A 57,671-nucleotide genomic window follows, 5' to 3' on the forward strand; every position below is an offset into this window, starting at 1 on the left:
CAGGCTGCGCTAAATAGTGGCGCCGACCTTGTTTTTGAGATGCCTTTTTCAACTTCGGTTGAGCCTGCTGACCTTTTTTCACTAGGGAGTATTAATCAGTTAGCTAAATTAGGTGTCAGCGATTTAGTGTTTGGTGTGGAAGATGCTACGCTTAACTTTGCCTATCTTGGCAGTAAGATTGCTGAAATTCCGCCTAATCACATGAATTTTAACGATTATAGTCAGACCTATTCAACTCAATATAATGAGATGGTTGCACGCGAGGTGGGCTATGAAGTTAACCAGCCGAATGCAATTTTAGGGCTAGCTTATGCGGTTGCCAACCATAATTTGTGGACGCCGCTTACTTTGCATCCAGTTAACCGAATTGGTGCAGGCCATGATGATTTACTGCAGCGTGAAGGTGTCGTGCAGAGTGCTAGTGCTATTCGGAATATTATTTTGCACCAAAAAACAGGCGCTGAACTAGAACAGTGGTTGCCTAAAACCGAAGTAGCGCAGCTGTATCAGCAATCAGCTTATCCTAACTGGAACTTGTTATTCCCGTTTTTGAAGTATCGCCTTGAGTCTTCGTCAGTTGAAGAATTGCGGCAAATTTACCAAATGAGTGAGGGACTTGAATACAAAATGAAGCAGGAAATTCACCGTGCACGTAATTTTACGGAATTCTTGCGCTATATCAAGTCTAAGCGTTATACTTATTCACGCTTGCGCCGATTAAGTTTGTATACTTTATTAAACGTGACCCAGGATGACATGCTGGACAGTTTCAACAATGAGGCATTATTCTTGCTTGGTTATAGCAAATTAGGTCGTCGTTATCTGAAGAAAATCAGAAAAGAAACAACTGCTAACGTTATTTCAAAGGTTGACCAAAAGAATACGCGTTCGGGCTCAATGCACTTGCAATTGCGCGTGGATCGGCTGGTTGAGCAAATTTTGCAAGTTGACCAAAACTTTGGTCGCAGACCATTGGAGGTTTAAGGATGTTTACGATTAGTTTTTCGCAAGTAGAAAGCAGCAAGGCACCGCTGACGCATATTGAGCGTGAAGTTGCAATGCGACCAGAATTTTTGGAGCGTAGTCAAAAGCTGCTGTACAAAGTTGAAAATGTTCGCTTAGACGGTGATGCTTTTTATAATGAGCCATACGTTACTTGTGATCTGCACGTCACAGCTGATCTAGTTGTCCCGTCAAGTCGGAGCTTAGAGCCAGTGACTTATCATGAAGATTTTCGTTTTAGTGAAAATTATTCTGAAGATGTAGTTTCTAAAGAAGAACTGGAAGCTAGTGAAACGCCGATTGTGCAGGTTGAGGATGATCAAATTGATTTGCAAACAGCAATCGAGGATAATCTACTCTTGCATATTCCAACAACGATATTAACGCCCGAAGAAGAAGACCAGGATATTTATCCAGAAGGTAATGGCTGGGCTGTTATTTCGGAAGCGGAATTTGACGAAGGCAAAAAGAATCAGGTTAATCCGGCGTTTGCCAAACTAAAGGAATTGCTAGACCATAAGGATGACCAGCAAGATAAAGATTGAATAAATTAAGTGTTTTTAAGATAATTAAAGTTAAGATAACTTGGAAGCTTAAGCTTGTTTTGCTTGCTTTTTTAAAGTATCCTTTAGTTATTAAATTAAGTTTAAAAATATTTTAGTTTTTGGTGCGAACAATAATTTTAAAAGGGATGGATAAAATGGCAAAGATACTAATTATTGAAGATGAAAAGAATTTGGCTCGGTTTGTCGAGCTAGAATTAAAACACGAAAAATATGAAACAGTTGTTGAAGCAAACGGTCGTAAGGGACTGGAAACTGCATTGAACGAAGATTTTGATGCAATTTTGCTTGACTTAATGTTGCCAGACTTGAACGGTTTAGAAATTGCTCGGCGAGTTCGTCAAGTTAAGACAACGCCGATTATTATGATGACAGCTCGTGATTCCGTGATTGATCGGGTTTCTGGTCTTGACCATGGTGCCGACGATTACATTGTTAAGCCATTTGCAATTGAGGAGTTACTTGCCCGTTTACGCGCTGTTTTACGCCGGGTTAAAATTGAAAAAGAAGCTTCTGACGACACAATTGAAAAGAAAGTTATTAAGTTTAAGGACATGACAATTGAAACGGCTAACCGGATTGTTCGTCGCGGCGATGGTAAAACTGTCGACTTGACGAAGCGGGAATATAACTTGCTCATGACATTGATTAAGAATAAGAACAATGTTGTTAGCCGTGATCAATTGCTTTCTAAAATTTGGGGACCAGGTTCAAACATTGAAACTAATGTTGTAGAAGTTTATGTTCGTTATCTTCGCAATAAAATTGACGTTCCCGGGCAACCATCTTATATCAAGACCGTTCGCGGTACCGGATATATGGTAAGAGATGAAGATGATGAAAAGAACTAAAAAGCATGAACAAAGTAAAAAGGGGACCAAACGCTCATCGTTAATTGTACGGTGGGTCAGTATCGTCAGTTTGACGATTATGGTCTCCTTTATTGTATTTTCAGTAGTTATTTACACGTTTGTTGGTCAGCAATCAATTGGTCAGCAGAAGGAAACGTCTAACCAAATGGTCGTGCAGCTGAATGAAAATCTCAGTTCCATTTCGGGTGAATTACAAATTGCGAATGTTGTCCCGGCGCTAACGCCTTCTGCTAAAAAGGTCTTGCAGGGCGATCCTGTGATTAGTCGCGACGATCGGGCAAGTAACGCCTTTAATGATAATTTGTTAGCATCATTGACCAATCCTGACTTAAATGTGGTTGTTTATAACTTACAGCAAGAAGATGTTTTTGATAATGGCAACGAAAATGAAATTCCGACGTTTAAGAACTTTAAGGGTGAATATAAGCAGGAACAGACTTTTCAAGATAATCGCCAAGAATTAATTACATACCAAAAAGTACGTTCAATCAGGACTGGCAAATTGACCGGCTACATTGTGGTTGTTAACCGCATGACGTATTACAACGGTCTGATGAAAAACTTGCTTAAATGGATGGTGCGCATTTCAATCATTGCAATTGTGTTGTTTACTTTGATTGCCTTTATTATTGTCCAAGACATTGTCAAGCCAATTAAGGAAATGTCGAAGGTGGCACGTGAGGTCAACGATGACCCGAATAGTACGGCGCGAATTGCTGATTTTCATCGCAATGACGAATTGCAAGAATTAGCGGTGTCCTTTAACCAAATGCTGGACCGAATGCAGCGGTATATTGACCAGCAGAAAGAGTTTGTCGGGGATGTTTCGCATGAGTTGCGCACTCCCGTGGCGGTAATCGAAGGTCATTTAAATATGCTTCAGCGGTGGGGCAAGGACGATCCTGAAATCTTGGATGAATCGATTAATGCATCACTGCAAGAAGCTAAGCGCATGCAGCACCTAATTCAAGAAATGTTGGATTTGACGCGTGCCGAGCAGATTAATGTTCAATATCCGAATGCTGTGACTAAGATTTCAGAGGTTTTAAAGCGCGTGGTTAGCGACATGTCGCTGGTTCATCAAGATTTTGATATTAGTCTCGACATGGATGATTTGCCGCAAGATACGGAAGTCCAGATTTATCAAGGCCATCTAGAGCAATTACTCGTAATCTTGATTGATAATGGTATTAAATATTCAACTGACCGTAAGCAAATGAATGTCTCGGCTGGTCTTTCACAAGATGAAGTCAATATTATTGTCCAAGACTTTGGTGAAGGGATTTCCAAGGTCGAACAGGACAAGATTTTCAATCGCTTTTATCGCGTTGATAAGGCTCGCACACGTGAGAAGGGTGGCAATGGACTGGGCTTGTCGATTGCGCAAAAACTGGTTAACAGTTATCACGGCCAGATTAGCGTTGATTCTGTTGAGGGACAAGGCAGTCAGTTCAAAATTGTCTTTCCAGCTCTAACTAAGCAGCAGGCTGACAAGTTGCGCAAGCGTGCAGAATCTGAAAGTAAAAAGTAACAGACAAATCTAACCCTTGAAGTTAACGCAATTAAGTTTAAAATCTGATAAATAGTACCAATAATTAATTTTAATTTAATATTTTTGCAATTTTACTATTGTATACATTGAACTTTTATGTTTTAATAAACACTATCATTAAAGAAAGGACTATTCTCATGCAACAATCACTACAAGCAATTCAGCGATATTATGCAGGCGTTTTTTATACCTATTATGGTTAAATAACGTCCGTTGTATTAGATACGGACAAAATAAAGCCGTATCTAGCTCGCATATTGCAACCTGCTAGATTAATTAATACCTAGCAAGTGTGCGTTAGCATGATTATGTTCTAAATATCAAGTGCCAAAGTGGGCATGTTAGGTTTTTTTAATCTAACATGCCCATTTTTTATTATCAAATTAAGAGGAAAGATAAATGAAGAACAAAAATATTGGCGATAAATTAGACTTTTGGTCTATTGTCTTTTTGGCAATTAATACTACGATTGGCTCGGGAATTTTCTTAACGCCAGCTAGTGTTGTCAATCAAGCTGGAAGCATGTCGTTATGGGTTTACTTAATTGCTGCTATTTGTGCGGCAGCCTTTGGGATTTCATCAGCTTCAGCTGCTAAATATGTTATTAAGTCTGGGGCTTCATATGCATATTCGAAGGCGGCTTTTGGCGACAAGTTAGGCTTTTACATGGGGATTTTGCGCTACTTTGCCGCTAGTGTCACTTGGTCAGTAATGGCAACTGGCGTTGTTAAATCGACCATTTCTATCTTTGGTGGCAATCCCAATAATAATATGTCATTAACCATTGGACTATTACTCTTGGTCGTTTTGATTACTATAATTAATCTTTTCGGTCAAAAAGTTGTCAAATACGTTATGAATATGGCAACCATTGGTAAGCTTGCTGCACTTATTTTAATTATTATAGCTGCAGTTGTTCTGATGCTGACTACTGGAGCAACTCATCACCTTGCAGAAGTTGACCAAATTAGACAAAACGGTCATAAGATTGTTCCAGCATTAACTACTAGTGGTCTTGCAATGGCCGTGGTTTCTGCTTTTTATTCTTTCATGGGCTTTGAATCAGTTGCTTCGGGTGCAGAAGACATGGAACATCCTGAAAAGAACTTGCCGCGCGCAATTCCACTGTCTATTTTTATCATTGCATTCATCTACATGGGGATTATCGCAGTTGCCCTAAAACTAGATCCACAGGCCTTAATGACAACTAAGCAGGTTGTCGCTATCAGTGCAATTTTCAAGAACGAGATTCTTCGTGACCTAATCCTAGTTGGCGCTTTAATTTCAATGCTAGGTGTTAATATTGCTGAAAGTTTCAGTATTCCGCGAGTTCTAGAAGCAATGGCTAAAGAAGGACAGTTATCCAGGAAACTAACTAAAAGAACAGCAAACAATTTTCCGATCAGAAGTTACTTCATTTCGATAATTCTAGTTATTTTAATTCCGATGGCTTTTCAATTTAACATGACAAATCTGATTACATTAACTGCAATGGTCAGCTTCGTCGAGTTTATTGTTGTTCCACTCTCTGTTATGCGTTTTTACCGGGGAACTAACAGGGAGCAGGTCCTAGATGCTCCTAAAAATGTTTGGACAGACATCATTATTCCTATTATTTCAATCTTGCTCGTTGTCTTTTTATTAGTCGAATACAATTGGAAAGTTCAATTTGGCGTAATCGTCAACGGCCAAGTTGTTGGCATAAATTGGTACGCAATTGCCATGATGGTTGTAGGCTTTTTGCTTTTACCGCTTGCAATGGCACTATTAAATAAATTTGAAAATAAACAAGCATAAGGAGGTTTTATCATGGGTAGAAATGTTTTTCCAACAGGAACGGTGATGTTCGATCCTGCTAAGACGTGGAATGGCTATACTTTATTTAACGCTGGCGGCGTTGGTGCTGTGTTAATTGATATGTCTGGGAAGGTAGTCCATCAGTGGCGCGGGTTGCAGGGCTTTCCTAACAAAATGATTCCTGGTGGTAAAATCTTCGGTTCGCTCAGATGTCGCAATCGCTTGGATGCCTACCAAGATTATGCTGATGTAACCGAGGTTGATTGGAATGGTAATGTAATCTGGAGTTTTAATCATAACCAAGAAGTAACGGATCGGGATTGCGGCAAAACTTGGGTCGCTAGGCAACACCATGACTATCAAATTGAAGGTAACTCAGTTGGCTATTTTGTCCCAGGTCAAACTGTTAAAGATGATTTCAACAAAGTATTATTGTTGACGCATAACAATGTTAAAAAGCCTAAGATTTCACCACAACCCTTACTTGAAGAAGTTTTATTAGAAATTGACCGTAGTGGAAAAAAACTCTGGTCGTGGCACATAACAGACCACTTCAATGAATTTCATTTATCTAATTTGCAAAAGAATGCTATTTTTCGAGACCCAAATATTCATGAGGACAGCTTTAATGGGGAGGGTGAAGGTGACCTGTTCCATGTTAATTGTGCTAGTTATTTAGGACCAAACCATTGGTTTGACGAAGGCGATGTCCGTTTTAAGCCGGATAACATTATAATGGATTCTCGTGAAGCCAATATTATGTGGATTATTGATCATGAAGCTGGCAAAATTGTCTGGCAGATTGGTCCAGACTATACCACAAGCACTGCTTTACAAAAATTGGGGCCGTTAATTGGGATGCATCACACACATATGATTCCGCAGGGCTTGCCTGGAGCTGGTAATATTTTGGTCTTCAATAACGGTGGCTGGGCCGGCTATGGTGCTCCCAATCAGACTTCAAGTACAGGGGCAAAAACTAGTCGTATTGACACTTCACGGGTAATTGAATTCAACCCAGTAACTTTGGCAGTCGTTTGGTCATTTGGCGCAACTGATATTGCCGATAGCCATACTCCCTTTCATCGTCATCATTTCTATTCGCCGCTTGTCAGCAGCGCTCAACGTTTACCCAACGGTAACACGTTAATTGATGAGGGAACAGAGGGACGTTTTTTAGAGGTAACACAGGATAAGGAAATCGTCTGGGAGTATGTTTATCCTAACCTAGGTGACGGGCTGATTTTTCGGGCTTATCGAATTCCTTACGACTGGATTCCACAGCTAACTAGGGAAGATGCCCTGCAGGCAGTTATTCCTCCAGAAAATGCTAATTTCCAGCTTCTGGGAGCAGCCGATCCAAGTTTATCGGCAGATAGTGCCGTCATAGTTGCCCAAGCAGATGGTTATAACGCAACGCCAGCTAAGTTTAACGATGAAATTTAATGACATAATAAATAAGCAACAGGTTAATTTTAACCTGTTGCTTATTTTTGCAATATAGTGACAATTGCGCTACTAGATTATAGCGGCTGCACACTTTTTCTTGTTGATGATATCTTGTAATGTTCTTTAACAGGATATTTTTTACAGGCCATAGCCTCCTATTTATTTCCTAATACCACTCAAGAAAGATTGAAGCTTTTCTATGTCCTCTATTGATAATTATTCTATTAAATTTTTACTAGTTATTATGCTTCTGATCATTTTGATAAAATCTTAGTTACCAAACTCGCTCTGCCTCTAAGCACATGGCCCAACTATCAAACTGCTTTGATCCACAACGGTCATTACATCTCTCGTCTTCATTATCTTACTTTAAATACTTCTAAACCACTTCAAATTGAATTCCATAAACAGCAACTATACTGCTACAGTTATCATCATTCTTTTATGGCTAATGGTTCCTTAGTTGACAAGTTCTGCTTTATCTCTAATCCAGTTAAGCAAAAAGTAATTCACGATTTAACCGCTGATCGTTCACTAACAAAAATTGTACAAGTTAACAATGTCCCTACCAACACTGTTTTATGTACTTTTACTAGATTTAAAAAAGTTGCCACAGGTTGATGACTATGATTACTTACCGGAACACATTGACGTTGATGAATTTCGTGGTGTTGGTCGGCATTTGCACTTTATTTGTGTTAATGATGACACGCATGAGATGATTAAAATTTTACCAACTCACTTAAAAAAAGATATTACTGCCTTTTTTGAAAAATTTCCCTTGTTAGTCAGAAGTAAAGTTAAGACTATTACTATGGATCTAAGTGCTTATTAGCAAGACCTAGCTTATGCATTTGCCCCTAATGCTGAAATTATTATTGATCGTTTTCATATTGTACAGATGCTTAATCATTCCTTTAATCAATTGCGGGTACAAACAATGAAATGAAACAGTTTAAACATTTCGACGCCGTTATATCTTGCTTAAATGCCACAGAAAGTCATATTTAAAACCATATGAACAATTAGAAGCTAAACACCTCAAGTACTACCAGCACTTAGAAGAGCAGCTGACTCAAGAACAGATCGTTGAAGAAGGCTTATGCATTAATTCTAAATTACATGCAACTTATAACTTAATGCAAGAAACGCAATCTTCAAGCTGTTCTTAATGCAGTTGTTTCTAAATATTCCAATGGCTGTGTTGAAGGTACTAATCGGAGAATTAAACAAATTTGACGAACAGTTTATAGTTGTTGAAATTTTTATAATATAGTTGCTAGAATTATGTTAAAAGCTAAGGCTGTCATTCTAAAAGAAAACACTTTAAGCATAACTGCTTAAAGTGCATTCAACTCGTTATTTATCTTCATTAACAGGATTTGACAAAGAGCCCAACAATTTAGTTGTAGGCTGTTTGTCATTTTACCTAATTAAAATTTTGCAATGTCTTAGACAAACGGATTGCCATACTTTTCACAGTATTTATAAAATCCCAAACGATACAAATCAATATCACGTGTAACCTGTTCATTATCTTTAAATTTAATCATTTGCAAAACTTGCTCCGTAAATTTAAGCGGCGCAGTGCCATTCGCAGTAACTAAATTACGACAGCAAACAGCATCTTCAGAAACAAAGTCAGTGCCATTTTTATACTCGGCGAAATTTTGCCATAAATATTGCGCATTTCCTGTATGCTTATAACCCGTCAGCAAACCATTTTCTGCAAGATAATCAACCGCACCACAAATAGCAGCAACGCTTTTGCCAGTTATCAATCTTCTTGCAATAACCTCTTTAAGTTGATCATTCTTTATCGTCCAAGAATTACCGCCAATTAGGATCAATAACTCGCAATCTGACGGAATATCTGCAATTTTATCTGTAATTTTAGTTCTTATACCACCAATTGACGTTACTTCCGCAGTAGTTGAAGCCGTTTTAATTTCCCAATCAGAACTTTGATTTAATTGACTTGAAAGGTATGCGCCTTCCCAATCCGCATACTCATCAAGCATAACAAAAATAGCTTGTTTCATATAATTTCCTCTTTCAGTAAACTCATATAAGTATATCAAAATTAAGCAAAGTTTTCTATTGCTATAATTATATATACATACTAATTGATTGCAATATCACCGTCGTCGGTTGTCAAATGATTACTGCTATCTCCTGCGTAAATATTATTAGAAATCATATTTAAAACTTTATAACAAGTTAGAAGTTGTGTTACCAGCATTTAAAAGATTGTCCGACAAACAGCGTATGGTTATCGAAACTTTTCTAATATAGCAGCTAGAATTATGTTAAAAGCTAAGGCTGTCATTCTAAAAGAAAACACTTTAAGCATAACTGCTTAAAGTGCATTCAACTCGCTATTTATCTTCATCAGCAGGATTTGACAAAGATCCATTATAGCCATACTTAATGATTACGGTGTTGTTTACCTTGATTGCGATTACGCAAATTTTCATGCAATTCTTTAGTTTGTTTGTTGATTACTGGAGCAGCCGTCTTTTGCTCAATTAATTCCGCAACTTTAGCAGGTGTGACAATTTCTTTAATCGGTTCACGCTTTAATTCCTCGTCAACATTCTTTTTAACGCGAGGCATAATGATAAATGTGACAATTACTTGCTGGATAATGGTAAAGAAGTTACCCGCAGCCCAATATAGCGCAACTGAACCGGAAACAGACATGGAAATAAATAGGGTCATGATTGGGTTAAGCAGCATCATTGACTGCATTTGTTTCTTCTGTTCCTTAGGAATCCCAATTAATGAAATATAACCTTGAATAAACGCAAAGATAGTACCGATAATCGCCATCAGCATGGATTTATCACTAAGCGAAATTGTAAAGAAAGTCGAATTTGCCAGTGTCTTGGAATACATTACCGCTTGGTAAATTCCGATCATGATTGGGAACTGGATAATCAGTGGTAAGCAGCCCATGCCGCCTGTTAACGATAAGTTATTTTGTGAATATAATTGCCGCTGCCAGTTGGCCAAAGTCATTTGTTGGTCTTGAGTTAGATCCTTCTTCTTCATTGCGTCTTGGATTAACTTCATCTGTGGCTGCAACCGCGCCATTTTTTCTTGTTGGGTTGTTGATTTCTTTTGCTGGTTTAACATTAATGGCAATAAAATCATCCGCACGACCAAAGTCATTAAAATAATGGCCCAGCCAGCGCCGTTTGCCCCACCGATAATGGCGTAGCAGCGCAACATGATGTTCTGCAAGGGTTTACCAATAAAGCTGTAGATCCAGCCGTAGATGCCGCTTGACGGCGGCGTATTCAATGCATTGCCGTTTTGCGCACAACCAGTCACAATTAACATGACTGCTAGTGTTAAAGCAGCCAAACCAAGATATTTACGATATTTTTTCATTCAATTCACCACATTATTATTTTTTGTCAACATCTAATATAATACATGAAAACCGTGTATTTTGCCCGTATTTGTCAGTTTTTCTTTTTTAATTTTAGTTATTTTAGCAAATTGTGAAATACTGTGAGGCAATTCTTGGCAAAATTGGTTAACATGATTGAGGTCGGTTTGCAGTACAATAGTTACTGTTTGGTCCAAGTTATTATGAACAGACCCAGTCAGTTGCATTTTGTCAGCCAAGACCTGGACGCTCCAGCGAAAGCCGACACCTTGCACAATGCCAGAAACGGTAAGTGCCCAAGTTTCCTGATTGGAATCGGCAGAATTATGATGTTTAGGGTGGTTATTTCTGTTAAAAAAGCCCATAATTAGTCCTTTCTACAAGTTATATACTTGATTTTACCATTTTTAAAATTGAATAGTTTACATTAAAATAGGGTCAGAGAAAGAGGTTTTAGCAATGGAACAAATTAGTTCGGTAAACAATAAGTTAATTAAGGATTTAGCTAAATTAAAGCAAAAAAAATATCGTGAGGAAACAGGATTATACTTAATCGAAGGCTTTCACTTAGTTGAGGAAGCAATTAAGGCAAGCCGCAAGTACGTCTATTTATTAGGGACGCAAGAAGCCTTAAATACAGTCGAGGCTGAAGATGAAGTCGATTTGACAGCTATAAATGTTATTTTGATTAACTCTGCAATCGTGCGCCACTTATCGAGTACTAAAAATTCTCAAGATATTTTTATGGTTTTGAAAATTGCACAGCCGAAAGATTATCCGTTTAATTATGGTAAGTGGGTTTTGCTTGACCAGTTGGCTGACCCGGGTAATGTCGGCACAATTATTAGAACCGCTGATGCCGCCGGCTTTGACGGTGTGATTTTGTCACCAAATAGTGTTGATTTATACAATCCGAAAACGCAGCGAGCAATGCAAGGTAGCCAATTCCACATTAACTTGATTGTGACTGACTTGCCTGCAGCAATTGCCTCACTAAGAAATAACGGCATTCCTGTTTATGCCAGTATGTTAGACCGCACGGCTAAACAGCTGCCGGACTTTGCCCCAGTGTCGCAATTGGGCTTAGTGATCGGTAACGAAGCTCATGGTGTTAGTTCAGCAGTGGCACAAGCTAGTGACGAAAAATTGTACATTCCGATTAAGGGTCAAGCTGAATCATTAAATGCAGCAGTTGCAGCAGGAATTATGATTTATCATTTTGCTTAGAGACTAAGAGTAGGTACTTGTTTTTAGTAAGTGAATTAATTATAATAGTTGTCGAGAACAGAAATCGATAACGGAGGAATTGCTATGAGTCACAAAGGAAAATTTAAACAAAACAATGGTTGTCAGGCTTTAACTTATGAAACTTGCCCACATTTTATTAATGCATTTCAGATCATTGGTAAGAAGTGGAATGGCCTGATTATCAGTTCCTTGTGTGATACGAACTATATGCGTTTCAAAGACCTAGCAAATTGCGTTTCTGCTTGCTCCGACCGGGTTTTAGTTGAACGACTAAAAGAATTAGAAAAAGAAAAAATTGTTAAGCGTTCAGTCGATGAAAAAACTAAAATTATTTCATACGGCTTAACGAAAAAAGGTGCAGAATTGCAGCCGGTTTTTGACCAAATTCACGAATGGGCCGATAACTGGGTCTAAAAGTAAAATTTTACTTGCAACTTGTAGACAAAAGAATTATTCTAATAGTTAATTACTAATGAGCAAGACTAGTAACAGCAATTGTTTAGTCAGAGAGACCTTTTTATTGAGCTGAAAGAAGGGTCTAAATGGAACTGCGAATTTCATCTTGCCAGTAGAATCTAATCAATTCCGGTATTCACCGTTATCGAAAACTTGAGTGTGGACTTTTTATAGTCCAAACTAGGGTGGTACCGCGTAGCTTCGTCCCTTTTTTTGGGGACGGAGCTTTTTTATTTGAAAGGACAAGTTTATGGACTTATTTGATCGGTTAAAAGAACTCCGCGATAAAGGCCTCGCTGAAATTGACAAGGCAGAAAGCGAAGAAAAGTTAAATGATGTTCGGGTAAAATTAGTCGGCCGTAAAGGTGAACTGACTGAAATTTTGCACTCGATGAAGGATGTAGCGCCAGAAAATAGACGTGAAATTGGTCAACGAGTAAACAAATTGCGTGATTTGTTTAATGACAAGTTAGATGATGCTAAGACTGAGATTGTTAAGGCACTTGTTGAAGAACGTCTTGAAAAAGAAAAGATTGATGTGACTTTGCCGGGTCGGGAAAACCACATTGGTTCAGAGCACCCGATTAATATTATTTTGGATGATCTTGAAAAGTACTTCATTGGCATGGGTTACCAGGTGGTTCAGGGTCCGGAAATCGAAACAGACCATTACTGTTTTGAGATGATGAATTTACCTAAAGATCACCCAGCTCGTGATATGCAGGCAACATTCTATGTTGATCCTGAAGATTTATTGCGTTCACAAACTTCGGGTGACCAAGCTCGTGTTCTAGAAAAGCACGACTTTTCTAAGGGACCATTAAAGATGGTCGGACCTGGTAAGGTTTATCGCCGCGATGACGATGATGCGACACACTCACACCAATTCATGCAAATGGAAGGGTTAGTTATTGACAAGAACGTGACGATGGGTGACCTTAAGGGTACCTTGGAATTGCTCACCAGACATATTTTTGGCGAAGACCGTGAAACGCGTTTGCGGCCAAGCTACTTCCCATTTACTGAACCATCAGTTGAAATGGATGTTTCCTGCTTCAACTGTGATGGCAAGGGCTGTGCAATTTGTAAATACACCGGCTGGATTGAAGTCTTAGGTGCCGGAATGGTTCACCCGAATGTTTTAGAAAATGCCGGTATTGACTCAAGCGTCTATGGTGGCTTTGCTTTTGGTGTCGGTTTGGATCGGTTCGCGATTTTGAAATATGGGATTGATGATATTCGCGACTTTTACACAAATGACGTACGTTTCTTAGAGCAATTCCGTAAGGAGGAAAGATAATGCTAGTTTCATATAATTGGCTACAAGATTTTCTAAAATTAGATCAAGATCCTAAACAATTAGGCGAAAAAATCACGCGCACAGGTGTTGAAGTTGCTGAAGTTAAGCACCCAGAAGAAGGATTGAAAAAGTTGGTCATTGGTCGCATTATTGACTGCAAACCAATTGAAGGGACCCACCTTAATGTAACTCACGTTGATGTTGGTGAAGATGAGCCTCATCAAATTGTCTGTGGTGCACCAAATGTTGCTGCTGGCGAAGATGTTGTTGTTGCCTTACCTGGTGCCCGGATTGCTGATAACGTCAAGATTAAAAAAGGTAAGATGCGTGGCTATGAATCCAACGGTATGATTTGTGGTTTACAAGAAATTGGCTTCGCTGATAATTTAGTTCCTGAAAAATATACTGATGGCATTTACGTTTTTCCTGAAGATGCTGATGTTAAGCCGGGTCAAGATGCTTATGAACCATTGGGAATGGATGACTACATTTTTGACTTTGACATTACCCCTAACCGAGCAGACACCTTATCAATGGAAGGTTCTGCATACGAGGTCGGCGCAATTGTTGACGAGCCTGTTAACGTTGAAGATGTAACTTTGAAGGCTGATGGTCCTGATTGGACAAATGATTTTACTGTTGAAGTTGATCCTAAATTAGCGCCTAAATTTTACTTACGCAAAGTAACTGGCGTTAAAATCGCTGACAGTCCTTTATGGATGCAAAAGCGGTTATGGAATGCAGGTATTCGGCCAATTAACAATGTTGTTGACGTGACTAACTACATGATGCTGCTGACTGGTCAACCGATGCATACTTACGATGCTCGGGCCTTTAAGAGTGGCAAGTTGGTTGTGCGCAAGGCTAATAAGGGTGAAAAGCTAGTCCTACTTAACAATAAGGACGTTGATCTTGATCCAAACGATATTGTAATTACTGATGGCGATCGAGTTGTGATGATGGCTGGAGTAATGGGTGGTCTTAATTCAGAAATTGAAGATGATACCACCGATGTTATCTTGGAATCAGCTATTTTTGACCCAACTTTAATTAGAAAAGCAGCCTTGCGCCACGCTAACAGAACCGAAGCATCAAGCAGATATGAAAAGGGCGTTAACTGGGATGCTACCATGCGTGCACTTGATATGGCAGCATTGCTACTTAGAAATAATGCCCAAGCAACAATTGCTGAAGGTGTCATTAAAGCTAGCGATGAGTCACGTGAACCAGTTGTAATTAAGACAACTGCTTCATACATTAACAAGACTTTGGGTACTGAAATTTCCGGTGCTGAAATCTTGCATATTTTTGCTCGGTTAAACTTCAAAGCCGAACTTGATGGTGATAATTTAACTGTTGATGTACCAGCAAGACGTTGGGACATTGCTATTCCTGCGGACTTGGTTGAAGAAGTTGGTCGGTTATACGGCTATGATAATATCAAGTCAACTCAACCTGTTTTGGCAGAACCCCACGGTGGCTACTCTAAAGAAGAAACAGTTTTAAGGCGGATTAAAAAGGTCGCTCAGGGTCAAGGCTTAATCGAAGCCATTTCATATTCATTGACGTCACCAGTTAAGGCACTAGCCTTTACTAAGGAACCTAAAGAAGTTGTTGAAGTGCAAATGCCGCTGAACTCAAGTCGTTCAACTTTAAGACAAAACTTGTTGACAGGGTTAGTTGATGCTGCCAGCTATAATATGGCGCGCAAGCAAAATCAATTGGCACTGTACGAGCAAGGTCGTGTTTATGACCATGAGGGTGGTACTTACAATGAACATGAGCACTTAGCAGCACTTTACAGCGGCAATACTTACTTTGCTAACTGGCAACATGAAAATGAAAAGATCGACTTCTATTACGTTAAGGGACAATTAACTAACTTATTGTTAGCAATTGGTATTGACTTAAGCGAAGTTGAATACAAGGCGGAAGTCGTAGTGGGCTTGCACCCAACTAGAACTGCTGGAATTTACATTAAAGGTAAGTATGTTGGCTTAATCGGGATGATTGCTCATACTATTACTATGGCTGATAAGGCGCTTAATGGTGCAGAAATTTACGGTTACGAATTAAATCTGGATGAAATCATTCCGATGATTATTGAGCCGAAGACAGTTTCAACCCCAGCACCAAAATTCCCTGCAATTGAGCGTGACCTGTCAATTTTGGTTGGCGAAGATGTTACTAACCAACAAATTGAAGATAGCATTAGAGCCAATGGTGGTAAGTACTTGCGCAGTTTACGCGTAATTGACGTTTACCAAGGCACTCATATTGATAAAGATAAGAAGAGCTTGGCTTACAACCTAACATTCTTGAACGAAAAGGATACTTTGACCGACGAAATTGTCACTAAGGCAATGGATGCAATTATGGCTGATTTGGAAGATAAACTTAGCGCAAAAATTCGTTAGAGGTTGACTTTGTGCTGGGAAATTAATATCATAGACCATTGCAAAGAAAATTTAACTTTAAGGAGTACATTTTATGCCTGAAAAATCATATCCAATGACTGCTGAAGGAAAAGAAAAACTTGAAGCAGAACTTAAAAATTTAAAAGTTGTTAAGCGTCCAGAAGTAATCGAGCGAATTAAGGTTGCCCGCTCATACGGTGACTTATCCGAAAACTCCGAGTATGATGCTGCTAAGGATGAACAGAGTCACCTTGAGGATCGGATTAGCGTTGTCGAAGAAATGCTGAAGTATGCTCACGTTGTTGATGCTAATGCTACCAACCCTGACGAAGTAGCTGTTGGTAAGACAGTTACTTATACCGAAGTTGGTGAGGACGATCCAGAAACATATACCATTGTTGGTAGTGATGAATCCGACCCACTAAACGGTAAGATTTCTAATGATTCACCAATCGCCCAAGCCATTTTAGGCAAGAAGAAGGGGGATCAGGTAACTATTTTGACACCTGGTGGCAAGTTTGAAATTGTCATTAACAAGGTAGAAGAATAATTGCAATTAAAAAGCAGTTCGTAAGAACTGCTTTTTTGTTGAGTAAAATTTATTTGTTTAATTTGTAAAGTGACGGTAATCACTGCTCTTGTCAAAGACAACACCGCGGGCGTTTTCACCATTTGAAATTGAAAATTCAGCTTGTGGATATTTCGAGTGTACCTTGTCTTCTAAAAAGCCCCGCAGCATTGCATTATTAGCCAAAACAGAACCGGTTAAAGCTACCTTCATTGGTTTAGGAGCTTCATAGCGATCCATGCCGATAATAATATCGCGGGCCAGTAATTCAGCCTGCTCCTTAATAACTGCGATTGCATTTGCATTGCCTTCATCGGCAAGTTTGGCAACTTCGACAGCCATTGAGGCAACTTCTGGATTAGTCATTTGATAAAATTTGGCGGTTCCGTCAACGATATTATCAACTTCGAAGATGCGGTTAAACATAGTAATTAAGGCATTATCTTCGCGTTTGTCCCAACTGAGCAGGGCCGCTTTTAAGGCAGATAAGGCAATTGCATAACCTGATCCTTCGTCACCTAGTGTTGCACCATAGCCACCAGTGGTGATGATATGCCCTTTTTGCAAACCATTGAAGACTGAGCCAGTCCCCGCAATTACAAGGCCGCCGTCTGCACCTTCAAGACCGTTATACAGGGCAAGAAGGGAATCGGTAATCGCGCGGGTCGGTAAATTACCAACTTTGCTAGAGATTGCGGCAGCAACTTGCGGTGCGTTACCGATGACGGATAATCCTGCCATGCCACACAAAATTCGCTGGCAATCGCCATCGATTTGATTAAGTAACTGGTTAATTGCATTGCTAATATTAATAATGGCGTTATCGTAGTCAGTATTAACTTGGCCAGCTCCAGCTTCAGCGCGTTCAAGTTCTTGTCCATGCATGTCGTATGCAATCGCTGTGGTATGTGTTCCACCGGCATCAACGCCGATTTGATATGTAAGTGTCATAAAATTTTCTCCTTTTTTAGACTGGTTTATAATCTTAATTTTATTACAAAGATTAACAAGACAGAAGCAAATTATAAAATTATGTTAGCGGTAACTAAATTGTTGAAGGCAAGTAGACGATAATTTCATGGTTAATCTTTTAAAATTTTACCAAAGCTATGGTCTAGTGATAGAATTGGCGTCTGCTTTTTGTTAAAATAACTCTAGTTTAGAGAGGTTTGAATTAAGTGAAATATTCTAAAAAAGATCGCGGAGCTGCTAATGTGAAGAATCAATCATCGACACCACTCAGAATGAAAATTATCTTGGGTATTATTTTTGTTCTATTTGCGACGTTGATTGGTCAATTAGCATATTTGCAGCTAGGTTACGGTTCACGCTTTAAGGCCGAAGTGCAGAAGTCTAATTCTGCTGTGGTATCAAGTCAGGTGCCGCGCGGGGTTATGTATGATAGCAAGGGCCGCGTCTTAGTCGGCAACAAGGCGCAAAATGCTATTACTTATACCAAAAGTGCTTCAACTACGGCCGATCAGGTGTATTCCATCGCCAATGCCTTAAGTTATTACATTCGACTTAATGATGAAAAGCCGACGGAGCAGCAGGTAATTGATTATTATCTTGGTAATAAGACTAACAGTGCTAAGGAAACAGCCAAGGTACCTAAGGTGGTGCGCAATACCGAAGACGAAGAGTTAATTAATAACGCCATTAATAATCAGGTGCGCAAAGAGCACGTGAAATTGACGACACGTGAAAAGACCGCGGCTTTGATTTATAACAAAATATCGGGTGCTTATACGCTGTCAACGATTTATATTAAAAATCAGGGCTTAACTGATAAGGAAATTGCGGAAGTCGGTGAACACCTGTCTAGTTTACCAGGAGTTGGCATCGGGACTGACTGGCAACGTTCATATCCTAATGGGTCGTCCATTCAAAGTATCATTGGTTCGGTTTCAACTGAAAAGGCCGGTTTGCCGAGCGATAATTTACAATATTATTTAACTAATGGTTATTCGCGCAATGACCGAGTAGGGACATCATATCTTGAAGAAGAATATGAGCCACTGTTAAGGGGAACTAAGTCGACTAGCAAGGTATGGACTAAGTCTGATGGTAATATTGAGCAAACTAAGTCCGTTTATTCAGGTCAGGCCGGAGCTAGTTTGGTATTGACCCTTGATGCTAAGTACCAAAAAGAGGTGCAGAACGCACTCAAGCAGACTTACGCTGCAGCGATTGGGTCAGGTGCAGCGCACTATTCTAATGGTGCATACGCTGTGGCAATGAATCCGCAGACTGGTGCTTTGCTTGCTGTTGCGGGGATTAGTCGTGATCCTAATAAAAATAAGACGGTTGACAATGCCTTAGGTGCAATTAACCAGACTTACGTTATGGGTTCTGTTGTCAAGGGGGCAATGGTCGGTGGCGGCCTAATAAATAAGGTAATTACGCCTACTAGCAACACTTTGCCTGATACGCCAATTTACTTGCCAGGTTCTCCGATTAAGAAATCAGTTTATCCAGTTGGAACTTTTGGTGCGCTTGACGCGCAAACAGCTCTGGAAGTATCAAGTAATATTTACATGATGCACTTAGCAATGAATTGGGTTCATGCTAAATATGTGCCTAAGCAATTTATTAGCATGCCTGATAATGCTTTTAGCACGTTGCGGCGCAATTTTAACATGTTTGGTCTTGGACAAAAGACTGGCGTTGATTTACCCGGTGAATCCGCGGGAATTCAAGGTAAATCGTTTAACGCTCAGGGGCAAATTTTGTCTGGGTCCGTTCTTGACTTGGCATATGGTAACTACGACGCGTACACGCCGATTCAATTGGCACAGTATGTTTCAACAATTGCTAATGGTGGCTATCGTCTGCAGCCGTATGTTGTGCAATCAGTGGGTCGCACGGCAAGTAATGGTAAAAAAGTCTACATTGACTATAACAAAAAGCCTAATGTGCAGTTGCGGATTCCATGGACGACTGATGAGTTAAGTGTCATTCATCAAGGATTTTGGCGCGTTGTTCATGGGACTAATGCGTGGGGCACTGCTCATAAGCTGAAGAACGTTAAGCCGTCAATTTCAGGTAAATCTGGGACGGCCCAAACGTTCTACTATGATCCTGATCACCCCAACCAGAAGAATCCACCGGAATTAATTAACGCGACCTTTGTTGGCTATGCACCGTCGAATAATCCTAAATTAGCAGTTGCGGTTGTCTTTCCGGGATTAGACCCAGATTTGGAAGGCTCTTACACCTTGCAAATGGCTAAAGCAATGGTTCAAGACTACTTTAAATTGCATAAAAATTAGAAATTTGAGGATAACTCTGGTAAAAGTCTTTAAAAAATGCTATCATAATTCAGTCAGAATAATAAATTGTAGGTGGTGAAAGAAATGGCAGATAACATCATTTTGGAATGCACCGAATGTGGCGATAGAAGTTACTTATCTAAGAAAAACAAGCGTAAGCATCCGGAACGTTTAAGTTTGAAGAAGTATTGCCCTGTTGAAAGACGCGCAACTCTTCATCGTGAAACTAAGTAATAAACAATATGGCAGGGGCATGTGTTCCTGCTATTTTTTGTAGTGAAAGAAATCTATGAACAAAAAAGATTTACGGCAGAAACAAATAAGTCGTTTGCAGGATTTTGCGGCAACTGAACAAAAAGAGCAGGAGGACCGCCAGCTGTTAGCAAAAATAATGGCTTGGGATGGACTTAAAAATAGCCAAACGATTGGTGTGACTTCCTCATTAGCTTATGAAGTTGATACCTCGCGCTTAATTGCTTTACTCTGGGATCAGGGCAAAGACGTCTACTTGGCTAAAGCCAATAATAATTCGGAACATTCACAAGATTTTCTGTATTATAGCTATATGATTAAGCTGACTGCGTCGAAGTTTGGTGTAATGGAAGTTAATGATCCAAGTGCCAAGGTCAACAATGATTTGGATTTGATTATTGTTCCTGGACTTGCATTTGCGGAAGATACGCACCAGCGACTTGGCTTTGGTGGCGGTTATTATGATCGCTTCCTGGCAAAGCACAAGCGGGCTAAGACTGTTGCTCTAGCAAATTCACAAATGATTTTTAATACGACTGAATGGGATGTTGAGCAGACGGATATTCCAATCCAAACGCTAATTACTCCCAGCATAGTCTGATAAATTAGCGAGGCAATTATGCAAAAGCAAAGTTTTAAAGATAGTTACATGACGTGGATCATTTTAATTGTTTTGTTTGTGGTCTTTTTAATGGAAACCGCCTTGGGTGGTTCACAGAATACCGCTGTTTTAATAAAAATGGGCGCGATGAGCAATTATGCCGTAGTTGCGGGTGGTCAATGGTGGCGCTTGTTTACGGCGCAATTCTTGCATATGGGAATTATGCATATTGTTTCAAACGCCGTGATGATTTATTATCTCGGCGTCTACATGGAACAGATTTTAGGTCATTGGCGCTTTTTAGCAGTTTACTTGTTATCGGGAATTGGTGGCAACCTATTGAGTTTGGCTCTTGGCAGCGACCAAGCAATTAGCGCTGGTGCTTCGACCGCACTTTTTGGCCTAATGGGTGCAATGACGGCAATTGGTTTGCGTAATCGCGATAATCCGGTTCTTGTTTATTTGGGCAAACAGGCGCTGTGGCTTGCCATAATCAATATTGTTCTTGACCTGTTTGACACTAATATTGATATTCAGGGCCATATTGGTGGGCTAGTTACAGGACTTTTGTTAGCAATTATTTTAGGTGATCGCGCTTTGCAAAAATATTCTACTAAGTGGCGCATAGTTGCTTTATGCGTTCTAATTGTCTATCTAGTTGCTACTGTTAGAATGGGTATGGTTATCAGATTCTAATGAAGACCTTGTATGATGTTCAGCAGCTCCTTGAAAAATATGGTGTCTTGGTGCACGTTGGTAAGCGCATTTGGGACATTGAGCTGATGGCCCTTGAACTTGACAATATTAACCGTTCGCGCTTAATTGACAAGCATGATTATCTGGTTGCCAAGATGATTTTGCGGCGTGAGCACGAGTATGAAGAACGCAAAGAAAAAGAAAAGCATAGAAGCTAGAATAATTTAGTAGTAGAATTATTCTTATAAGTTTATTTAGAAAAGAGTTTAACCGATGTCAACTTTTTTAATTATTTTGGATGTTGTATTAGTAGCTATCATTCTGGCTTTTGTTGCAGTTTGGTTGTGGAATAAGTTCCAGACTAAGCGTCTCGGTAGCGGCGATTTAACTAATGAAGAATTTAATCAGGGAATGAGAAAGGCGCAAATCGTTGATTTACGTGAAAAAGCACCATTTAAGAGAAAGCATATCGATGGTGCGCGTAACTTGCCTTATACTACCCTGAAATACCAATATGGTGAGCTGAGAGCCGATTTACCGGTGTATTTGTACTCTGATTCATTAACCGTAACTTTAAGAGCTGCTAGATTTTTGCAAAAGAAGCATTTTACTTCGATTAAATGGCTCAAAAACGGTTTTGATGAGTGGAATGGTCGCACAAAAACATCTAAATATTAATTAGGAGAACATGTTTGGAGCATTTGCGCAAACGTGTTTTTTGCTTTTATAACGAAAAAGGATATTCGAGATGCAAAAAGTACTAGCAATTGTCGGACCGACAGCGATTGGAAAGACTGGTTTAGCCATCAAATTAGCCCAAAAATTGAATGGTGAGATTGTTTCTGGCGATTCGATGCAGGTCTATCGCGAAGTAGCAATTGGAACGGCAAAGGCAACACCTCAGGAGCAAGCGCAAGTTAAGCATTATTTGGTTGACACGCAATCGGTCTTTGAACCGTATTCGGTTAAGGATTTTGTCACCCAGGCCCAATTAGCAATTAATGCAATTGCGGCTAAGGGTAAGTTACCGCTACTAGTTGGTGGGACCGGCTTTTATGTGAATGCCTTGCTTAACCAGATGCAGCTGGGTGAAAAAGATGAGCATGAGACGGCAATTACGGCTAAATGGCAAGATTTTTTAGACCAAAATGGGCCAGAATCATTGTGGCAAGAGCTAAACAAGCGAGATGCAGATGCTGCTAGCAAAATCCCTGTGGCCAACTCCCGGCGCACTTTACGAGCGCTAACTGTAATTGAGCGGACAGGGCAAAAATTTTCCCAGCAGCAATCTAAAATTGAACCGCGCTATGATTATTTAATTGTTGGTTTAAATTCCGAACGAGAGGAAATCTACCGCCGGATTAATTTGCGAGTTGACCAAATGATGGCTCAAGGGATGCTTGAGGAAGCCGAATTTGTTTACCAAAACCGCGAACGCGAACACCAAATCTTGCAGGCAATCGGCTATAAGGAGTTTTTCCCATATTTTAAAGAAGAACAAGGCTTGCTTGATTGTGTTGAGCAGCTAAAGACAGCTTCGCGGCGGTATGCGAAGCGGCAATTGACGTATTTTCGTCATCAATTGCCATGTCACTGGTTTGACCCGTTAAATGACCAAAATTGTATTACAGAAATAGAAGAGAAAGTTGAGGAATGGCTTCATGAATAATTGGCCAGAAAAATTACAAGAAATTGTTAAGGAAGTTGACGCTCAAATTGCGCCACAGCTTGCTAAGATTGATGATAATGTTTTGTATAATCAGAATAAAGTGTTGCAAGCATTTAAGGATAAGGCAGTAGCAGAAGCTGATTTGCTTGGAACGACTGGTTATGGTTCAGATGATTCGGGCCGTGATAAGCTAGACCGCATTTACGCGCAGATTTTCCATACTGAAGATGCGCTTGTGCGTTCTCAATTTGTGTCAGGTACACATACGATTGCTACGGCAATGGCGGGGAATTTGCTGCCAGGCGATGAATTAACCTATTTAACGGGAATGCCATACGACACTCTGCAACAAGTAATCGGCGTTGCTGGCGATGGGCGCGGCAGCTTAAAATCATACGGCGTTAAATTCTCGCACATTGATTTAAAGAACGGCGAGGTTGATTACGATGCTGCGCGCAAATTACTGAGCGAGCACCAGCCAAAGATGGTTGTCATTCAACGCTCACGCGGCTACGACACGCGGCAAAGTTTTACTGTTGCCAAGATTAAGCCAATGATTGCAATGATTCGCGAGGTTAGCCCCAAGAGTATCATTATGATTGACAATTGCTACGGTGAATTTTCCGAAAAGCATGAACCAACAGAATACGGTGCTGATTTGATGGCTGGCTCATTAATTAAAAATGCTGGTGGTGGCTTAGCCAAAATCGGTGGTTATGTTGTTGGTAAGCACGAACTAATCGAAAATACCGCGGCGCGTTTGACTGCTGGTGGTATTGGCCGCGAGGAAGGTGCCAGTTTAAATAACAACATTGATTACTTCGAAGGTCTCTTTATTGCGCCGAATACAACGGGTAATGCGATTAAGGGTGCAATTTATTCATCAGCGATTTTGGAAAAGATGGGTGAAGAAGTAACGCCAAAGTGGAACGAAGATCGAACTGACTTGATTCAGACCGTGATTTTCCATGATCAAGACAAAATGATTCGCTTTGCTAAAGCTCTGCAAGAGAACTCACCGGTTAATTCCTTTGTCGACCCAATTCCAAGCAATGATACGGGTTATGAAGATAAGGTAATCATGGCTGACGGTTCTTTTATTGAGGGTGCAAGCATTGAATTTTCTGGTGATGGTCCGATTCGGCCACCTTATGCCATTTACATGCAAGGTGGTTTGACATACGCCCACGTCAAAATTGCAATCACCAATGCGGTCAACGAATTGTTTTTTCGCAAGTAATTCTTAAAATAATTAAAAAAATGTTAAAGGTTGGCTCAAAACTACTAGACCACTTTGACTTTTAGACAAGAGTTTGCTATTGTGTTAGTCAGGTTTAGAGCAGAACGAGAAAATTTTTGCTAGGACCAGACCAATTACTGTATGATTTTTTATTAGGTGAAAAAATGGCAAAAACAATTACAGCAGATGATATTAGACAGAGCGTTGCTGATAATGACGTTCGCTTTTTAAGATTAGCATTTACGGACATCAACGGTACTTTGAAGGCCGTTGAGGTGCCAAATAGTCAACTTGAGAAGGTTTTAAGTAATGATATCCGTTTTGACGGTTCTTCAATCGATGGTTTTGTTCGCTTGGAAGAAAGCGATATGGTTTTGTACCCGGATTTCTCAACTTGGGCAGTATTGCCGTGGACTGACCGCCAAGGTGGTAAGATTGGTCGGCTGATTTGTTCAGTTCATACAACAGATGGTAAGCCATTTCCTGGTGATCCACGGAACAATTTAAAGCGTGTAGTTGAGCAGATGCGGACAATGGGCTTTTCTGATTTTGATATTGGTTTTGAAGCTGAATTCCACTTGTTGAAGTTAGATGAACATGGCGATTGGACCACGCAAGTGCCAGACCACGCTTCATACTTTGATATGACCTCAAATGATGAAAGTGCTAGCTGCCGCCGTGATATTGTTGAAACTCTCGAAAGCATTGGTTTTGAAGTTGAAGCTGCTCACCATGAAGTTGGTGATGGCCAACAAGAAATCGACTTTAGATTCGACGATGCGTTAACAACTGCTGACCGTGTTCAAACCTTTAAGATGGTTGTTCGTGAAGTTGCTAAAAAGCACAATTTGTTTGCGACATTTATGGCTAAGCCGCTTCAAGGCCAAGCTGGTAACGGGATGCACACTAATATGTCCTTGTTCAAAGATGGTAAGAATGCCTTTTATGACAAGAACAATAAGTTCCACCTGTCAGATACCGCACTTTACTTCTTAAATGGTATCTTGACACATGCCCGCGCAATTACTGCAGTTGGCAACCCGACTGTTAACTCATACAAACGGCTGATTCCAGGCTTTGAAGCACCAGTTTATATTTCTTGGGCTTCAAAGAACCGTTCACCAATGGTGCGGATTCCTTCAGCTGAAGAAATCAACACGCGTTTGGAAATGCGTTCTGCTGATCCAACTGCTAACCCATATCTTCTACTTGCAGCTTGTTTAGCTGCTGGACTTGATGGAATCAAGAAGGCAGAAATGCCAATGGCGCCAATTACTTCTAACGTATTTGAAATGAGCGAAGAAAAACGCGAAGAATTGGGAATTAAGCCATTGCCAGCAACTTTGCACAGCGCTATCAAGGCATTCAAGGCTGACAAGTTAATTCAAGATGCCTTGGGTGAACACCTTTCACACAGTTTTATTTCTTCTAAAGAATTGGAATGGGCACAATATACTCAGACCGTTTCTAACTGGGAAAGAAATAAGTATATGGGCTACTAAGTAAAAGATTAATTTATTAAACAGAATTGCTTGATTAATTTCAAGAGGTTCTGTTTTTTATTAATGCAAAAATAAAAGAATAGAACCATTAATTTAATTTGTTGTAAGTGATAAAATTGTAGTATTGAGTAATTTTGTGAGGTAAAAAGTGACACAGCATAAATCGATTTATACTAAAGATGTAATATTGGTAATGGCAGCATCGTTTTTCTTCATGTTTAGCACGATGTTTGTTAATCCGTTAATTAATGGTTATGCTAAGAGTCTCGGTGCTAGCAGTGCATTTGCGGGAATTATCGTTGGGATTATGAGTATCGCAGCAATGTTTTTGCGGCCAATTGCGGGTAATTTGACGGATAAGTTTTCGAAATTTCGCCTATCACTAATTGGTGGTGTGCTAATTTTTATTGGCGTAACTGGGTACGTGCTTGCACCAAAAAGTGGGTGGCTGCTACTGTTTCGGCTAATTAATGGTGCTGGCTACGTGCTAGATACAGTTTGCATGACTACTTGGCTAGCTTTCTTAGTCCCGCGCGAGCATGTCGGCGAGGCCATGGGCTTTTACGGCTTGATGAATGCACTGGCAATGGCCGTGGCACCAGCTCTAGCGATTAACGTTTATCAAAAAACGGGTTACCGACTGGCAATAATTGCTTCCGCGGTATCGTCTTTCTTGATGATTATTACGATTCAATTTGTTGGCAACCATGCCAAACCTGAGAAAAAGACAGAAGAAGCAAGTAAATCCAAGCATTTTAAGATTATTGAAGTTAAAGATTTGCCAATTGCGCTGTTAACCACGTTGTTTGCCTTTCCGTATTTTGCTACTCAAGCAGACTTGGTAACTTACGCAGAGGAACGGCATTTGAATGTGGCGGTCGGCTCATACTTTTTAATTTATGCCGTGGTATTATTGGTCATTAGAATTGGCTTAAAAAATTTATTTGATACGGTTCGCTTTGGCGTCTGGTTCTGGCTGAGTGCCGCCGCAACAGCAATTTATTTGGTATTACTTGCAGTAATGAAAAATAACTGGGAGATGGCATTAGCAGCGTGTGGCATGGCAATTGGCTACGGCGTTATTTATTCTGTCTTGCAGTCAACGGCATTGTTGCTCGCGCCGATTAACGAGCAGGGACTGGCAAGCAGCACCTTTTATTTAGGATTGGATATTGGGATGGCATTTGGCCCAATCATTATGGGATTTGTAAATGATCTACTGCCGATTAAATATTTCTATCCGGTTCAATTGCTGCTAATTCCGTTGATGATTATTGTTTATCTACGTTATCGTAAACGCCTGAACAGTGCGATTAACAATCATTAAAACTTAAAGACGAGGTATGTTTGTTCCTTGTCTTTTTTTTGATAGCTTTATCTTGAAATTTACTTAAAAAATAATTACATTAAAATAAGAAATTTTGAATAGTTGCTCAAAAAGGTCCATAATAGTGAGGTCTATTTGAAAAGGAGTTACTATTTATGGATAACAAACAGCCGAAAAAAATCACACTCGGCACGTTAATTTTAATGATTTTTTCGTCCATTTTTGGGTTCAGTAATTCGCTGACTGCGTATTACCAAATGGGTTATGCAAGTATCATTTGGTATGTAATTGCGGCAATTCTGTTCTTTCTACCATCTGCACTAATTTTTGCAGAATATGGCGCGTCTTTTAAGGGTGTCAAGGGTGGTATTTTTTCTTGGCTTGAAGAGTCATCTAACGAAAAGGTCGCATTTGTTGGTACTTTTATTTGGCTTGCTGCCTGGGTTGTATGGCTGGTTTCGTCCACGCAATTCTTCCTTGTTGCTCTGTCAACATTGATTTCAGGTAAAGACATGACGCAAACTTGGCATCTTGGCTTTTTGTCATCGACTCAACTTTTGGGTGTGCTTGAAGTTGCCTTCATGATTGTGGTTACGTTCTTTGCTGCTAAGGGAATTGACAAAATTACAGCTGTCGACAAGGTTGGCGGGGCCTTTGCAATTCTGATTGCTCTTGGCTTCATGTTAGCGTCAATGTTAGTTTTTGCCTTCAGTCATGGTCATTTTGCGGAACCAGTGACGGCGATGAACTTTACTAAGTCGCCTAATCCAGCGTTCCAAACGCCTGTTGCTGTTCTGTCATTTATTGTTTATGCCTTGTTTGCTTATGGCGGTCTTGAAACTTCGGCTGGTGTTATTGATTCAGTTGATAAGCCTGAAAAGACTTTCCCTAAGGCAATGATGGGCGCGATGGCATTGATGACTGGGCTCTATGTTATTAACATTCTCATGTGTGGTATTTCGACTAACTGGGCCGCTGTTTTGGGTGCCAAAAACGTTAATATTGCTAATATGGAGTATGTGTTAGTCAACAATTTAGGAATTGTAATGGGCCACAGTATGGGCTTATCGCAATCTGCAACATTGACTTTGGGAACGATTTTTTCACGGCTTGCTGGGTTAGCTGATGTTTTATCCGGAATTTCTGCTGCCTTCTTGATGGTTTACTCACCAATTAAGTCCTTCATTGAGGGTTGTGATGCGCGTCTTTTACCTAAAAAATTAGTGAAATTGAATAAGCATAACATGCCAGAACGCGCAATGTGGGCACAGGCAGCACTGATTAGTGTCATTATCCTGTTTATATCCTTTGGTGGTAATGCTGCGGGACAATTTTACACGATTTTAATGGATATGATGAATGTTTCATCAACTGTACCATATCTGTTCTTGATTGGGGTATTCCCATTCTTCAAGATGAAGAAGGATATTGATCGACCGTTTGTCTTTATCAAGGGCAAAGGTAAGGTCTGGGCAGTAACGATTGTTGTCTGGCTGGTTGTTGCCATGGGCATTATCTTTACTTGTATTGAGCCAATGCTGGAAGGCGACTACATGACGTCGTTTTGGACAGCAATTGGACCAGTTGCCTTTGGTGTCGTTGCTTATATTTATTACACTTATCGTGAACACCATGATGCAAAAATGGCTTAAATAATTAGAAAATATTCGTAGTTATACAGAACCCCCGAAGTTAGAAAAACTAACTTCGGGGTTTTACTATAGTTAAATAATCTAAAGAAACTAAATCTTTAGCAAAAATAAAATTTATTGCTTAAAAAGTTGAGTATAGTAAACTGTATATGCAAAAATCATTTAGTATAAGCATATTAATAATTGCAAATTATAGCAAGGAGGATAAAAGTGGACTTTAGGATTTATGTCGCTTTATTTCCAACGGTTTTTATGTTCCATGAATTAGAAGAAATCTTATTCTTTAAAGGTTATAAAGAGCTGATAAATAATAAAGTGCCTAAAATGTTTAAAGGTAACTATTTGAACAAATATCTTAATTTATCATCAAGAACATTTATTTTAACAATATTTGAAGAGTTTATTATTTTAGTATTAATTACTGGGATTACATTGCTCAAAATTTCATACTTAAAATTTTATGTAGCTTTGATGCTTGCATATAACTACCATATTTTAGGACATGTAATTCAGGCGATTGTAGTTCAGTCTTATGTACCGGGACTTATTTTTGGTATAGCCAGTAGTATTATTAGTGTTTATTGGATAAGTATGATGCCAGTGAATAATTGGTCCTTTGTTTTGTGGTGTTCAGTTATAATACTAGTTTTGATTTTTCTAAATATACAAATTTGTTTTAAAGTAGGCAAAAATTTTTTTAATTAAAAAAGGTAAAATTGTTGTAATACCTTCTAAACAGAAAAACACGCAGGAATTTTTTCCTATGTGTTAGCTTACAGATGTTTGTTTTATTTAAATTTTTTACCCCATTGCCACGGGTCCTCGTGCCAAGTCTTGAGTGCGTCATATTCGGTTGCACTGATGTAATTTAATTCTTTTTCCTTCTTTAATAATTGAGGATAAGAAAGAAGGGGATTGAAGGCAATGTTAGCTGCTGCAAAGTTTTGCTTAGCATCTGGCAAATAATAAGTGAAAATTGAGCTGACGCCAATAACATTGCCGCCTTCATTTTGTGTTGCCTTAACTGCATTTAGGACAGAACTACCGGTTGTAATTAAATCATCAATTAAAACAATTCTGTCTTGGTCAGTGAAGCAGCCTTCAATTTGGCGCCCCTTACCGTGATCTTTAGGCTTAGGACGAACATAAATCATTGGTAGACCAAGCTTGGCAGCAACCCATGCAGCATGAGGAATACCAGCGGTTGCCACACCACCGATAATGGTTACTTCTGGGTACTCAGCCTTGATTAAGTCAGCTAAGTCGCTGGCAATCCAATCGCGTAAGTCGGGGTAAGAAACCGTGAGGCGTAAATCGGTGTAGATTGGTGAGAGCATGCCACTTGCATAAGTAAAAGGCTTGTCTGGCGAAACTGTGATGATTTTTTCTGCGATTAATTTAGCAATGATTTGTTCTTGATGCATCTTAGTTAAACTCCTTTTTAATTGCTTGATAGGCTGCTTCTGGGTTAGCAGCTTGGGTAATTGGTCGGCCGACAACAATTGCACTAGCGCCGTATTTTTTTGCTTGTGCTGGGGTAGCGACTCGCTTTTGGTCGTCATTATTGCTGTGTGCCGGTCTAATTCCCGGCGTTACGTAAAGAAAGTCAGGACCAATTTTTGCTCTTAGGTTTTGAACTTCTAGAGGTGAGCAAATGACACCATCGGCGCCAGCTTTTTGTGCTGTTTGTGCAAGACTGATAACTTGCTCATTCATTGGTAAGCGGCAGTTTTGCTCATCTTTTAAAATTGAGTCAGAAATTGAAGTTAATTCCGTAACAGCTAGCAGTTCAGGCACACCTTGTCCAGCTGGCGTACCAGCGATTAAACCGTCCTTGGCCGCCTTAATCATGCTGCTACCGCCGAGTGCGTGAATAGTAATACAAAAGATATTGAGCTGGGCCAGTTGTTTGGCCGCGTTATAAACTGTATTTGGAATATCATGCAATTTTAAATCTAAAAAGATGTGGTAACCTGCATTGCTTAATCGTTTAACTAAAGTACTTCCAGAATGATAAAAAAGTTCCATGCCAATTTTTAAGTAAGTTTCTTGTGCAGTGCCAAGTTTAGGCAAAAGTTGTGCAACATCCTGCTCGTTAGCATAATCAAGGGCGACAAAAACTGCTTTTTCCATTGCAAACCTCCAAAAAAAGTCTATTTTGGCACAGAGCGCGTCAAAATAGACTTTTTCGGTATTTAGTCATGTTTAACTTGCGGTCTCTCTGTACCGTTTAAAGTTTATTGTTAGTTAGTTTAGCATCATCTTGACTAAAAGACAACTAATTTTTGCTAATAGTTTTAAGCAATGGTAATGCACGTCATTTATTTTGGTATAATTAATATAAATTTAAGCTGTTTAACAGAATTACGAAAAGGAATTAAAAAATGAGTAAGAAGCGAAAGAAACATATTATTACTTGGACAGTTATCGCTTTGGTGCTGCTAGTTGCCGGCTGGTTTAGTTTTGGCCCTGGAATTTCCAATCATGCGCCAAAAGAGCGGGTGATTACGATTGGCGTCGTTGGCGAAAGCAACTCTGAGCAAGTAATTTGGCAACATGTTGCCCAAAAGGCCAAACGCGATTATGGCATTATCATTAAGACCAAGGTTTTTACAGATTACAATCAACCCAACAAGGCTTTGCGAGACGGTGAAATTGACCTCAATGCCATTCAAACGACAACTTTTATGCATACTTGGTCCAAGGCAAATCATGCCAAGATTGTTTCGATTGGTAAAACCTATATTGCGCCGATTCGCTTGTACTCCAAGAAGTATCATAAGTTGAGCCAATTGCCGCAAGGAGCTACAATTGCAATCCCCAATGATGCCGCAACTGAATCGCGGGCACTCCATGTCTTAAAGAATGCCGGGTTAATTAGTTTAACTAGTGGGCAAAAGTTAAAGACGATTGCGGATATTACTGCTAATCCGCAACATATCAAGATTAAAGAAGTCAGTGACGAGCAATGTGCGCGGATTATCAATTCCGTTGACGCGGTGATTGTGAACAATGACTTTGCCGTGCCGGCTGGCCTTGGCCCGAAAGAAACGATTTTTGTGGAACCAATTAATAAGGAGTCGGCTGGTGCCATTAATAATATTTGTACGACAGAGGACAAGAAGAACGATCCCGACTACCAACATGTTGTCAAATGTTATCAAACTGAGGAAACTAAGAAGCTTTACCATAAGTTTTATGGTGAGATGCAGCAGGCTGTTTGGGACGTCAAGTTGAAATAAGTTATGTCTAGAGCTGTTTAATTAAATCTTGGCAAATAATTAAAAACGTGTAAAATAAATTGCAAAAATAATTGTAATGTCTGTGAGCATTCATTTTTGGAGGGAAAATGACTAATCTTAGTGTAAAAATACCCGGTCTTAATCTGAAAAATCCGGTAATGCCAGCAAGTGGTACCTTTGATTTTGGCGATGTTGCTGCTGCTAATAAGTTTGATTTAAATAAGTTAGGAGCGTTGGTGTTGAAAACAACGACGCCACATTTGCGGCGTGGTAATCCGCAGCCGCAAATTGCGGTCTTAGAAGATGGTGTTTTAAATTCAGTGGGGTTAACTAACCCAGGTGTTGCCGGCGTTGTCAGTGAAAAGTTGCCACACCTACGTCAGCAATATCCTGACTTGCCAATTATTGCTAGTGTTGGTGGCAGTAGTGCGGCTGATTATGTGCAGGTGGCTGAAGAATTGGCAGAATCTGGGATGGTTAATGTACTAGAACTTAATTTTTCTTGTCCTAATGTGGAGCGCGGCGGCATGACCTTTGGTATTCATCCAGAATTGGTTGAGCAGCTGACAGCCGCGATTAAGCAGACGGTTGCGTTGCCGGTTTATGTTAAGTTAACGTCGAACGTGACCGATATTACCGAAATAGCACGTGCTGCAGAAAGTGGTGGCGCAGATGGCTTGTCACTGATTAATACGGTGATGGGATTGCGCATTGATCTTGAAACGCGGAAGCCGCTTTTAGGCAACAATGTTGGTGGTCTTTCAGGTAGTGGCATCAAGCCGCTGGCATTGTATCAGGTTCATCAAGTATTTAAAATAACGCACCTGCCAATTATTGGAATGGGCGGCATTACTACTGCAGAAGATGTAGTTGAATTTATGCTGGCAGGAGCTAGTGCCGTGGCTGTGGGTAGTGCGCATTTTCATGATGAACTTGCTTGCCCGCATATTATTCAAAAATTGCCAAGCCTGTTAACTAAGCTGGGCGTTAGTGATATTAACGACTTGGTCGGCCAAGTCCAATTTAATTGAGAATTTTAATTGACAATTATGTGATTTGTTCGTATATTTAACTTAATATCCCTTTAATTAGTCCAGAGAGGCTAGCAAGGCAATCGAGTTAGCGCCTGGTCTCAGTGACTAGGCGCTTTTATTTTGGGATGGAAAGAAGAACAAGATGGCAAAAGAAATTTGGGATGCACTCGCAATGAAGCGGGCATTAACGCGAATTACTTATGAAATTATTGAACGCAATAAGGGTACCGATAACTTGGTGCTTGTCGGTATTAAAACGCGTGGTGTTTATCTAGCTAAACGCATTCATGACCGAATTAAAAAGTTAGAAGGCGTGGATATACCTTTAGGCGAGCTTGATATTACCCTTTATCGTGATGACCGCCATGATGCAACTCTTAAGCAGGATCCAGTTGTGAACTCGAATAAGATTGGCGTGGAGATTGTCAATCAACACGTTGTGCTTGTTGACGATGTTATTTATACCGGTCGCACGGTTCGGGCAGCAATGGATGCTTTAATGGATATTGGCCGGCCGAGTTCAATCGCCGTTGCTGTTTTAGTTGACCGCGGACACCGTGAGTTGCCAATTCGGGCAGACTTTGTTGGGAAAAATATCCCAACATCGTCAAAAGAACAAGTTGCTGTTAACGTCGAAGAAGTTGACAGCCAAGATAGTGTGGCGCTCAAGCCGTTACCAGAAAAATAGTATAAATTTAGTTAATTCAACCATTTAATTGACTCCAGAGAGGGTCAGAAGGGTTTGAGTTCTTTTGGAATATCTAAAAATAAGCCAAAAATCCCTTTTGATTAACCTGGAGCAAGTAAATGCTTCAGGTTTTTTGTATCTTAAAGAAAGGGTTTAGACCATGAAAAGTAATAATTTTGTTAGTTTGCCACATTTTGTTAGCGTTGAAAATTTAAAAACAGATGAAGTACAGGCCTTAATTGACCGCGCTGAGTATTTTAAGCGTGGCGGGGCTAGGCTAGAATTAACTCAGCCAGTTTATGTGACCAACTTGTTTTTTGAAAATTCGAGCCGAACCCATACTAGCTTTGAAATGGCTGAACGCAAGTTAGGCCTGACTGTCATTCCCTTTGACCCAGCTCATAGCTCGGTTAAAAAGGGTGAAACGCTGTATGATACCTCGCTGATTATGGCTGCCTTGGGAATTGACCTTGAGGTTATCCGCCATTCAGAAAATGAATATTACGACAAACTAATTCAACCACAGGATGACCAGCACTTGAAAATTGGTGTCATTAACGCTGGTGACGGCAGTGGTCAGCACCCATCACAATGCCTGCTTGATATGATGACAATTCACGAGCATTTTGGTCATTTTAAAAATTTAAAAGTAGCAATTGTTGGTGATATTACTAATTCGCGCGTGGCTAAAAGTGATATGGAATTGCTAACAAGAATTGGCGCGCAAGTTTACTTTTCTGGTCCGGAATATTGGTACGACAAGCAGTTCGACAAGTATGGTCAGTTTGCGGCGCTTGACAATTTGGTTAGCCAAGTTGACGTGATGATGCTATTGCGGGTGCAGCATGAGCGCCACGCGGGCGATCCAAATGAAAGCAAGTTTGATGCGGTGAAGTATCACGAGCAATTTGGTATTAATGAGCGCCGCTATCAAGAATTGAAAAAAGACGCGATTATCATGCATCCGGGTCCGATTAATCATGACGTGGAATTGGCTGGCAAGTTAGTAGAAGCCCCCAAGAGTATGTTTGTGCGGCAAATGCAAAACGGCGTCTTTATGCGCATGGCAATGATTGAAGCCGTAATGCGCGGACGGCAGTTAGGAGGGCTAGAATAATGGCAACAGTCATTAAAAATGGTCAGGTTTACTTTAGCGGCACGATTACGCCGTGTGATTTATTAATTGAAAGTGGCTGCATTAGTGCCATTGGCCAAAATTTGAATGCCGAGCAGGTGATCGATGCCACGGGAAAACTGGTTAGTCCCGGCTTGGTCGACATGCATGTGCATTACCGCGACCCCGGACAAACTGCCAAAGAAGACGTGCATACGGGAACGCTGGCAGCAGCGCGTGGCGGTTTTACAACTACCGCAGCAATGCCTAACGTAGCCCCAGTTCCTAATACGCCGGCTTTAATGCAAAAGATGGTGGCAAATAACCAACAAAATGGTATTGTCCATGTTTTACAATACGGGCCAATTACGGTTGATGAAGTTGGCGAGACATTACCTGATTATGCTGGACTCAAGAGTGCGGGCACAATTGCTTTAAGTAATGATGGCAAGGGCGTCCAGAATGCGCAAACAATGCTGCGCGCAATGCGGCAGGCAGCAGATAACCAGTTAATTATTGCCGAGCACGCGCAAGACGATACACTTTTTAATTCGGGTGTGATTAACGCTGGCTCAAAAGCGGCGGAGTTCGATTTACGACCAATTACTGAACTTGCGGAAACCACGCAAATTGCCCGTGATTTGTTGCTGGCTGCGAAAACGGGCGTGCATTATCACGTTTGCCATGTTTCAACTAAAACTAGTGTTGATTTAATCAGAATTGCAAAGAAGCGCGGCGTGCATGTTACGTGTGAGGCAGCACCGCATCACCTGCTCTTAACGGAAGATGATATTGACCAGAATAACAGTAATTTTAAAATGAATCCGCCACTAAGAACAGAGGAAGATCGCCAGGCGTTAATTGCTGGGCTTCTTGATGGGACAATCGATATGATTGCCACTGATCACGCGCCGCATACGCAGGAAAATAAGGCGGGCGGCTTTGCCAAATCCGCCTTTGGAATTACCGGAAGTGAAACAGCTTTTAGTGAGTTATACACGCAGTTGGTAAAAACTGGTTATTGCAGTTTGGCGCAATTACTAGCTTGGCTGACGATTAAGCCGGCGACAGTTTTCGGTTTGCATCATGCAGGTAAAATCGCAATTGGTGAGCCAGCAGACCTTGCAATTTTTGACTTACAAGCGAAGACAAGCCAGCAGACACAGAATTATCTCTCAAAAAATTCTAATACACCGTTTACTGGGGATAATGTTTACGGCGCAACGGTGTTAACGATGGTTGCTGGTCAAGTAGTTTACCAAGCAAAGGAGCAACAATGAAGTGTCTAATTTTAGAAGATGGCAGCGTTTATCAAGGCGAAGGCTTCGGTGCAGCAGGTGAGACAAAGGGTGAAGTTGTGTTCACCACGGGAATGACCGGCTATCAGGAAGCCATCACGGACCAATCGTATGCCGACCAGATTTTGGTGTTTACTAACCCCTTGATTGGCAATTACGGCATTACCCTAGCAGATTATGAGTCGCTTGAGCCCGGCATTAAGGGTGTGATTTGTCACCAAGTTGCTCATCATCCTGATAATTGGCGCATGCAGACAACTTTGCCAGATTTTCTTAAAAAGCTAAATATCCCCGGCATCCAAGGAATTGATACACGGGCATTAGTTAAAAAGTTGCGCTCGCACGGGACAATGCGGGGTCAAATTGTCAATTCGGTTGCTGAAGCTGTCCAGATTGCGCAAGAATTAAAGCAAGAAGATTTAACCCAAGGAGCGATTGGTCGCGTTTCGACAACGCGCTCGTATCCGGTGCCGGGTTCTAAACGCAACATTGTCGTCGTTGATTTTGGTATAAAAAATAGTATCTTGCGTGAACTGGCACAGCGCGATTGTAACTGTATTGTTGTGCCGTATACGACTACAGCTGAGCGCATTTTGAGCCTGCATCCAGACGGTGTACTGCTTTCCAATGGCCCCGGCAAACCAAGTGAAATGGTCGATGCAGCAAAAATGGTGCGGGAAGTTGAACAATATTTACCATTAATGGGGATTTGCATGGGACACCAGATTTTTGCCCTAGCTAATGGTGCCGAAACATTCAAAATGAAGTTTGGTCACCGCGGATTTAACCATCCAGTTCGTGAAATCGCCACGGGAAACATTGGTTTTACCTCGCAAAATCACGGTTATGCGGTTAAGGCAGAATCGATTGCCGCAACTGACTTGATGGTGACCCACGTTGAAGTTAATGACGGCACAATTGAGGGCTTGCGGCACAAAAAGTATCCGGCATTTTCTGTGCAATTTCATCCGGATGCAACTCCCGGCCCACATGATCAGCAAGGAATTTTTGATTACTTTATGCAAATGATTGATCAAGGAAAGGAAGCCAATCAGCATGCCTAAAAGACAAGATATTCATAAAATTATGGTAATCGGCTCTGGTCCGATAATTATTGGTCAAGCAGCGGAGTTTGACTATTCGGGAACTCAAGCGTGTCTCGCTTTGCGCGAAGAAGGTTACGAAGTTGTGCTGGTTAACTCCAATCCGGCAACGATTATGACTGATACTGCAATTGCCGACAAGGTTTATCTTGAGCCATTAACTGTTGACGCGGTTTCGCGGATTATTCGTCAAGAATATCCCGATGCCATTTTGCCAACATTGGGCGGTCAAGTTGGCTTAAACATGGCTTGGGCTTTAGCTAAAAGTGGCATTTTAAAAGAACTAGGCATTGAGCTTTTAGGCACTAAATTAGAGTCGATTGAGCAAGCCGAAGACCGAGAAAAGTTTAAGCAACTGTGTCAACAGTTGGGTGAACCGGTGCCACCGTCAAAAAGTGTCAAAACAGTCGCAGAGGCATTGGCTTTTGGGGATGAAATCGGCTACCCAATCATTGTGCGTCCTGCCTTTACTATGGGCGGCACTGGCGGCGGGATTTGCAATGACCATGATGAACTTGCCCGTGTTGCCAAAAATGGCTTGGAATTATCGCCAGTTACTGAGTGCTTGGTAGAGCGGTCGATTGCTGGCTATAAGGAAATTGAATTTGAAGTAATGCGGGATCACGCCGATAACGCGATGATTGTTTGCTGCATGGAAAATTTTGATCCTGTTGGCATTCATACTGGTGATTCGATTGTCTTTTCACCATCACAGACGCTGTCGGACAAGGAATATCAGCTGCTGCGTGATTGCTCGCTCCGCTTAATTCGAGCCCTGAAAATTGAGGGTGGCTGCAACGTGCAGTTAGCGCTCGACCCAAACAGCTTCAATTACGACGTGATTGAGGTTAATCCGCGAGCTAGTCGTACAGTGCCATTTTTAAGTAAAATCACTGGCATTGAAATGGCTCAGGTCGCAACTCGTGTAATTATGGGGCAGAGTTTGCGCGAGCAAGGTTATGCCGATGGCCTAGCAGCAGAGCCGAAGTTGATTAGTGTGAAGGCACCTGTCTTTTCTTTCAGCAAGCTAGCCGATGTTGACAGCTATTTAGGACCCGAAATGAAGTCAACTGGTGAGGTAATGGGAAGTGATTTGAGCTTTCCAAAAGCTCTCTACAAAGCCTTTGCTGGTGCGGGGATGCGAATTCCCGATAGTGGGAATGTGCTGCTAACCATTGAGGATCGCGATAAAGAAGCAATTTTACCTTTAGCACAAAAGTTTGCTCAGATTGGGTACCGAATATTTGCAACCAGCGGTACTGCGGCATTCTTGCAAAAGCATCATCTTCATGTGGCGCTGCTTAGCAAAATTCATGATCAAGCAGACAATAATTTACTAACCGAATTGCGTAGCGGCAAGATTGACTTAGTAATCAATACGATGGGTCACGACTTAGCCAAGAACTCTGATGGCTTTATCATCAGGCAGATGGCAATCCAGCAGAATGTGCCGCTAATCACCAGCTTGGATACAGCACGCGCATTATTGACGGCACTTGCTAACCGGTCATTTTTAACAACTAGTCTGAAGTAAAAAGTAACCAGTAAAATTTGGAGTAATAAAAAACGGTCAAGTTTTTCAAAGAAACTCTTGACCGTTTTATGTTATTAAAGCTATTTAACTTTTTAGTGAATTAAATTGTCCCTGGGCGTTTTGCTTTAGCAACCTTTTTACCCATTACCATTTTATCGTCATAACCCCAGAACCAAGTGATAACAAAGGCAACGATGATGGCAAGTGCACTGGCAAGCAAGAATGCGTAAAAGCTGCTTAAATCTCCAGGATTTTTCGGATTAAAGAAACTTGAGAAGCCAATCAATCCACCAGTGAAACCAAACATGGTCCCGTGCATTAATCCGGTAACTAGACCACCGAATGCGGCACCAATTGATCCAGAAATGAAGACCTTCTTATATCTAAGGTTAATACCGTAAATAGCGGGTTCAGTAACGCCACAGAAGGCACTAATCATCGCTGCAAAACCTAATTCCTTGATGTCAGCCTTCTTTGATTTAATCGCAACTGCTAAGACTGCGGCACCTTGAGAAATCATAGTTGAACAGATAATTGCGTTAATTGCACTTTGGCCAGTACTTGCAATTTGTTGAGCAACCAGCGGCACAACACCCCAGTGAAAGCCAAAGATAACAAGCACTTGGTAAAAGCCACCAATAATGAAGCCGCCGAACCAGCCAGATACAGATACCAACCAGTTAATGAAGACAGCAATCCCATTGGCAATTCCTTGAATAATTGGACCAGTGATAACCAAGGTAATTGTGGCAACAATTAGAACAGTGATTAAAGGTACGAAAATCATTTGTAAATAAGTTGGCAAGACCTTTTTAAGCCATTTTTCCAACTTGTAAGCTAGCCATGCGGCTAAAATCATCGGGAAGATAGAGTAGGTATAATTCAAAAATTGGAAGTTTAATCCAGCAAGATTGAACATGACCTTTCCTGCTTTGCCCCAAGTGACTAATTGTGGCATGGTGAGCACACCACCGATTACTGCGGCGATAATTGGGTCACTGCCTAGCCGTTTAGCAGCACTAAAGCCAACCCAGATTGGTAGGAAGTAGAAGGCTGAATCGGCCATTGCACTGATGGTGATATATGGCACGCTGTTAACATTAAGTAGAGAGCCGAGTTGCGGCAGTGTTAGCAGCGCAAGAATACCTTTGATAATACCGGATGCGGCAATAACTCCAATAACGGGACTCATTGAGCCCGTAATAAAGCCGATTAGGTTATTAATTGCCCGTGAGAACGGATTTTTGCTATCATTTTGCGTAGTTACTGGCGCAGCGGCATTATCTAATTCTGGTAACTGCTTGACCAATGCGTCGTAAAGGTTGGCAACGCCGTCGCCAATTACGACCTGATATTGACCGGATGCGTGCATGACATCAAGAATGCCGCGCTGATCTTTAAGAACATCATCATTGGCCTGAGCCTCATCTTTAAGATAAAACCTTAACCGCGTAATACAGTGAATGACGTTGTTAATATTCTCTGGACCGCCGACATTTTTTATAATAAAAGTAGCTAGTTCATCATAAGATAACTTTTTATCGGATGCGGGTTGAGTGTCACTTTTAAGGTAAGCTGTTGCTACTTTAGCGCCACTAGAAGTGTCACCTTCCGTGATGTCTAGCCCGTCAATTGCATCATTTGTATTGGTAATAACTGTAATGATTGTCGGGTCTAACTTGGCAGTTTTAATGGCTTCAAGATCCATTTGGGCAATTGTCTGCCCAGCTTTAACTTCATCACCATTTTGAATATTGATTGTAAATGGCTGACCCTTAAGCGTTACGGTATCGATCCCCATGTGAACCAGTACTTCTAGGCCATCAGGAGTTTTGATACCAATTGCATGTTTTGTTTCCGCAATCGTCACAACCTTTCCGGAAACTGGTGCAACGACCTCACCATCAGTTGGTATTAAACCAAATCCCTGTCCCATTGTTCCTCTACTAAAAACAGGATCATCAATGCTGCTGAGAGCAACAACTTTTCCGTTTGCAGGAGCTAATAGGGCAGTTTCTTTGTTAATTGCCATTAGTTTTCCTTCTTTCTAACTAAATAAATTTGCATTTATTAATAAATGATTTATGATTATTATCATACTTGTCTAGACAAGATTCAATAGAATATTTAATAATATTTGTAACAAAACTCACAAAGTTTATTTACTTGTATGTATATAAGCGGATATAATTAATCTGATTAAGTGAAAGGAAAACCATGATGCAGTCGAAATCAGATATTATTGCGCAAGATATTGCAGCCAAAATTAAACACGAGCAATTTAAAGCTAATTCTTTTTTACCAAGTGAAAGTGAGTTAACTAAGTTATACGGAACCTCGCGAGAAACGGTGCGTAAAGCATTGCAGGGGTTAAATTCGTTAGGCTTGATTCAAAAGATACGCGGTAAGGGCTCGCTAGTTTTGAATTTGGAGCAGTATTCTTTTCCCATTTCTGGTATTTCGAGTTTTGCGGAATTAAGTAAGTCTTTGGGCATGGATGCGCAAACTGAGGTTTTAACTTTAGAGAAGATGCATACTTTGCCTGAACTTTTTAGGAAAAAGTTTCCTAATGAAAAGCAACAAAATGGGGTTTATGTTGAGCGATTACGAAAAATTAATGGCAATGCAGAAATTCTTGATTGTGATTTTCTCTTTTCACCACCGATTAATGAGTTGCCGCTAGATGCAGCTCAGACCTCCATTTATAACTATCTGGAAAATGAAAAAGGGTTGGAAGTTTCATATGCGACTAAGGCAATTACAGTTGAAAGGGTCGATGATGAGCTGCAAAGAAAGTTGAGCTTGAAGGACAAAACCGCTGTGCTAGTTGCTAGTCATAATTATTTGAGTGATGCAACCTTGTTCCAGTTGACGCTGTCTTATCATGATCCAAGTAAATTTAAATTTGTTGATTTTGCGCGCAGACAAAGAATTAGATTTTAAGGAGAAATTCAATGGTTAATTTAGGTAAAAAGATAATCTATCAGATTTATCCCAAATCTTTCTATGATGCTAATGGTGATGGTGTTGGTGATATTCGTGGAATCATTCAAAAAATTCCTTATATCAAAAAATTAAATGTTGATATGGTCTGGTTTAATCCTTTTTTTGTTTCGCCGCAGCGCGACAATGGCTATGATATTGCGGATTATTATCAAATCGACCCGCTCTTTGGCACAATGGCGGACTTTGATGAGCTGGTTGCCAAATTAAAAGAAATTGATGTTGATGTAATGCTGGACATGGTCTTTAATCATTGTTCGACTAGCAATATCTGGTTTCAAAAGGCTCTGGCAGGCGATGAAAAATACCAGAAGTTTTTCTATTTACGTAAAGCCAAAAAAGATGGCAGTTTGCCGACCAATTGGCAGAGTAAATTCGGCGGTCCTGCTTGGGCTAAGTTTGGCGATACCGATTATTACTATTTACATCTCTATGATCCAAGCCAGGCTGATCTTGACTGGCACAATCCTGAGGTAAGACAGGAAGTATACAAGGTAATCAACTTTTGGCGTTCTAAGGGGGTAAAGGGCTTCAGGTTTGACGTAATCAACGTCACCGGAAAGGCGGACAAGTTAGTTGATTCAACTGATCCAATAGAAGAAAAGAGTCTCTACACTGATACGCCAGTAGTCCATAAATATTTAAAGGAAATGAATGCGGCCAGTTTTGGCAAGGATCCTGATAGCATCACAGTTGGGGAAATGTCTTCAACAACCATAAAAAATTCGATTGCGTATTCCAAGCCCAGTGAGCATGAATTATCAATGGTGTTTAACTTTCATCATTTAAAAGTTGATTACAAAAATGGTGAAAAGTGGACCAAAATGCCGTTTGATTTTATGAAACTGAAAAGTTTGTTAACTCAATGGCAAGAAGAGATGGACCAAGGTGGTGGCTGGAATGCTCTGTTTTGGAATAATCATGATCAGCCAATGGCCTTGAGCCGATTTGGCGACCCCGGAAAGTACAGGGCAAAGTCCGCCGAGATGCTGGCGACGGCAATTCATCTGATGCGGGGGACGCCATACATTTATATGGGGGAAGAAATCGGAATGACCGATCCTGATTATTCTTCAATCAATAGTTATGTTGATATTGAAAGTAAAAATGCCTTTAATAATTTGAAAAAGCAAGGCGTGTCGGATCAGGAAGCCTTTGCCATTGTTCATGCCAAGTCTCGTGATAATTCGCGAACGCCGATGCACTGGGATAATCAAAAATATGCTGGTTTTAGCAAGGTCAAGCCGTGGCTAATGCCGAAAAATCAGGCGCAGATTAATGTCAAAAAGGAACTGACGCAGGGAGAAATCTTTAACTATTATCAAAAACTAATTAAGTTACGTAAGAATGAAGATTTGATCTCAGATGGCCATATTAAAATGTTTTTGAAATCTGATCAGAGTGTGCTAGCCTATGAGCGTTATTTTGATGATGATTCACAAAAAATAATAGTCTTTAATAATTTTTATGGTCAAGAACATGTAGTTAGCGTGCCAGAGGAGTATTGCAATCAGACTTACCAAGTTTTAATTAGTAATTATCAAGAAGATGAAGTTAAAATTAATCGCTCTCTGCATCTAAGACCTTATGAGGCACTGGCAATAAAAATTATTTCTTAAAATTAAAAATTCGTTGGAACTACTGAGTTCTAACGAATTTTTTGATTGTTGAATTATTTTTGACTAAATTTAATTGCTGTCTTTGCAAGATCAACTGTATAAGTTACTTCTTCAAGTGGGCGCTTAGTCATGCCTTGGTCTGTGGAATAGATGATTAGGCACAGGCGACTGCCAACAGGAAGCCGATAGTAAGTTGGCTGCAATTTAAAGGTCAGGTCATAAAACTGCCTGGCTTCAATCGCAGCAGGCTTTTTCATATCGGCGTAATTTTGCAAATTCATATGTGCTTTAGTAATTAATTTAGCATGAGTCAGCTTGTCCGGCATAAACTCTTGCAGGGTATCGGTACCGAAGCGATAGCCGAGTTCTTGCCCACCAGGCATTAGGAATTTAGGCGTGGCTGTCAGGCGCTTGCGGTCACCTAACTCAACTAGGGCAACTGAGAGTTGACCCTTGTTCAGACTGGAAGAAACATGAACTGTAACTTCTGGCCGACCAACGATTGTTACGGGATGAATAAACTCGTCGGTGGTAAAGCGCAGGCTTGATGATGCCCACGGCTGCTTGCCACAGATAAATTGATATTGCCAATCACTTTCAGAAATATGGGCTTGCTTAAATTTTTGCCCGCCAACATCAACAAATGCTAGTTGTTTTTTGCCATTGCCATCTTTTTGCAGCTCACCATCATCAGTTGGATAATAAGTCGTTTCTTGGCCTAAATCATCACTCCAATCAGCTTCTTGATGCCAAACGTCAGCTTCTAAATTGTCTTGAATCATGACGGCTGGCCACTGCTTTTCAGCACCATTATCAACTTCAAGCAATTCATGAACAAACCAGAGGTTCATCAGGTCAGTAAAGTCAATTGAAACCAGGTTGTTCATGTTGTAATGCGGCCCCTGATGTAGGAACAAGTGTGGCTTAATTGGTAGCGGTAGATTCTTGACTTTCTGCCAAATTTTGTAGACATTCTTCGGCTTAACATTCCAGTCATTGAGACCGTGAACACTAATCCAAGAGCATTTAATATTGTCTGCATGGTGGCGATAGTTGCGTGCTTCCCAAAAGTCCGAATATTGACCTGTTGTGCGGTCTTCTTTAGTTAAAAGTTGCTGCTGCATGGCGTCATATTTCGGCTTGATCTTCAAGTAAGAGCCTGCGTCCCAAAGATTAGACTGACAGGTCTCGGCAAGCAAGTCCATGTCTTCACCTTGGCAGGCCTCAGGAGCAATTACTAGACCGTGCTCACGGTAATAGTCGTACCAAGAGGAGATTGCGGCTTCAGAAACAACGGTTTTCAGTCCCTTAACGCCAGTTGTGGCAACAGCGATTTGCAGGGTGCCCAAGTAGGAGCGACCGGTCATGCCGATATTGCCGTTGCACCATGAAGCCTTAACTTGATGAGTGCGATTGCGATCAGTATAAGCAACACGATCGCCGTGCAGCCACTCGATAATTTCCTTGGCACTTTCGGTTTCTTCAGGAGAACCCGTAATGCGTAAACCATCAGAGCCGCGAGTTCCGATGCCACCGGCAAAGACACTGGCGAAGCCGCGGGCAAGCATGTACTCGTTAAATGTGTAAGATGATTTGCCGACAGCTTCTTCGGTTGTGGCATGATTTTCAGAGCTAAACTTTTCGGCCTTTACTCGAGCTGCAGGCTCATATTGCGGATTAGTCCATTCAGTTGCATCACTCAAATTCTCATCGACACTGTGATTGCGTTTAACGTTGTCAATGACACCGCCAAAGTAAGGGCTAGCAGTATAGAGTGCGGGGACCTTCATCATTTCGCTTTCCACTGGACGAAAAATAGTTGTTTGTAATAAGTCTGATTGACCATCGCCATCGGTGTCGAGGTCACTTTCCACATAAACAACTTCGCGAATAACATTGCTGGTATCAAATACTGGCAAACTTTTGCCGTTAAATAAAATAAATTTGCTCTCAGGGTCACCAAGGAGTTTTCCGTGAAAGTAACCTTTACCAGCCATGACATCAATTAATAGTTGGCCGTTTTTAGCTCGGGTGTTTAACAACCGGTAACAAGCATGAATTAGCTCATCCTTGTTATTAATGTTAGAAACTATCGGTAGGGCTTGCTTGGTCATGAAGCCGAGTGGGTCAGATAGCTGATAATCGTAGTAGACATGGTAGCCTAAGAGCTGCAAGGCAACGTTATAAAATTGGTCTGGTGTAATGCTTTCAGGATTTGCTGCTAAAAAGTCGGCCAAGGTTTGTGTCTCTGAGACGGCAAATTCGCCCAGCTTAGCTTGTCTTGCAGAGTCCTCCCAAGGCCTAACTTCTGCCAGCGTGTTCTCGACAAGTTCTGCCAATAACTCGCTAAAAGTCAGTTCTTGATAATTTTCTGGTAAAAATTGAATATTAAGTAATTCTTGCACTTGCGTTTTAAAGTCGGTTTCGACATATGCATATTGATTGTATTTCATACTGTGCTCCTTTTTTATTTCCTATTATAAAGGTTATTGCAAGCATAGAAAATAGGCAAAATAAAAACGAGCATTAAGCTCGCTTTGATAGCCAAGTATCTTTGTAAACATCTTCGTTAAAGCCGCAGGTTAGTTTGTCGCCATCAATCACTAGTGGCCGTTTGATTAGCTTGCCGTTTTTGGACATCATCTCTGCTGCTTCATCAATTGTCATGTCTGGTAATTGGTCTTTTAAGTGCAGTTTGCGGTAGTCCATGCCGTGGGTGTTGAAGAAGTAACGCAATCCGCGGTCCTGATGGGCAGTCATCCAGTTAACTAGGTCTTCTTTTTTAGGTGGCTGCTCTACTAAATCTTGAAAGTCGACGTCAACATCATGCTCGTGCAGCCATTTTTCAGCACTGCGCGAGGTTGAACAACGTTTATAACCATAAAATTTAATCATTTTTATACCTTCTTTTTATAGTAATCATAATTAATTATAGCAATAAGTGAGGAAAGGCTGTAGAGTTAGCAATTATTTTTAAAAAAGAATTTGTATTAAGAATATTATGTTCTAAAGTCGCTAGATGCTATTCTTTATAGATAGCTACAAGTGGAAAATATAGCAATAACAGATTATAGTTTACCTAAATAAAAAATATACTAACATTAAAAATTGTATGCTATAATGGCAAATAATAATTACATAGTAATCACCAGCTCGCCAAAGCTAAAGTGATTACTTTTTGTTTCTCGTAAAAAATAGTTTGATTACAAAAAACAATCTTGCTAAAGCAATAATCCAGGTAGTTAAGGACTTTGTTGCATTCGTTAAAGAAGATAACAAGTAGCTTACCACTGTAAAGATAATTGCTAAATGCAAGATAAAAAGTGCAATACCCATAAAGGTATAGGGCTAACCTCCTTTCATTAGGATTTTGCATTAGGTGTAAATACACCATAAGCACCACCTCTTTTGAAAGAAATAGCCACCAACTTTAGCTGTTCTGTAATAAATATTATATCTAAAAAATGAATATAAAGAAATACAATTATAAGTTTTCTTATTTTAAATTTCAAAGCTGTTCTAGCAGAATTTAAATAAAAATGCTGGCAATATTTTAACTATTTAAGTATTGTGTTAAAAACAAGCAATTGAATAATAATTTGGTTAATTAATTGCTATAATAGTCTTGATTAAAACTCTTTACGGATAGAAATGAGGAAACAGCATGAAAATTGTAAATTTGGATAGTTATGCTTTGAACCCTGGCGATCTTGACTGGACACCACTTAAAGATTTTGGCGATTGTCAATTTTATGATCGGACTCCGATTGATGATGATGCCGAAATTTTAAAGCGAATTGGTGATGCTGAAATCGTGTTAACCAATAAGACGCCGCTTGATGAGCATGTGATTAATGCAGCACCAAACTTAAAGTATATTGGTGTGACGGCCACAGGCTACAATGTGATTGACCTTGATGCAGCCAAAAAAGCTGGTGTCACGGTAACTAATGTTCCAAGTTATAGTTCAGATGCCGTGGCGCAATTTACTTTTGCCTTGCTGCTAGAAATTTATAATCAAGTTGGCTTGCATAACAAGCTAGTTCATGAGGGTAAGTGGACGAGCAATCCCGACTTCACCTTCTGGGCTAAGCCATTATCTGAACTACAAGGCAAGACGATTGGTTTAGTGGGCTTTGGTGCCATTGCAAAGCGGGTTGCTGAAATTGCTCATGCGTTTAGAATGAACATTATTTTCTATAATCATCGTCCTAAAGAAGTTCCTGGTCCTTGGGTTAAGCAGGTAAGTCTTGATGAGCTTTATAAGCAAGCGGATATTATCACGCTTCATGTACCACAAACTCCAGAAACAACCGATATGATTTGTACAGCTTCAATTAAAAAAATGAAGCCTGGTGTTGTCATTATTAATACAGCTCGCGGCGGTTTAATCAATGAAGCCGACCTCGCTGCTGCTTTGAATGATGGTCAAGTTGCTGCAGCTGGAGTCGATGTTGCTCAAGCTGAGCCGATTCCGACAGATAGTCCATTGCTGACAGCCAAGAATTGCTACATTACACCACATATTGCATGGGCTCCGCGGGAGACACGCGACCGACTTTTACAAATTGTGTTTGCCAATCTGCGTGCTTACCTGAATGGTGAAAAATTAAACGTTATTGAATAAAACAAAAGGCCAACTTTTCGGATTTGAAGAGTTGACCTTTTTTCATGCAAAATTAAGGAGTAGTTTGGTTTAAAAATGACTATTTAACAAAACCAACTTTATACCAAAGTGGGTGGTTGTTGTTTGATTGTGCTGGTTCTTTTGAATAACCAGTAATGTCGGAGTTAACGGCAGTAATTGTATAGGCATTATCAATTGGAATTGCCCAAGCTTGGTCAGCCATATACTTTTGCCATTCATGGAATTTTTGCACCCGGTATTTGTGGTTGAATGCCTTAGGAGAATCGATTTCGCGTAATAACTTATTATTTTCAGGAGTTACATACCGCATATAATTTAAGATTGAAGTTTCACTATAATACGACTGTGGCGATGGTTCACTCGGTAGGCCCCAGCCAGCCATATACATGTCAATTGTCGGGTCATCGTTTTGAATTTTATCATAGAATGAATTAAATTCAGTCAAGCGACCACCAGCCAACTTAACATTCAAACCAATCTTGTGCCATTGCTGCAAGTAATTTTGAACAATTGGCTCTTGGTTGGTGTCACCACTCATTGCGGCAAAGGTGATGGTCAGAGGCTTACCATTTGGTTGCGTGCGCCACTTGCCCTTTTTCTTGAAGCCCGCCTTATCCAAAATATTGTTGGCCTTTTTCAAATTAAAGTTAAAGCCGGGATTTGTCTGGTCCGAATAATCACCGTATTGTGCCGGAATTAGCGTTGGCACCCGGAACTTAATTCCATGAGTGTAATGCTTATCGACTTGGTCAACATTCATTGCGTAGCCGATGGCTTGTCTGAGAGCTTTGTTATTCATTTTGGCGTTTTTGTTCATCACGTTCTTATTCTGCTTGGCGTCCCATTTACCAACTTTGAAACCAATATAGTGGTAAGCCAGCGGAATTTGCGCGATAAAGTTGACGTTCTTGGTGTCCTTAACTTGCATCCATTGCGTCGGAATAATGTCGGCCACGTCGAATTTGTGGCTCTTAATCGCCTGCGTTGCTGAATTAGGGGTAACAACTTGGAGAATAATCTTATTTAACTTTGGCTTGCCACGCCAATAATACTTATTAGGCGTCCATGTAACTGATTGCCCGCGAGTAACTTTGGCAGCCTTGAAGGGCCCAAAGAAAAGCGGCTTTTTTCTAATTTGGTCAGAAGATACCAATTTGCTAAACGGAACATTCTTTAAGTAATGGTAAGGCTCAGCGGTTTCCCAGAAGTAGCGGTTACCACTGTTGTACATACCCGGCTTTAATTCATAGAAATGAATGATAATGGTTCGGCCGTTTTCACCTTCGGGCATTTCAATCCCAGAAATACTGCTAGCCTTGCCATCATGATAATCCTTCAGGCCCAAGATATTTTCCAAATTCTTGTTATAACGCTCAGATTTGGAAGCCTTATTGGCAATAATTTCGTAAGGATATTCCAAGTCCTTGGCGGTTACTTGCTTACCATCCGACCATTTAACGCCTTCTTTGACAGTAATCGTGACCGTGTTATTCTTGCGGTTAAGTTTTAAAGTGGCTGGGCCTTTGTCAGTAATTCGGTAATGATTATCGGTATCAAAGAGTGTTTCTGCACCGGGGCTAGCAACCTCGGAATCAATATCACTGGTTGATAATTCGTTAGAAAAAATCCCAGAAAACGGGGTGTCAGTTTCTAATGCTAACTTCAAAGTACCACCTTGTTTAGCGGCTTTAGCTGGGGTAGATTCCGGTAATTTACTAACTGATTTACTTTCATTTGTGGTGTCACTGCTCTTACCACAAGCAGTTAAAACGAGTGCGGCTGTGGTTATAATTCCAAGGGAACTTAATGTTTTAAATTTTCGCATAGTTTTGCTCCTCTATATTTAATTTAGTTTTAATAAATTTGTTATAAATTTTAGCATATTAAATTAATAATTGCTAAATATTTTTAATATTTATGGATTATTAATAATTAAAGCAGTGCTGGTATACTTATTAAATCGAGATTAATGATAAACATAATATATTAAAATATTAATACTAAAAATGAAATTAATCGTAAATTAGCTAACTTATAGTAGGCAATAAAATCCTTTTTTCTGTTAAAAATAAAGTTTAAAATTGACTTAGGTAACTTGATAAAAGAAAGAAGATGGTCTTTTTGCGGGCATTATGGTTGTTTCCAGGACAAGGTAATCAATTTGCTGGGATGCTGGCTCACGTCACTTCTGAATTAAAAGAGCACGTTGAGCAATTGTTGGGGCTGAAATTAGTGGACACGGCAGAAGGCTATCATGACTCGGTTCAATTGCAAGTTAGCATTGCGTTAGTACAAGTTGACCAGATTAATCAGCTAATTGCTGCTGAAAATAAGCCTGATTTAGTGGCAGGTCACAGTTTAGGTGCTTTTGCGGCAGCCTATGCAGCTGGCAGCATTAAGCAAGATGATTTGTTTCGAGTTGTTAAACACCGCGCAAGCTTGATGCAGAACGCGTATCCAAGTGGCTATGGCATGGGAGTTGTCGCGGGTTTAACTAGAAGGCAGTTGGCTCCGTTAGTGGCACAGATAAACTCTCCTGCTAGTCCAGTGTTTTTGTCAAATCAAAACGCAGCTAACCAAACCTGTATTTCTGGTAAGCTGACGGCAATTGATCAGGTATTGCAATTGGCCAAGCAAAGCGGTGCCGTCATCGCACAACGATTAAGAGTGCCGGTGCCATCGCATTCACCATTGATGCAAAAGGTGGCAGAACAATTAGAGCAGGAAATTGCGCAAATTACGATTGCTAAACCGCATTGCCGCTACTTAACTAACTATTCGGGGCGCAGCGTTCGCCAAGCAAAGTTTGTGGCCACGGATTTAATTAATAACTTAATATATCCGGTATATTTTGAAGACATGATTAATGTGGCGCGGGATTATCAGCCAGAAGTAATTGTCAACTTTGTGCCGGGTACGCCATTTACGACGATTTTGCACCAAACATTTGGCGGTTTACGACAGATTAACCTTAATCAAACAAGCGTTGCCGATGCGATTTACCTATTAAATAAATGGAAAAAGAGGTAGTAAAAATGAGTAAAAGACGAAATTGGGCCACACATCGTGAGGCCAAACAGCAAAAATTGACTAATGCTAGTCAACTATTAGATGGTAAGTTTGCTAAAACCGAAGATGCCACAGCTGTTTTGGAAGCTCTGATTAATCCGGGTGATAAGGTTGTGCTGGAAGGAGATAACCAAAAGCAGGCCAGCTTTTTGTCTAAAACATTGGCCAACGTTGATCCAGAAAGGGTCAATCATTTGCACATGATTATGAGCAGTATTTCACGGCCTGAACATTTGGATCTTTTTGAGGATGGGATTGCCAGTAAAATTGATTTTTCGTATGCTGGTCCGCAAAGTACGCGGGTGTCGCAGATGATTGCCGATGGCACTCTGCAGGTTGGCGATATTCATACGTATTTGGAATTATATGCCAGATTATATATCGACTTAATCCCCAATGTTGTTTTAGTTGCTGCGGATAAGGTTGATCGCGCGGGCAATTTGTACACGGGCTACAATACCGAAGAGACGCCGGTAATTGTTGAAGCAGCTGCCTTTCATGACGGCATCGTGATTGTGCAGGCAAATGAAATCGTCGATCAAGTTCCGCGCGTTGATATTCCAGGAGATTGGGTCGACGTGATTATTCCCGCAGATGAGCCGTACCAACTTGAGCCGCTGTTTACTCGCGATCCGCAAAACATTACGGAGTTGCAGATTTTGATGGCAATGATGGCAATTCGGGGCATTTATGAAAAGCACAACGTGCAGTCAGTTAACCACGGGGTTGGCTTTAACACTGCGGCGATTGAATTATTACTGCCAACCTATGGTGAGCAGCTGGGTTTAAAAGGCAAAATTGTTCCTAATTGGGAGGTCAACCCAACACCAACGTTAATTCCGGCAATTGAATCGGGCTGGATTGAGTCAATACACTCTTTTGGCGGTGAAGTTGGAATGGAAAAATACATTGCTGCTAGGCCGGATGTTTTCTTTGTTGGCCCTGATGGGACAATGCGCTCAAACCGTGCTTATGGCCAAATGGCGGGGCAATACGCGCTCGATATGTTTGTCGGGTCAACATTGCAGATTGACCAGTATGGTAATTCTTCGACAGTAACTCACGGGCGGTTGTCCGGCTTTGGTGGTGCGCCTAACATGGGGTCGAACCCAACAGGACGGCGGCATTCCACACCTGCTTGGCAAAGTTTGCGTCCTGACGATAATCCGTTAGGTAAGGGACAAAAGTTGGTAGTGCAAATGGTAGAAACTTTTGGCGCTAATAAAAAGCCGGTTTTTGTCGATCAGCTCGATGCAGTTGAGGTGCAAAAAGAAGCCAAACTGAAGAACGTGCCGATCATGATTTATTCCGAGGACACAACGCATATCGTCACTGAGGAAGGCATTGCCTACTTGTACAAGATTGATAGTATGGCGGAACGGCAGGCAGCCATTGAGGCAATTGCTGGTGTGACGCCAGTTGGCTTGCGTTCTAATCCGGCAACAGTTAAGGATTTGCGTCAACGTGGCATAGTTGCTTTTCCTGAGGATTTAGGTGTGAAAAGAAATCAGGCAACGCGCTCGCTATTAGCGGCGCAAAATATGAAAGACCTTGTTAAGTGGTCCCAGGGTCTGTACACGCCACCAGCTAAGTTCCGTAGTTGGAGTTAAATTTAATAGAGGAGAATTAAAATTATGGAGAAGTTACATTTTAGTTTTGCAGCACATGAGCCAATTACGCGGCCTGTCCATGTTGGTGTTGTTGCTTCCGGTGATTTGGAAATAATTATGCGTCCAACTATGGCAAAGCAATCGGAGCTTGACATTATCACTGGCAGTGATGGCTTTAAAAAAGTTTGGCAGAATGTTTTAGAACGCTTTTTTGCTCGTTATCCGCTGCTGGCCAAGTTTGAAATTAATGATTATGGCGCTACACCGGGTGTTGTAAATTTGCGTCTTACTCAAGCAATGGAGGCATTGAAAGATGAACAATAGTTTTGTGGAATTGCATGCTCGTCAAAGAGCGGAGGCATTGCTTGACCACGGCTCAACGAGAGAATTAATCGGGCCATTTGATGACCTGATTTCACCACACTTAGAGCCGCAAAATATCGTGCCAGAATCTGATGACGGCGTTGTGATTATGAAGGGGTTGATGAAGGGCAAGCAGGTAGTTGTCATTTCAATTGAAGGTTCATTCCAAGGCGGCGGAATTGGTGAGGTCTCTGGTGCCAAAATTGTGGCGGCGCTGGAGCACGCATTAACTGATAATCAGGCAGGAAAAACTATTTATCCAATTTTGATTTTGGATACAGGTGGCGTACGGCTTCAGGAAGCAAATTATGGGTTGCTTTCAATTTCTGAAATTCATAATATAGTCATTGCCTTGAAGAAGTACGTTCCGGTAATTGGTTTAGTGCCGGGGCGCGTTGGTTCGTTTGGCGGCATGTCAATTACCAACGCACTATTGTCGTACGTTATCGGTACGGATAAGGCGCGAATTGGCTTGAATGGTCCCGAAGTAATTGAGCAAGAAGCCGGTGTGCGTGAGTGGGATTCTTCTGATAAAAATTTAATTTGGGACACTTTGGGAACCAAGCAGCGACAAAAGACCGGCATTATTGATGAAGTTACTGCAGATGATGTTGACTCAATCAAGCAGGCAATCTATGAGGCAATCTGCAATAAAAAGGATAGTCACCGCGACGAGCGTAGTGACTTCTACTTATCGCTACTGGACTATCTTGATTTAAAAAAGCCGCTGGATATTCCAACTTATAATCAGTTGTACCAAGCAGTTGAAGTTAAACCACATCATTTGGCTGCTGCAACAACTGGTAGTGAGCCTGGGACAAAGTCTCGTGGTCGCAATTGGTTTGAGTTGTTAACCGGTATTAAAAATGCTACTAGTCAAGTAGCCACGGTGTTACATGCGCAAAAGGATAATCGGGAGTACATTGCAATTGTGCCAGATGCCCATAATCGTTTTCCGCGGGTTCGTCACGGTGAAGTTGGTCTTGAAGAAGGTTTTACGGTAGCTAGTGTGGTCAATGATTTAATTGCGCAAGATAAGGAAAAAGCACAGAAAACGCCGATTGTAATGATTGTCGATGTGCCCAGTCAAGCCTATGGTTATAAGGAAGAATTAATTGGCATTCACATGGCTTTGGCTGCTAGTGCAAGTGCATACGCGCGGGCAAGGCAGAGTGGACATAAGCTAGTGGCGTTAATTGTTGGGGATGCAGTTTCCGGTGGCTTTTTGGCACATGGTCTGCAATCTAACCGGTTAGTAGCATTAGATGACATGAGCATCACGGTTCAGGCGATGAGTAAGGCCTCAAGCGCGCGGATTACGCAACGAACGATTGCGGAAGTTGAAGAAGCTACTAAGCATGTTCCAGCGATGGCCTATGATATTGAAAATTACCAAAAATTAGGTGCTCTGTACCGCTTGATCCCGCAAGTTAAAGGCTACGATTGTAATGAGCAAGCGATATTAACGGTTAAAGCAGCTTTAGACGATGCCTTTGCTAGCCTAGAGGGCGCGCCAACTGACCTGTCTTTCCGCTACACCAACGAAATTGCTGTTAATGGTACGGCTGGCGGTCGCAAGGCTACTAATCAAGTGCGGAAGCTGATGGCTGAAGAATGGCATTAATTCCGCCGCATACTTTAATTGAATTGGCAGATGTTGCCTCACTAAAACCGCAGCCCTTACTGTCATGGCCACAAAAAATGCTCACACAGGCACCTTATGTCATTGTCAGGCGTGGCAAACAGGGTACGCAAATTCCGGTTGGCATTCGTGGTTTTACTAAAAGTCAACGCTTTGCAGCCTTTTTACCGCGCAACAAGTGGCGAAAACTGATCAGTCCGCAGCAGGCACTAACCTATTTACCTAAGTTAGCGCAAGAGCGGGCCCAATTACCAGCTTTTACAAAATTGCAAAAAATCATATCATTGCTCAATAACTATGATTGGGGAGTTAGTGGCAGCTTGCAGTTTGAGCTGGTTACGGGATTGCCTGTAGTTAGTTTGACTTCAGATATTGATGTTATCCTGACGAATATGCAGCCATTGTCGCATCAAGAAGCGCGCGCTTTAATTGAGCAACTGCAAGTAAGTTATCCAGCAGTTCATGTTGATATTCAGGTTGTCAGCGGTCAAAATGGCTTTTCATTAGAAGAATTTGCGCAGCAACGTTCAACAACAATCTTATTGAAAACAGCAACGGGACCCAAGTTGGTGAGTGATCCCTGGCAATTTTGAAAAAATAAATAACCCCTGCTTTGTAATGAAGTAGGGGTTATTTGTTAACTGAAATCAAGTTCGAAGTCTTTACTTGAGAAGTAATGCAGTTGCTGGTTGAAAATGTAATTCATCAATAATCCCAAGGCAACGGGTACGACTACAAAAAGAATGACAATCAAAGTAATGTTAGCTGCGTTTGCAGGACGGCCGGCCATTGCTGCCAGAGGTCCAATTAATCCTGAGAAGCCAAAGCCAGCACTCATTGGGGTACCGCCAATTTTACAGATTGCGCCAAGACCGCCAGCGATTCCGGCGTTGATTAACACGGGTACCAGCAACTTAGGGCTAGTCATTAAATTGGCCATTTGCATTTTAGGTGATCCTAGAAAATGGGCGATTGAGGTACCAATCGAATTAGCTTGCCAACCGAAAATTGCTAAACTGAAGCTAGCGGCTGTAATGCCAAGATTGGCGGAGCCAGAAGCAATGCCCACTAGGTTGATGGCAGTAGCGATGCCGACAGAAGAAATTGGAGAAACAATCAGTAAAGCAAACACGATTCCCATAATGATGCCCATTAGAATTGGCTGCAAGTTGGTTAGGTGCTCGATGCCGACACCAATTAGTGTCGATAACTGGCAAACTGGAATTTTAGTTAGGCAGCCGATACCGCCAGCGATGACTAAAACTAGCAGGGGTACTAGCAAAATTGTGTATGTCTTGAGTTTTTTACCCAACAGTAAAATTAAGCCGTAGCCAATCATGATTGTAATCGCGGTGTTAATGACGTCGCCACTACCGTTAACGGCGATTTTGCCATTAGTCATTACGAAATTACCGCCACCTGCAGTTGCAGCTAAGGCCAAGGAAGACGTTTGGATTGGTGTCAATTTCCCCGTCATACCAACGCAAACGGCGCTGATTGCGGGCAGAAGTCCGGCCGCAAATGCTGTTAACGCAAGGATAAAACTTAGCCCGGGCCAAGTAGGGACAAGAGCCTTGACTAGTTGGTTGACTAGGGCACCGGGAATTAGTGCGACGACAATTCCTGTTGATAAGCCATTTAAGGTGTCTAGAACGATTTGCTTAACAGTTTTCATTGAAAATTCTCCTAATAAAAAAACTCACACAGGATGACAACTGTGCGAGTTTTTTTGAGAAGAAAGTACTTAACTAGGACACACAGTCATCAAAATTATTCGACCTGCGTGTCTAAATGCAATAACAAATTCGGCACTCAGATCAAATTGTGAAAGTACCGAAAATAATATTTAACTTGTGGTTGATTCAATTGTTTAATAGTCGTCATCTTGACTCACCTCTCATAAATATTTAATCAATATGATACTAAAGTATTTTTAAAAAGGCAAGCAAAAATGACACAAAAGTAAACTTGCTTAATAATATTCAGATTTTAACAAATAAATGATACTAGATAGTAAAAATAAGATTTTATGAAAATTTTAATTTAGGTATGATAATAAATGTTATAATTTGAACAGATATAAGGAGGACTTAGTTCATGAAAATCCAAGAAATCGATAATTATGCTGAAAAAATCCGGCAAAACTTCCGCTTGCCCAGCCTAGGTTTGGGAATTTATTATCAGGGAGAAACTTATAGCCATGTCTATGGTGATGCTGAGCAGGACACACTGTATCCGCTGGCTTCAATTTCGAAGACTTTTTTGGCAACGGCAATTTGCAAGTTGGCCGATGAAGGCAAAATTGATTTAGATGAGCCGCTTAAAAAGTATTGGCCGGGATTTAACATGGTTGACCCGTATGTGACTGAGCATTTGACGTGGCGGGATGCCTTAAGCCACCAGAGTGGTTTGCCGGCTCACGATTGGATGCGATTTACTAACTGGAACAAGCAGGACTTGACGCTAGCGCAAAAGGCCGAAGCAGTTGGTCATTTGGAGCCCAATCACGAATTGCGCGTTAAGATGCAGTACAGTAATTTGATTTTTGCGGTGGCAACTTATGTAATGGAGCAGGTAATTAACAAGGATTACGGCTCTTATATTCGTGAAAACTTGTTAAAGCCACTGAAGTTAAATAATACTTTTATCAATCACCATGAATGCGAGCGCAGTCGCATTGCTAAGCCTTATCTGCTGGATCATGGCAACTTGCGTGAAGTCCCGTTTATTGCGCCAGGTAAGGTTGGCGGTGCCAGCAGTATGCTTGCTAGCATTTCTGACTTGCTTGAGTGGGGCAAATTTCAATTAAAGACTGCTCAAACTGGTACCGGCATTACGATGCAGCGCTACGAGCCGCAATCAATTATGACAG

The 57,671-nt window shown here is 40.9% G+C and carries 50 protein-coding genes and 1 pseudogene (2 of these 51 cut by a window edge); 40 read left to right on the forward strand and 11 right to left on the reverse strand.

Going from position 1 to position 57,671, the window contains the following annotated elements:
* From PT287_RS06080 to PT287_RS06110, 7 genes and pseudogenes are all read left to right on the forward strand, one after another.
* On the forward strand, positions 1-984 hold the 3' portion of the coding sequence (locus tag PT287_RS06080; RefSeq protein WP_277133462.1) for a nucleotidyltransferase. Its footprint begins 171 nt before the window's first position; 984 of the gene's 1,155 nt are visible here — the last part of the coding sequence; the start codon falls outside the window, past its left edge; its stop codon occupies positions 982-984.
* A gap of 2 nt (positions 985-986) precedes the next feature.
* Complete coding sequence (locus PT287_RS06085) at positions 987-1,547, forward strand: DUF177 domain-containing protein (RefSeq protein ID WP_277133464.1); 561 nt, start codon at positions 987-989, stop codon at positions 1,545-1,547.
* 155 nt (positions 1,548-1,702) lie between these two features.
* The gene (locus PT287_RS06090; RefSeq protein ID WP_277133465.1) at positions 1,703-2,416 is read left to right on the forward strand and encodes a response regulator transcription factor; all 714 of its coding nucleotides are present in this window, start codon (positions 1,703-1,705) and stop codon (positions 2,414-2,416) included.
* Entirely contained in the window at positions 2,394-3,968 is a 1,575-nt protein-coding gene (locus tag PT287_RS06095) for a HAMP domain-containing histidine kinase (protein WP_277133466.1), read from the forward strand. The genes PT287_RS06090 and PT287_RS06095 overlap by 23 nt, the downstream gene beginning before the upstream one ends.
* Before the next feature lie 420 nt (positions 3,969-4,388).
* Positions 4,389-5,786, forward strand: coding sequence for an APC family permease (locus PT287_RS06100; protein WP_277133469.1), 1,398 nt, complete (start codon positions 4,389-4,391; stop codon positions 5,784-5,786).
* A 12-nt stretch (positions 5,787-5,798) separates the two neighbouring features.
* Positions 5,799-7,232: an aryl-sulfate sulfotransferase gene (locus tag PT287_RS06105; RefSeq protein ID WP_277133471.1), complete on the forward strand. Its 1,434-nt coding sequence runs from the start codon at positions 5,799-5,801 to the stop codon at positions 7,230-7,232.
* A 562-nt stretch (positions 7,233-7,794) separates the two neighbouring features.
* Positions 7,795-8,184 (forward strand): annotated as a pseudogene (locus PT287_RS06110) (transposase).
* Positions 8,185-8,686: 502 nt separating this feature from the next.
* Here the strand turns inward: PT287_RS06110 and PT287_RS06115 are convergent.
* From PT287_RS06115 to PT287_RS06125, 3 genes are all read right to left on the reverse strand, one after another.
* Positions 8,687-9,277 (reverse strand): DJ-1/PfpI family protein, encoded by a 591-nt coding sequence (locus tag PT287_RS06115; RefSeq protein WP_277133473.1) that lies wholly within the window; start codon positions 9,275-9,277, stop codon positions 8,687-8,689.
* Between the two features lie 385 nt (positions 9,278-9,662).
* Positions 9,663-10,631: a membrane protein insertase YidC gene (gene yidC / locus PT287_RS06120; RefSeq protein WP_277133475.1), complete on the reverse strand. Its 969-nt coding sequence runs from the start codon at positions 10,629-10,631 to the stop codon at positions 9,663-9,665.
* Between the two features lie 33 nt (positions 10,632-10,664).
* Positions 10,665-10,997, reverse strand: coding sequence for an acylphosphatase (locus PT287_RS06125; RefSeq protein ID WP_277133477.1), 333 nt, complete (start codon positions 10,995-10,997; stop codon positions 10,665-10,667).
* 94 nt (positions 10,998-11,091) lie between these two features.
* Here PT287_RS06125 and PT287_RS06130 point away from each other — a divergent pair, with 94 nt between their 5' ends.
* From PT287_RS06130 to greA, 5 genes are all read left to right on the forward strand, one after another.
* Positions 11,092-11,859: an RNA methyltransferase gene (locus PT287_RS06130; protein ID WP_277133479.1), complete on the forward strand. Its 768-nt coding sequence runs from the start codon at positions 11,092-11,094 to the stop codon at positions 11,857-11,859.
* 84 nt (positions 11,860-11,943) lie between these two features.
* Positions 11,944-12,294 (forward strand): helix-turn-helix domain-containing protein, encoded by a 351-nt coding sequence (locus tag PT287_RS06135; protein ID WP_277133480.1) that lies wholly within the window; start codon positions 11,944-11,946, stop codon positions 12,292-12,294.
* A 292-nt stretch (positions 12,295-12,586) separates the two neighbouring features.
* Positions 12,587-13,636, forward strand: coding sequence for a phenylalanine--tRNA ligase subunit alpha (gene pheS / locus PT287_RS06140; protein ID WP_277133482.1), 1,050 nt, complete (start codon positions 12,587-12,589; stop codon positions 13,634-13,636).
* A complete protein-coding gene (pheT, locus tag PT287_RS06145; RefSeq protein ID WP_277133484.1) occupies positions 13,636-16,053 on the forward strand; it encodes a phenylalanine--tRNA ligase subunit beta in 2,418 nt (805 codons plus the stop codon). Before pheS ends, pheT begins: the two co-directional genes overlap by 1 nt.
* A gap of 73 nt (positions 16,054-16,126) precedes the next feature.
* Entirely contained in the window at positions 16,127-16,603 is a 477-nt protein-coding gene (gene greA, locus PT287_RS06150) for a transcription elongation factor GreA (RefSeq protein ID WP_277133485.1), read from the forward strand.
* Positions 16,604-16,660: 57 nt separating this feature from the next.
* Here greA and PT287_RS06155 read toward each other — a convergent pair whose 3' ends face one another.
* Positions 16,661-17,572, reverse strand: a complete 912-nt coding sequence (locus tag PT287_RS06155) for a BadF/BadG/BcrA/BcrD ATPase family protein (protein ID WP_277133486.1) — start codon at positions 17,570-17,572, stop codon at positions 16,661-16,663.
* A 227-nt stretch (positions 17,573-17,799) separates the two neighbouring features.
* Between PT287_RS06155 and PT287_RS06160 the strand changes: the two genes are divergently transcribed.
* The 12 genes from PT287_RS06160 (at position 17,800) to PT287_RS06215 (ending at position 29,537) form a co-directional block, all read left to right on the forward strand.
* Positions 17,800-19,893, forward strand: coding sequence for a penicillin-binding protein 2 (locus PT287_RS06160; RefSeq protein WP_277133488.1), 2,094 nt, complete (start codon positions 17,800-17,802; stop codon positions 19,891-19,893).
* A gap of 84 nt (positions 19,894-19,977) precedes the next feature.
* Positions 19,978-20,127 (forward strand): 50S ribosomal protein L33, encoded by a 150-nt coding sequence (rpmG, locus tag PT287_RS06165; RefSeq protein WP_003548272.1) that lies wholly within the window; start codon positions 19,978-19,980, stop codon positions 20,125-20,127.
* A 55-nt stretch (positions 20,128-20,182) separates the two neighbouring features.
* Positions 20,183-20,746, forward strand: a complete 564-nt coding sequence (locus PT287_RS06170; RefSeq protein ID WP_277133491.1) for a 5-formyltetrahydrofolate cyclo-ligase — start codon at positions 20,183-20,185, stop codon at positions 20,744-20,746.
* A gap of 18 nt (positions 20,747-20,764) precedes the next feature.
* Positions 20,765-21,442: a rhomboid family intramembrane serine protease gene (locus tag PT287_RS06175; RefSeq protein WP_277133492.1), complete on the forward strand. Its 678-nt coding sequence runs from the start codon at positions 20,765-20,767 to the stop codon at positions 21,440-21,442.
* Positions 21,442-21,660, forward strand: a complete 219-nt coding sequence (locus PT287_RS06180; RefSeq protein WP_277133494.1) for a YqgQ family protein — start codon at positions 21,442-21,444, stop codon at positions 21,658-21,660. The genes PT287_RS06175 and PT287_RS06180 overlap by 1 nt, the downstream gene beginning before the upstream one ends.
* 55 nt (positions 21,661-21,715) lie before the next feature.
* Positions 21,716-22,120, forward strand: coding sequence for a rhodanese-like domain-containing protein (locus tag PT287_RS06185; protein WP_277133496.1), 405 nt, complete (start codon positions 21,716-21,718; stop codon positions 22,118-22,120).
* A gap of 70 nt (positions 22,121-22,190) precedes the next feature.
* Positions 22,191-23,111: a tRNA (adenosine(37)-N6)-dimethylallyltransferase MiaA gene (gene miaA / locus PT287_RS06190; RefSeq protein WP_277133498.1), complete on the forward strand. Its 921-nt coding sequence runs from the start codon at positions 22,191-22,193 to the stop codon at positions 23,109-23,111.
* The gene (locus PT287_RS06195) at positions 23,104-24,351 is read left to right on the forward strand and encodes a methionine gamma-lyase family protein (RefSeq protein ID WP_277133500.1); all 1,248 of its coding nucleotides are present in this window, start codon (positions 23,104-23,106) and stop codon (positions 24,349-24,351) included. Before miaA ends, PT287_RS06195 begins: the two co-directional genes overlap by 8 nt.
* 164 nt (positions 24,352-24,515) lie before the next feature.
* Positions 24,516-25,853, forward strand: coding sequence for a type I glutamate--ammonia ligase (gene glnA / locus PT287_RS06200; protein ID WP_277133502.1), 1,338 nt, complete (start codon positions 24,516-24,518; stop codon positions 25,851-25,853).
* 148 nt (positions 25,854-26,001) lie between these two features.
* A complete protein-coding gene (locus PT287_RS06205) occupies positions 26,002-27,180 on the forward strand; it encodes an MFS transporter (protein WP_277133504.1) in 1,179 nt (392 codons plus the stop codon).
* Positions 27,181-27,335: 155 nt separating this feature from the next.
* The gene (gene yjeM / locus PT287_RS06210; RefSeq protein ID WP_277133506.1) at positions 27,336-28,832 is read left to right on the forward strand and encodes a glutamate/gamma-aminobutyrate family transporter YjeM; all 1,497 of its coding nucleotides are present in this window, start codon (positions 27,336-27,338) and stop codon (positions 28,830-28,832) included.
* A gap of 210 nt (positions 28,833-29,042) precedes the next feature.
* A complete protein-coding gene (locus tag PT287_RS06215) occupies positions 29,043-29,537 on the forward strand; it encodes an HXXEE domain-containing protein (protein WP_277133507.1) in 495 nt (164 codons plus the stop codon).
* 83 nt (positions 29,538-29,620) lie between these two features.
* Here PT287_RS06215 and pyrE read toward each other — a convergent pair whose 3' ends face one another.
* Together pyrE and pyrF are read right to left on the reverse strand one after the other, a co-directional pair.
* Entirely contained in the window at positions 29,621-30,256 is a 636-nt protein-coding gene (pyrE, locus tag PT287_RS06220; protein ID WP_277133509.1) for an orotate phosphoribosyltransferase, read from the reverse strand.
* A 1-nt stretch (position 30,257) separates the two neighbouring features.
* Positions 30,258-30,965 (reverse strand): orotidine-5'-phosphate decarboxylase, encoded by a 708-nt coding sequence (gene pyrF, locus PT287_RS06225; RefSeq protein WP_277133511.1) that lies wholly within the window; start codon positions 30,963-30,965, stop codon positions 30,258-30,260.
* 251 nt (positions 30,966-31,216) lie between these two features.
* On the opposite strand from pyrF, the gene PT287_RS06230 reads away from it, so the two are divergent.
* The 7 genes from PT287_RS06230 (at position 31,217) to PT287_RS06260 (ending at position 38,845) form a co-directional block, all read left to right on the forward strand.
* The gene (locus PT287_RS06230; protein ID WP_277133512.1) at positions 31,217-32,074 is read left to right on the forward strand and encodes a MetQ/NlpA family ABC transporter substrate-binding protein; all 858 of its coding nucleotides are present in this window, start codon (positions 31,217-31,219) and stop codon (positions 32,072-32,074) included.
* A 107-nt stretch (positions 32,075-32,181) separates the two neighbouring features.
* Positions 32,182-33,105 carry a dihydroorotate dehydrogenase gene (locus tag PT287_RS06235; protein ID WP_277133514.1) on the forward strand — a complete coding sequence of 308 codons (924 nt, stop codon included), beginning with the start codon at positions 32,182-32,184 and terminating at the stop codon, positions 33,103-33,105.
* 145 nt (positions 33,106-33,250) lie between these two features.
* The gene (gene pyrR, locus PT287_RS06240; protein WP_277133516.1) at positions 33,251-33,796 is read left to right on the forward strand and encodes a bifunctional pyr operon transcriptional regulator/uracil phosphoribosyltransferase PyrR; all 546 of its coding nucleotides are present in this window, start codon (positions 33,251-33,253) and stop codon (positions 33,794-33,796) included.
* Between the two features lie 160 nt (positions 33,797-33,956).
* Positions 33,957-34,913: an aspartate carbamoyltransferase catalytic subunit gene (locus PT287_RS06245; protein ID WP_277133518.1), complete on the forward strand. Its 957-nt coding sequence runs from the start codon at positions 33,957-33,959 to the stop codon at positions 34,911-34,913.
* Complete coding sequence (locus tag PT287_RS06250) at positions 34,913-36,190, forward strand: dihydroorotase (RefSeq protein ID WP_277133520.1); 1,278 nt, start codon at positions 34,913-34,915, stop codon at positions 36,188-36,190. The genes PT287_RS06245 and PT287_RS06250 overlap by 1 nt, the downstream gene beginning before the upstream one ends.
* Positions 36,187-37,272 (forward strand): carbamoyl phosphate synthase small subunit, encoded by a 1,086-nt coding sequence (locus PT287_RS06255; protein WP_277133522.1) that lies wholly within the window; start codon positions 36,187-36,189, stop codon positions 37,270-37,272. Before PT287_RS06250 ends, PT287_RS06255 begins: the two co-directional genes overlap by 4 nt.
* On the forward strand, positions 37,265-38,845 hold the full coding sequence (locus PT287_RS06260; RefSeq protein WP_277133524.1) for an ATP-grasp domain-containing protein: 1,581 nt from the start codon (positions 37,265-37,267) through the stop codon (positions 38,843-38,845). The genes PT287_RS06255 and PT287_RS06260 overlap by 8 nt, the downstream gene beginning before the upstream one ends.
* 100 nt (positions 38,846-38,945) lie before the next feature.
* Here the strand turns inward: PT287_RS06260 and PT287_RS06265 are convergent, their stop codons facing one another.
* The gene (locus PT287_RS06265; protein WP_277133526.1) at positions 38,946-40,877 is read right to left on the reverse strand and encodes a PTS glucose transporter subunit IIABC; all 1,932 of its coding nucleotides are present in this window, start codon (positions 40,875-40,877) and stop codon (positions 38,946-38,948) included.
* 185 nt (positions 40,878-41,062) lie between these two features.
* Between PT287_RS06265 and treR the strand changes: the two genes are divergently transcribed.
* A complete protein-coding gene (gene treR, locus PT287_RS06270) occupies positions 41,063-41,788 on the forward strand; it encodes a trehalose operon repressor (protein WP_277133527.1) in 726 nt (241 codons plus the stop codon).
* Positions 41,789-41,799: 11 nt separating this feature from the next.
* Positions 41,800-43,467, forward strand: a complete 1,668-nt coding sequence (treC, locus tag PT287_RS06275; RefSeq protein WP_277133528.1) for an alpha,alpha-phosphotrehalase — start codon at positions 41,800-41,802, stop codon at positions 43,465-43,467.
* A gap of 53 nt (positions 43,468-43,520) precedes the next feature.
* Here treC and PT287_RS06280 read toward each other — a convergent pair whose 3' ends face one another.
* Together PT287_RS06280 and PT287_RS06285 are read right to left on the reverse strand one after the other, a co-directional pair.
* Entirely contained in the window at positions 43,521-45,920 is a 2,400-nt protein-coding gene (locus PT287_RS06280; protein ID WP_277133529.1) for a Xaa-Pro dipeptidyl-peptidase, read from the reverse strand.
* A 73-nt stretch (positions 45,921-45,993) separates the two neighbouring features.
* Positions 45,994-46,362, reverse strand: coding sequence for an arsenate reductase family protein (locus PT287_RS06285; RefSeq protein WP_277133531.1), 369 nt, complete (start codon positions 46,360-46,362; stop codon positions 45,994-45,996).
* Between the two features lie 769 nt (positions 46,363-47,131).
* Between PT287_RS06285 and PT287_RS06290 the strand changes: the two genes are divergently transcribed.
* Positions 47,132-48,094, forward strand: a complete 963-nt coding sequence (locus PT287_RS06290; RefSeq protein WP_277133532.1) for a D-2-hydroxyacid dehydrogenase — start codon at positions 47,132-47,134, stop codon at positions 48,092-48,094.
* A 79-nt stretch (positions 48,095-48,173) separates the two neighbouring features.
* Here PT287_RS06290 and PT287_RS06295 read toward each other — a convergent pair whose 3' ends face one another.
* A complete protein-coding gene (locus tag PT287_RS06295; protein WP_277133535.1) occupies positions 48,174-49,940 on the reverse strand; it encodes an oligopeptide ABC transporter substrate-binding protein in 1,767 nt (588 codons plus the stop codon).
* A gap of 287 nt (positions 49,941-50,227) precedes the next feature.
* Between PT287_RS06295 and PT287_RS06300 the strand changes: the two genes are divergently transcribed.
* Genes PT287_RS06300 through PT287_RS06320 form a run of 5 tightly spaced genes read left to right on the forward strand, consistent with a single transcriptional unit; the run spans position 50,228 to position 55,392 of the window.
* Positions 50,228-51,145, forward strand: coding sequence for an acyltransferase domain-containing protein (locus tag PT287_RS06300; protein ID WP_277133536.1), 918 nt, complete (start codon positions 50,228-50,230; stop codon positions 51,143-51,145).
* A 5-nt stretch (positions 51,146-51,150) separates the two neighbouring features.
* A complete protein-coding gene (mdcA, locus tag PT287_RS06305) occupies positions 51,151-52,794 on the forward strand; it encodes a malonate decarboxylase subunit alpha (RefSeq protein WP_277133538.1) in 1,644 nt (547 codons plus the stop codon).
* Between the two features lie 24 nt (positions 52,795-52,818).
* Positions 52,819-53,118, forward strand: coding sequence for a malonate decarboxylase subunit delta (locus PT287_RS06310; RefSeq protein WP_277133539.1), 300 nt, complete (start codon positions 52,819-52,821; stop codon positions 53,116-53,118).
* On the forward strand, positions 53,108-54,781 hold the full coding sequence (gene mdcD / locus PT287_RS06315; protein ID WP_277133540.1) for a biotin-independent malonate decarboxylase subunit beta: 1,674 nt from the start codon (positions 53,108-53,110) through the stop codon (positions 54,779-54,781). The genes PT287_RS06310 and mdcD overlap by 11 nt, the downstream gene beginning before the upstream one ends.
* Positions 54,772-55,392 carry a malonate decarboxylase holo-ACP synthase gene (locus PT287_RS06320; protein ID WP_277133541.1) on the forward strand — a complete coding sequence of 207 codons (621 nt, stop codon included), beginning with the start codon at positions 54,772-54,774 and terminating at the stop codon, positions 55,390-55,392. Before mdcD ends, PT287_RS06320 begins: the two co-directional genes overlap by 10 nt.
* Before the next feature lie 44 nt (positions 55,393-55,436).
* Here the strand turns inward: PT287_RS06320 and PT287_RS06325 are convergent, their stop codons facing one another.
* On the reverse strand, positions 55,437-56,474 hold the full coding sequence (locus PT287_RS06325; RefSeq protein ID WP_277133542.1) for a PTS sugar transporter subunit IIC: 1,038 nt from the start codon (positions 56,472-56,474) through the stop codon (positions 55,437-55,439).
* 422 nt (positions 56,475-56,896) lie between these two features.
* On the opposite strand from PT287_RS06325, the gene PT287_RS06330 reads away from it, so the two are divergent.
* On the forward strand, positions 56,897-57,671 hold the 5' portion of the coding sequence (locus tag PT287_RS06330; RefSeq protein WP_277133544.1) for a serine hydrolase domain-containing protein. 584 nt of this gene lie beyond the right edge of the window; 775 of the gene's 1,359 nt are visible here — the first part of the coding sequence; it begins with the start codon at positions 56,897-56,899; its stop codon lies off the right edge, out of view.

It is taken from the genome of Lactobacillus sp. ESL0679 (assembly GCF_029433515.1).
GTDB lineage: Bacteria > Bacillota > Bacilli > Lactobacillales > Lactobacillaceae > Lactobacillus.

Coding starts and splice junctions, on each gene's coding strand:
- pyrE (WP_277133509.1), bottom strand. CDS start 30,256: ATGCATCAAGAACAAATCATTGCTAAATTAATCGCAGAAAAAATCATC.
- yidC (WP_277133475.1), bottom strand. CDS start 10,631: ATGAAAAAATATCGTAAATATCTTGGTTTGGCTGCTTTAACACTAGCA.
- PT287_RS06265 (WP_277133526.1), bottom strand. CDS start 40,877: ATGGCAATTAACAAAGAAACTGCCCTATTAGCTCCTGCAAACGGAAAA.
- PT287_RS06125 (WP_277133477.1), bottom strand. CDS start 10,997: ATGGGCTTTTTTAACAGAAATAACCACCCTAAACATCATAATTCTGCC.
- PT287_RS06325 (WP_277133542.1), bottom strand. CDS start 56,474: ATGAAAACTGTTAAGCAAATCGTTCTAGACACCTTAAATGGCTTATCA.
- PT287_RS06130 (WP_277133479.1), top strand. CDS start 11,092: ATGGAACAAATTAGTTCGGTAAACAATAAGTTAATTAAGGATTTAGCT.
- PT287_RS06285 (WP_277133531.1), bottom strand. CDS start 46,362: ATGATTAAATTTTATGGTTATAAACGTTGTTCAACCTCGCGCAGTGCT.
- yjeM (WP_277133506.1), top strand. CDS start 27,336: ATGGATAACAAACAGCCGAAAAAAATCACACTCGGCACGTTAATTTTA.
- PT287_RS06230 (WP_277133512.1), top strand. CDS start 31,217: ATGAGTAAGAAGCGAAAGAAACATATTATTACTTGGACAGTTATCGCT.
- pheT (WP_277133484.1), top strand. CDS start 13,636: ATGCTAGTTTCATATAATTGGCTACAAGATTTTCTAAAATTAGATCAA.
- PT287_RS06095 (WP_277133466.1), top strand. CDS start 2,394: ATGAAGATGATGAAAAGAACTAAAAAGCATGAACAAAGTAAAAAGGGG.
- rpmG (WP_003548272.1), top strand. CDS start 19,978: ATGGCAGATAACATCATTTTGGAATGCACCGAATGTGGCGATAGAAGT.
- PT287_RS06135 (WP_277133480.1), top strand. CDS start 11,944: ATGAGTCACAAAGGAAAATTTAAACAAAACAATGGTTGTCAGGCTTTA.
- pyrF (WP_277133511.1), bottom strand. CDS start 30,965: ATGGAAAAAGCAGTTTTTGTCGCCCTTGATTATGCTAACGAGCAGGAT.
- PT287_RS06085 (WP_277133464.1), top strand. CDS start 987: ATGTTTACGATTAGTTTTTCGCAAGTAGAAAGCAGCAAGGCACCGCTG.
- PT287_RS06175 (WP_277133492.1), top strand. CDS start 20,765: ATGCAAAAGCAAAGTTTTAAAGATAGTTACATGACGTGGATCATTTTA.
- PT287_RS06295 (WP_277133535.1), bottom strand. CDS start 49,940: ATGCGAAAATTTAAAACATTAAGTTCCCTTGGAATTATAACCACAGCC.
- PT287_RS06290 (WP_277133532.1), top strand. CDS start 47,132: ATGAAAATTGTAAATTTGGATAGTTATGCTTTGAACCCTGGCGATCTT.
- pyrR (WP_277133516.1), top strand. CDS start 33,251: ATGGCAAAAGAAATTTGGGATGCACTCGCAATGAAGCGGGCATTAACG.
- miaA (WP_277133498.1), top strand. CDS start 22,191: ATGCAAAAAGTACTAGCAATTGTCGGACCGACAGCGATTGGAAAGACT.
- PT287_RS06310 (WP_277133539.1), top strand. CDS start 52,819: ATGGAGAAGTTACATTTTAGTTTTGCAGCACATGAGCCAATTACGCGG.
- PT287_RS06185 (WP_277133496.1), top strand. CDS start 21,716: ATGTCAACTTTTTTAATTATTTTGGATGTTGTATTAGTAGCTATCATT.
- treC (WP_277133528.1), top strand. CDS start 41,800: ATGGTTAATTTAGGTAAAAAGATAATCTATCAGATTTATCCCAAATCT.
- PT287_RS06260 (WP_277133524.1), top strand. CDS start 37,265: ATGCCTAAAAGACAAGATATTCATAAAATTATGGTAATCGGCTCTGGT.
- glnA (WP_277133502.1), top strand. CDS start 24,516: ATGGCAAAAACAATTACAGCAGATGATATTAGACAGAGCGTTGCTGAT.
- PT287_RS06280 (WP_277133529.1), bottom strand. CDS start 45,920: ATGAAATACAATCAATATGCATATGTCGAAACCGACTTTAAAACGCAA.
- PT287_RS06100 (WP_277133469.1), top strand. CDS start 4,389: ATGAAGAACAAAAATATTGGCGATAAATTAGACTTTTGGTCTATTGTC.
- PT287_RS06105 (WP_277133471.1), top strand. CDS start 5,799: ATGGGTAGAAATGTTTTTCCAACAGGAACGGTGATGTTCGATCCTGCT.
- PT287_RS06115 (WP_277133473.1), bottom strand. CDS start 9,277: ATGAAACAAGCTATTTTTGTTATGCTTGATGAGTATGCGGATTGGGAA.
- pheS (WP_277133482.1), top strand. CDS start 12,587: ATGGACTTATTTGATCGGTTAAAAGAACTCCGCGATAAAGGCCTCGCT.
- PT287_RS06255 (WP_277133522.1), top strand. CDS start 36,187: ATGAAGTGTCTAATTTTAGAAGATGGCAGCGTTTATCAAGGCGAAGGC.
- PT287_RS06235 (WP_277133514.1), top strand. CDS start 32,182: ATGACTAATCTTAGTGTAAAAATACCCGGTCTTAATCTGAAAAATCCG.
- mdcA (WP_277133538.1), top strand. CDS start 51,151: ATGAGTAAAAGACGAAATTGGGCCACACATCGTGAGGCCAAACAGCAA.
- PT287_RS06195 (WP_277133500.1), top strand. CDS start 23,104: ATGAATAATTGGCCAGAAAAATTACAAGAAATTGTTAAGGAAGTTGAC.
- PT287_RS06250 (WP_277133520.1), top strand. CDS start 34,913: ATGGCAACAGTCATTAAAAATGGTCAGGTTTACTTTAGCGGCACGATT.
- mdcD (WP_277133540.1), top strand. CDS start 53,108: ATGAACAATAGTTTTGTGGAATTGCATGCTCGTCAAAGAGCGGAGGCA.
- PT287_RS06090 (WP_277133465.1), top strand. CDS start 1,703: ATGGCAAAGATACTAATTATTGAAGATGAAAAGAATTTGGCTCGGTTT.
- treR (WP_277133527.1), top strand. CDS start 41,063: ATGATGCAGTCGAAATCAGATATTATTGCGCAAGATATTGCAGCCAAA.
- greA (WP_277133485.1), top strand. CDS start 16,127: ATGCCTGAAAAATCATATCCAATGACTGCTGAAGGAAAAGAAAAACTT.
- PT287_RS06180 (WP_277133494.1), top strand. CDS start 21,442: ATGAAGACCTTGTATGATGTTCAGCAGCTCCTTGAAAAATATGGTGTC.
- PT287_RS06155 (WP_277133486.1), bottom strand. CDS start 17,572: ATGACACTTACATATCAAATCGGCGTTGATGCCGGTGGAACACATACC.
- PT287_RS06320 (WP_277133541.1), top strand. CDS start 54,772: ATGGCATTAATTCCGCCGCATACTTTAATTGAATTGGCAGATGTTGCC.
- PT287_RS06170 (WP_277133491.1), top strand. CDS start 20,183: ATGAACAAAAAAGATTTACGGCAGAAACAAATAAGTCGTTTGCAGGAT.
- PT287_RS06245 (WP_277133518.1), top strand. CDS start 33,957: ATGAAAAGTAATAATTTTGTTAGTTTGCCACATTTTGTTAGCGTTGAA.
- PT287_RS06300 (WP_277133536.1), top strand. CDS start 50,228: ATGGTCTTTTTGCGGGCATTATGGTTGTTTCCAGGACAAGGTAATCAA.